Genomic DNA, 40,720 nt, shown 5'->3' on the forward strand with positions numbered 1-40,720 from the left:
CCGACACCAAACAAAACAAACAACTAAATATATCTCACCAAGAGCCTAGACACACCATGTCTAGGCTCTTGGTGCGTTTTCGGGCCTTCGCATCGCACCCCAAGCAACACTGGGGGCGAGTATACGTGTCGTTGAAGGCAACCTAAGCCAGTCGCACAGCAGTGCTGCCATATCCGGCAGCCGGAAGCGACATCTAGAAAACCCAAAAGCACAAACCCGAAAACACAGACCTGCGTGCTGCACATCCACGTCTCCACGTCTGCGCTTATAGACCGCAACGGATCCGAGCACGAGTCATACGCGCTAATTATCTCAAGCACAAAGAATCCACCGCCGCCCAAACAAGCAACACAGCTTTGCCGGCTGAGGACACTCATCCCCGGACCATTTGCAGGCTACAGCATTCTTGAACCTAGGCGCATCGCCCAAGTGATGGGTTTGCCTCGTAGAGAACAACAAAAATAGCCCCCAGCCGCAGCAAAAGCGGGCCGAAGGCCAAATCTACAGGAAACAGGAACAGGCGCTGTCTTTGGTGACGGTGGTACTTAGCCCTTCTCGCAACCGCGGGTGTCGTGCAAACCGCACTGAGGGACGCCCAGGAACGAAAGGGCGAGCGATGAGAGCGTGACTGGAATAGCGATAATGTCGTAGAAGGGGGAGTCGACGACGAGTTCATTGAGATCGGTGGACGATCCTTGTCGAGCGTTGTTCACTAGCCCGTCCTCAGCGGTCGCTGTGGGGCTTGCCGTGAGCATAAGTGCAGCGGCACCGATGATAGCTAGGGGCTTCTTCATCGTGTCAGTTCCTTTCGGATAGGGAAGTATAGGGGTGTCCTAGGCTATCGGACCAAGATGTCAATGGCACGTTCTAATTCCGTCCCCATTCTTTGGCAGCAGTATTGCCTGGCTCAGCCGTCATGGGGTTTGGAGCCAAAACTACGGGCGAAGAAGATTATGGGTATGTAGGGGTAATTGCGAGTGAAACTCACGGGTATAGCCGGTTACGGGGTCGGTAAAAGAAATGTGCGTCGCCGTCAAGTGCATGGGAATTCGCATGTCTTCGGCTTCTGCCGGGTAGATGACGGGGTAGATGGGGTCCCCAATAATGGGTATGCCAGCCTGAAGCATGTGCAATCGGAGTTGATGCGTCTTTCCGGTCTGCGGCTTCAAGGTGTACTTCGCGAGCTCTGGTAGTGAACCGTGGATGGACTCGTAGGGGGCCTTATCTACCGGCTCCACGCCGGCGACCTCGGTGATGGCATTGACTTCCCCCTCGACGATGCGGCCTTGCAGCTCCCCCGGGGTCTTCTCCATACGGGAGCGCCAAATGGTGCCTGGGGAGACGTCGGCAAGCGGCGCGATGGCCTCGTAGGTCTTGTTTACGCGGCGCTCGGCAAACAACGTTTGGTAGGCGCCCCGGACGGAGCGGCCCTTCGTAAAGACGAGGATGCCGGAGGTAAGCCGGTCGAGACGATGCGCGGGAGATAGCTCGTTGTTTCCCGTCATCCGACGCAGGCGCACGGTTGCAGTCTCTGTGATGTGCCGGGCGCGGGGCATGGTGGCCATGAAGGGCGGCTTATCCACCACTAGGAGGTGCTCGTCCTCAAAGAGGATTGGTATGTCGTATGGGACGGGAGTTTCGGGAGCCGGCATGCGGTAGAAGTACACCATTGCGTTGGTGGCGAGAATACTATCAGGGCGAAGAGGGGAACCATCTTGGCGCACAACTTCGTCTGCGTCGAAGCGGGCCTGTAGCGCGGCCTCGTTGTCGCCGGGGTGACGGTGGCGCTGAGTGACGATGAGGTGGTGAACGAAGTTCCACGCGGTAATCGGACCTTCAGGCACGCGGGCGTGGGTGGGGTTTAGCCCATCACGGATAGGAAGTGGTGTTGCGCCACGCCTTTTTTGCGATATTCTTTGACCCATGGATTTTAACTCTATTCTCGCACCCGTCATCGATTTCTTCTCTAATGGTATCGGTGCCGTCATCCGTGACATTGTCGTGGCCGCCTACAACATCCTCTTCCCCGCCAACGCGGACGCTGCTACCACCCCACAGGTCTAGTAATAGGTATTAGACTGGAAGTGTAAGCACTTCGAAAGGAAAGGTCATGGCAAAGGAAGACATTGTCGTCGTAGCCGTTGATGGTTCGGAAGCGTCGAAGAACGCCGTCCGCTGGGCTGCTAATACCGCGGTAAAGCGGGGTATCCCGCTGCGTATCGCATCGAGCTATACGATGCCGCAGTTCCTCTACGCCGAAGGCATGGTTCCGCCGAAGGAGCTTTTTGATGACCTCCAGGCGGAAACCCTAGAGAAGATCGAGGATGCCCGCGCCGAGGCCCACAAGGTTGCCCCGGATCTGAAGATTGGCCACACCGTGGCTGAGGGCTCCCCGATTGACATGCTGCTGGAGATGTCCAAGGACGTCACCATGATTGTCATGGGCTCCCGCGGTATGGGTGGTCTCTCCGGCATGGTGATGGGCTCGGTGTCCGCATCCGTCGTCTCCCACGCATCCTGCCCGGTGGTTGTAGTCCGTGAAGATAACCACGTCACTGAGTCCACCAAGTACGGTCCGGTTGTCATCGGCGTCGATGGTTCCGAGGTTTCCCAGAAGGCAACCGATTACGCCTTCAAGGAAGCCGATGCCCGCGGCGCGGAGCTCATTGCCGTTCACACCTGGATGGATATGCAGGTGCAGGCTTCTCTGGCCGGCCTCTCCGCTGCGCAGGCCGAGTGGGCTGAGGTGGAGAAGGAGCAGGCAGAGCTGCTGACCGAGCGCCTCGCTGAATTCCAAGAAAAGTACCCGGAGGTACAGGTCAAGAAGGTTATTGCCCGCGACCGTCCGGTCCGTGCGCTGGCAGAGGCTTCTGAGGGCGCCCAGCTTCTCGTCGTGGGTTCCCACGGCCGTGGTGGCTTCAAGGGCATGCTGCTTGGATCGACCTCCCGCGCGCTACTGCAGTCCGCACCGTGCCCGATGATGGTGGTTCGTCCGGACTCCGAGTAACCTTCGCATAACCCCGTAATAACGATTCGGGCCCATTTATTGGATATATGGTGGGCCCGGGTCGTTTTGGTGTTTTAAGGCGTACGGTGGGGAGCACGTAAATAAAAGCTATTTACTGTTATGAGAAGGAGAGAGTGACATGGGACTTGGTCTCGGTTTCTTTGGTTCGATTGTTGTCGGCATCATTGCGGGCTGGCTCGCTGAGAAGATTATGAAGCGCGATCAGGGGCTGTTCACTAACCTCATTGTTGGTGTTATCGGCGGCTTGATTGGTGGCGGCTTGCTTGCGCTCTTTAATAAGAGTGTTGGTGATAGCTGGTTCCTGATGATTATTACGGCAACGGTCGGCGCCTGTATCCTGCTGTGGATTGTGGGAGCCATTACGGGCCGCAAGAAATAATAATTCGCATACATACCGGTTTGTCTATATTGTGTAGATGAACCGGTTTTGTCATGTGAGGAGAAGAAATGGCCGAAAAGAAGTCGCGACGCAATCGTCCGAGTCCGCGCAGCCGACTGCTCGAATCCGCCACGCGGCTCTTTACCACCGAAGGAATCCGCGTCATCGGCATCGACCGCATCCTGCGTGAGGCGGACGTCGCTAAGGCATCGCTGTACTCCCTCTTCGGCTCTAAGGACGCCCTCGTTATCGCGTACGTTGAGGCCCTTGATGAGGAATACCGCGCCGATTGGCAAAAGCGCACCGAGGACGCGACAGACCCGGAAAGCAAGATCCTGGCCTTCTTCGACAAGGCCATCGAGGAGCAGCCCTCCATAGAATTCAGGGGCTCGCACTTCCTCAACGCTGCGGGCGAGTATCCGCGGCCAGAAACTGATGCCGAGCGCGGCATCGTGGCCGCCTGCGTTGAGCACCGCACGTGGATGCATTCCACGGTCACAGCACTCCTCAACACTAAGAATGGCTACCCCTCAGAGGAGCAGGCTAGCGAAATTCTCATCTTCCTTGATGGCGGGCTTGCCGGCGCACGCCTTACCCGCGACGTCGCCCCGCTCGTAACAGCCAAGCAGCTGGCTATTCGGCTTCTGTCGGCTCCTCCTGCCGACTATTCGATTTAACAATTTTTCGTGCCTCCGCCACGATCTCCGAGTGGCGCTTGCGGTTAGCGGCGAGCTCTTCCTTGTGCCCCGGCTCCTCTTTGAGCCGCTGCTTGGCCGCTTTCTTTTCCCGCTTCTTCTCCTTGGTGCGCCAGCGCTGGATGCTGGCGCGGCGCTGCTCGTGGACGGCCTCCGGCAGCGGGTAGCGCTTGCGCAGAATAATTTCGTACACGCCCGTCTGTAGCAGGGTGAAGAGGTAGGAACAACCCCAGTAGAAGATGATGGTCACGGGGATGGGGCCGTGCCAGGCCACCATCCACAACATCCACGGGATAAGAACCACCATGAGGGCCATAAACCACAGCAAGCGGCGAGGGATCTTTTCGTCGAAAAGCGTGGTGAGGTAGCCGCGGTAGAGCGTAATGAGCGTGTTGAGGGAGGTAAACACGAGTGCCGCGATGAGCATGGGCAGGACCAAGTCACGGTGCTCGCGGGCGAAATCGGTGAGGGGAACGCCGAAGACGGTGGAGGCGCGGAAAGAGGAGACGTCGTCTAGCGTGAGCATTCCCACCGGCTCATGTGTGGAACCGGAGACGCGGAGCACCACCTGGTAGAGGCCAATAAAGGCGGGAATGATGAGGAAGGCTGGGAAGCAACCCACCAGCGGGTTGTGCTGAAAGCGCTTCTTGAGATCGCGCTGCTGCGTAAGGACGGCGACGGCTTCATCGACGGTGTCGGCCCGAGCGAGCTGCGCGTTGAGCTCAGTCATCTCTGGGCGCATGAGGGCTCCGATGCGGCCTTGCTTCACGGAAAGCCAGTTCAGCGGTGCGATGAACCCGCGGACCGTCAGCACGAGGAAGACGATGGTGAGGATCCATGCCATGGAGCCGGAGAAGAAAGCGCCTAACAGGAGGTGCCAGAGTTTCATGATTCCGGAGACCGGATACATGAAGATTTCGATCATCGCCTACTCCTCTTTCTGCAGGGTGGTGGGGCACTTACACGTTACAGGGAGGCTAGGGTAGTGAGTATGCCCCACCCCACCGCACGCACGCGAACGACCGTCGGCTCCGTCATCGGTGAGCTGATGCTGACGGCCGGCGTGCTGCTGCTGCTCTTTGCTTTTTACGAGTCCTACTGGACCAACATCGCCTCCGGCAAGCTACAGGACGAAGCCAACGAGACGCTACAGGAGGAGTGGCACAATCCGCGCGGCGCTGGCCATGCCCCGCAGCTCGGTGAGGCATTTGCACGCCTCTATATCCCTGCCTTCGGCTCGGACTTCGCCTTCGCGGTCCTCGAAGGCACCAACGAGGATGATTTGCTGCGCGGACCGGGGCGCTACACCGACACGCAGATGCCCGGTGAGCCGGGCAACTTTGCGGTGGCCGGACACCGCGTGGGCAAGGGCGCGCCCTTTAATGACTTGGGTAACCTGCACACCTGCGACGCCATCGTCATCGAAACTGCGACGGAGTGGATCACCTACCGCGTGCTGCCTATCGACGGTTCCCCGGGGGAGTGCTTCAGCCCAGAGCAGCAAGCCAAGCCGGAGTACCAGCCCATTCAAGGCCGCCACATCACGCTGCCGGGTGATGTGAGCGTGCTCCAACCTGTTCCCGGAGCGGAGGGCGTTGAGCCCAGCGAATCCTTGCTTACACTCACGACGTGCCATCCGCAGTTCTCCAATGCGGAACGCATGATCGTGCACGCCATGGAGACCGACCGGGAGGCTAAGAAGCCCGGCTCAGATGACAATGACCGCCCCGCCGTCTTGGAGGAGAACTAATGTATCGCGCACTGTGGAACCTGTTGCCCGGCCCCACCGCGGTAAAAGCCGTGCTGGCGTTGGCTCTTGCCGTGGGGGTTTTCCTCCTGCTCATGGAGGTTGTGTTTCCCTGGGTAGCAGCGCAGATGCCCTATAACGACGTTGCCGTTTAGACCATTAAATGCTTAGGCCTTATACGTTTAGTCCTTATAGGCCTAAACGGTTGATCGCTTCCTGCGCTATGAGCTGGGGCTTGAGCGTTTGCAGCTGGTTCGACCACACCACCACGGCGTGGTTGTCCTTCTGCACGGCGAAGACCGAGTGATCCTCAAAGACGCCGCGCCCGCCCGACCAGCCATCGAATTCGGCAAGCTCCGTGTCCTCGACAGGGGCGGCCCAGTCCACGACCGCGCGCGCTTCCTCCACGCTGGGCATCTGGCGGATGAGGACGGTGACTTGTGGCTCCTCGGGGTAGGACCAGAACACACAGGCGGGGGTGCCAAAGCGCTTGTCGACGCCCCACCGGGTCATCCTCTGCCCGTTCGTATCGGCCACCCATTGGGTATCCAGATAGGGGCAGTCTTCCCAGTCGCTGACCTCCGCTGTGGCGTCGATGGGCAGGCCATCGCCTGCGTCGGTGGGTGGCGCAGGGCTTGCGGCCGGGGTGCTGGGGGTGGGGTCGTCTGCATCCGAGCACCCCGCGGCGGCGAAGCCGATGCCGATCAGGCAGGCGGCAAGCGGGGGAAGTAGGCTGTGGCGCATGACGTCCACACTAGACCAGCGCTCGGTTGAATCGGATGCCCTGCGCAACGGTATCCACGTCCTGACGGCGACGCTGCTGGTGGTGGCGATTTTTACCACGGTGCGCCTACCTCTGTGGCAGGGCGTGCTCAACCTGCTGCTCTTGGTTTCTTTCGCCGTGGTGTACTTCGGGGGCTCAGCCTACTTGGAGACGCTGCCGCGCATCGCGCGTTATGGCTGGATAGTCATCCTCACGGTATTGTGGCTTGCCGACTTGGCTGTGGCGCCTGCGGCCATCTACCTCGTGTTTTCCCTGTACTTTGTGTACCTCTACGTACTGGAGATGATCCCCGGCGTCATCTGCGTTATCGCGGCCACGGTGATGACCGTGCTGGTGCAGGTACCGGGCGGGCTGTCCTTCGGCGGCGTCATGGGCCCAGCGGTATCGGCCCTGGTGACGATCGCTATCACCTATGCCTTCCGGGCGCTGAGCCGTATGAACCAAGAATTGGTGAAGACCCGTTCGCAACTTGTGGAGTCCGAGCGCACGGCCGGTATGACAGCCGAGCGCCAGCGCATCGCCCACGAAATCCACGACACTCTGGCACAGGGCCTGTCCTCCATCCAGATGCTTCTGCACGCCGCTGACCGCGACCTGGCCCAGGAGAATATCCCTAAGGCGCAGGAGCGCATTGAGCTCGCCCGGCGCACCGCGGCGGATAACCTCCACGAGGCGCGTGCCATGATCGCAGCACTCCAGCCGGCGGCGTTATCAGAAACCTCCCTGGAGTCAGCTATGACCAGGATGGCGGATAACTTCGCGGCAACCGGTGGGGTTGATGTTTCCGTGGACGTTGAAGGCGATGTCCAGCAACTTCCCATGAAGGTGGAAGCAGCACTGTTGCGGATTGCGCAGGGGGCGATGGGGAACGTCGTCAAGCATGCCCACGCCAGCAAGGCACGGGTGACGGTAACCTATGCGCCGGATGAGGTGCGCGTGGACGTGGTGGACAATGGAGAGGGCTTTGATGTCGAGGCAGTGGAGAATAAGCCGGCGGGGTTGGGGCATATTGGTCTATCGGCGATGCGCAGGCGTGCTGAGGAACTTGGTGGAGAGGTCGTGATTGAATCCACGCCAGGCAGCGGTACGGCGGTCTCAGTTAGTGTGCCCTTACATAACGATGTAGATTAGGAATTTGTCCACACCGTACCAATGAGGAGGAAGCCCGTGATTAGGGTCTTGCTTGCCGACGACCACGAGATCGTACGCCTAGGTCTACGCTCGGTGCTCGAGGGGGCTGAGGATATCGAGGTGGTGGGTGAGGTAGCTACCGCCGAAGCCGCCGTCTCCGCAGCGCAGGCAGGTGGCATTGACGTCCTCCTCATGGATCTGCGTTTCGGAGCGGGGATTGAAGGTACCCGCGTCATGGGCGGCGCGGAGGCGACTGCCGCCATCCGCTACTCCATGGAGAATCCGCCCAAGGTGCTCGTGGTGACCAATTACGACACTGACGCGGACATTCTCGGGGCGATTGAGGCCGGAGCGGTGGGCTATTTGCTGAAGGATGCGCCGCCGGTGGAGCTGCTCGCGGCGGTGCGCTCGGCGGCCGACGGTGATTCGGCGCTCTCGCCGGTGGTGGCCGATAAGCTGATGACCCGCGTGCGCACGCCGCGCACCTCTCTTACCCCGCGCGAGCTGGAAGTACTGAAGCTGGTCGCGGCGGGATCCTCCAACCGGGAGATCGGTGTGGAGCTGATGCTTTCGGAGGCGACGGTGAAGTCTCACCTCGTCCACATCTACGACAAATTAGGGGTGCGCTCGCGCACGTCGGCCGTGGCGGCCGCCCGCGAGCAGGGCGTTCTTTAGAGGTTGTTGGCGTCGCGGTAGGCGAGGATGACGTCGTTGGGGATCTTGCCGCGCTCGGCCACCTGGTAGCCGTGCTGGGCGGCCCAGGCGCGGACATCGGCCGGCTTGTAGCGGCGGGTGTCCTTCTTCACCGGGTGACGGGCGGCCTTTACGAAAGGCTCCAGTGCGGCGTGGAATTTATCGGCATTCTCCTGGGAAACGTCGAGGAGATAGTCCTTACCGTCAACGCTGAAGCGGATGACAATCAGCTCTTCCTCGCTGAGGGGCTTGTTATCAATGTCGTCAAAAAACTGGGTGATTTCGCGGCGTGCCATGATTCTCCATTCGATCTGTCTGTAATCTGATCGCGCTGTGTTTGGGCTTCCTTCATCGTTCACCACAAGAGCGGAAGCCTAAACTTTAAGTAACTTAACGGCTTAAAGAGAAAGTCATTAAAAGAACCTTCTCTTGTTATTGACTATAGAGCAAAACCACGTCTGCGACACAGTTAAGGGGCGCAAGGAGAAGCAATATTCTGGCCGGTAACAAAGGCTGATTTTAAACCCGAAAGAAAAAGCCTCCGATCCGCTTTCTCGCCCTTGTTAGGAGGCGGGAAAAGTGGGGATCGAAGGCTGGAAGCTGTGGTGCGAAGGGTTATGCGCCCAGCTTGGACTGGATCTCATCGTTGAGGGAATCAATCTCGCCGGAGATGGAGCGGTGTGCGCGCTGGCGCTGCTGCTCAGTCATGTATTCCGCATTGTCGATTGCGGAATCGAGCTCGTTGAGCCGCTCCTTGACGTCGCGCTTAAAGCCGGCGGGCAGCTGGGCGTCCTTCAGGGAGTTGCGGATGCCGGCGGTGCGCGCCTTTAGCGGTGCGCCGTGGCCGGAGAAGGAGGCCAGCTGTTCAGCGCTGACGCCAGCCTTGTGCGCACGCTTCTTCTCAACCTCGCGCTGGGCAACGGTGATGCCGCGGTAAATCAGGGGCAAAAGAAGAGGTGCGGCGGTGCGCAGGGCGCCGGCATAGCGCTTGACGTTGCCCTTATTTAAACGGCCTTCTTTAATGCGTTCGAGTTCCTTCTTGGCCATTTTGTATTCGTGCTTGCGGCGATTCTTCAGGCCCTTTTCCTCAGACTTGATAAGCGCCTTCTCCTGCTTAGCCAACAGCTTTTGCTGACGGTGCTTGGCCTTATCAGCGGCCTTGACCTCTGCCTTTACACGGGTCTTGGCGGCCTTAACCTCAGCACGGGCCTCACGGCGGGCCTTGCGGATCTTCTTCATAATGCCCATTGAAACGTCCTTAAATTATTCTTCCTTAGGGTCTCGCTACAACTCTAGCAAGGTGGTCTACTAAGCTCACCTGCTGTGAAGGATGTGCTCGTCGCCACGGATCTTGTGGGCTGCCGTTATCGCTTGGTGCAGCGCCGCGCGCATCCCGAGATCCCACGTACCGCGGTAAGTCAGGCCCGTGCGGAACGCCATGCCGCGGCCATCGATGCCGCCTTGAGCCGCCTTCCCGCCAAGGGGCCGGGCCGTTTTCGCCGCATTGACCTGGAGGGTAGCGACTTCGAGCGGGCCCTGGCCACGTTGGAGGCTCTAGCTCGTGGGTATACGCACATCACCAACGCCGTCTTTTCCACCGAAGAGTGGATGGTGCGCGTGGAGCTCCTCGTTCGGGACGGCGAAATGTATAGCCCTGTCATCGTCTCCGATCACCGCGTGGCGCGCCGGCATGAGGCCTCGTGTGCGCTCGTCGTGCCGACCCACCGCTTGGGGTTGAGCGAGCCCTTGCCGGCAAAATACAAGATTCGGCATCACGCCATCGACGGCTACCGTTTGGCGCTGGCAGCCCGGGGCTTGGAAGAAGTGGGGCTGAATTCTGGCAGGGGCGCGGCGATTGGGCAGGACCGCAGCCAGGCTTTTGTCACGGATACCTCGCGTTTTGCCATCGATGAGGCACTGGCGCAACCGCTGCCCGCGGGCCCGCGCCGCGTTAAGGAGTGCGCCTCCTGCCGCTTTTGGCCCTTGTGCCGGGAAGAGCTGGAAGCCCGCGATGACATTTCCCTTTTCCTGCCGGGCGACCGCGCCAACCCCTACCGCGAGCGCGGTATCACAACGGTGCAAGGGCTTATCGACGCCTCCCTCGGCGCCCCCTCCGCCCTCGCCGCCGCCTGGCGCGAAGGTATTCCCCTGCTGCGCCGCGGGCAGGTCAGCGTTCCTCGCGCGGATGTGGAAGTCGACGTCGATATGGAGGCCTACCTGGATCAAGGCGCCTACCTGTGGGGTGCACTCCTGGACGGTGAGTATCACTCTTTTGCCACGTGGGAGCCGCTCGGCGGCCGGGCGGAAGCAGAGAATTTCGCCGAGTTTTGGGAGTGGCTCATGGGAGTGCGCGCTGACGCACATGCGGCGGGAAAGACCTTTGCGGCGTATTGCTACTCCGCCCACGGGGAGAACCATTGGATGCGCAGGTCCGCGCAGCGTTTTTCTACCCCCAACCTCCAGGAAGTGGAAGAGTTCATCTCCTCGGAGGAGTGGGTGGATATGTTTGTCCACGTCAAGCGTAGTTTCGCCGGCACCGCGGGGTTGGGTCTGAAGACCGTGGCCCCGGTCGCGGGCTTTGAATGGCCGGAAGAGTTTGACGGCGAAGAATCCGTTAACGCCCGCCGCGCCGCCCTCGCCGGTGACACGGACGCGCGTGCGCAGATTCTGCGCTATAACGCCGGCGATGTGCGCGCGACCCATGCCGTCCGCGAGTGGATGTCTCACGGCGCGCCGGGCGTGCCTCCCCTCGAGCCCTAGCTTCTTCTGCCTTCCCGTTTGCAAGTCCCCAGACCTCAAACCCGCAACCTGCAGGTGGGCGTCGCCAAGCGCTTGCCGACGCCCCACTGCCCACCAGGAGGTTGCGGGATCGAGGTCTGGGGATCTACAGGATGAGGCTGAGTCCGCCGAGGATGATGAGCACCGCAAGCGCCACCCACACCTGGTCCCAGTCCGTTGTGCTCGTTGGGGCTGGGCCTTCGGCCTTCTTGAGAAGCACGGCTTTCTGGGCCTTGACCGCGCGGGCGGTGAGGATGGGGAGGACGGCCATGGAACCGAGGCAGAGCAGCGAGGCGGCAACCATGGTGAGGGAACTGGAGGTGGCCAGCCAGAGGGCAAGTCCGCCGTTGATAAAGACCGAGCGCCCCAGCCCCCAGCGGTTATATTCGCGCAGGCCAGCCCGCACCGCTGAAGGGCCGCCGCCCATCGTGGTGGGCAGCATATAGCCCATGACGCCGATGAGCAGTTGGGCGCCAAACCCCACGACGAGCGCGAGCATGGGAATCTGGGGCTCGCTGGAGAAGAAATGCTGGGTGGTGTAATACACCAGACCGCCGAGCAGCCAGAAGCAGGAAAAGAGCACAGAAAGCGCCGGGAAGGTGATGCGCCCGCGTGGTTCCCGGAACACGCTAAGGGTATTGAGCAGCCAGCTCTGCAGGCTGAGCGCCCAGCCGACGCAGTAGACGATCAGGCCCGCGTGCGGTACATTCCACGCGCTGCCGATCACGGTGGTCACCACGCCCAGCGCCAACAGCGTGAAGCTCAGGCTCATGTGTGGGTTGATTCCCTTGGTGCGCCAGATAGATGGGAACAAGATGGTGAGTGAACCGGCGGCTGCGAGGCCGACGAAACCGCCGATATTGGCGGCAACGTGTGCAATGAGCAGGCGCGGATGGGAAGGGTGCGTGGCGAGGAATGCGCCAAGAGTAGCGCCCACGGCAAGGAAGAAGGCCGAGGCCACATAAGCTGCGACGACGGGGCGGAACCTTTTGGATTCCGCGCGGCGCCACAAAGCAAAGAGGACCAACCCATGCCAAGACACCGCAAGAGCGACAAGCGTGGCACCTATCTGTGTAAGCACCCAGTGGTGGCCCCAATATTCACTGAGGATTTGGCCCACGAGGGTGAGGATAACGCCGGCATTCTGCAGATAAATCCGCGCGAGCTGGCGAGGGCGGGCCGACATCGGAACTTTGAGCTGCACGAACTTTTCGGTGAGGTGCTGGGACCATACCACGATGCTGTTGCTGAGAATGCCTAGCGTGAAGAGGTGGATGAGGACCCACCGGTAGTTGGGGATAAGGGTATGGGTTGCGCCGGCGAGAAGAAAGACCATCATCCATAGGCTGACCGGGCGGGATGCTTTCCTGTGCCATGTGCGCGGCGACCACTTATCCATAAAACACGATTTTATCCGGTTTTTCTCACAACCCAACTCAGTGCCGCGATACCCGTGGCGAGGGCGGTGTAGACGGCGATGAAGCCGGTCCACGATAGGGAATCAAAGAGCACGCCGGCCAGCGCGCCCAGGATGGAGCTGCCCAGGTAATAGAAGAAGACGTAGAGGCTGGAGGCCTCCGCGCGGTCGTGGGTGGCGATGTGCCCCACCCAGCCCGACGCGGTGGAGTGCGCTGCGAAGAAGCCGATGGTGAAGAGCACGATGCCGAGCAGGGTGGGGATCAGTGACCCCATACAGAGCGCGATGCCCACGGCAAAAAGCAGGCAGGACAGCAGCAAGGTGTTGGCGTGGCCCACTTGTGTGACCAGCCGGCCGGCGCGCGCCGAGGACCACGTGCCGGTGAGGTAGAAGAGGAAGACCAAGCCAGCCAAGCCCGGCGAGAGGTGGAAGTGGTCGATGAGCCGAAAAGCCAGGAAGTTATAGAGGGACACGAAGGTGCCCATCGCCACGAAGGCCACGATGAATAAGGGGATGAGGCGGGTGTCCCGGGCATGGCGGAAGATGGCGCGCAGCTCCGAGTGGAAGTGAATCGCCTTCGGGGTGAAGTTCTGTTGGTAGGGCAGCAAGATCGCCGCGATGATAGCCAAAATCAGCGTGACCAGGCTAGAGCCCGCCAGCGCCCAGCGCCAGGACGTGAGCTCGAGCAGCCCGGTGGGAATGAGGCGGCCGGTGAGCCCACCGATGGTGGTGCCGGCGATGTACAACCCCATGGCACGGGCGACGTAGGAGCTTTCCAGCTCCTCCGAGATCCAGGCCATGGCGGTGGCGGGTGCGCCGGCGATGACGGCGCCCTGGAGCGCGCGGGTGGCGATAAGTATCTCCGGATTGGGCGCCAGCGGCACGAGCATGCCGATGAGCGTGGCCGCGATGGTGGAAACGAGCAACAGCTTTCCACGGCCGATGCGCTCGGAGATGATGGACACGGGGATCACGCAGATAGCCAGCGCGCCTGTGGCCGCGGAGATGGTCATGGCGGCTTCCGTGGGGGACATGCCCATGTCCTCCACCAGGGTGGGCAGCATGGCTTGGGTGGGGTAGAGGCAAGAAAAAATTGCCAAGCCCACGAAGAGCATGGCAATGGTGGCGCGCCGCGTTCTGGTCATGCATCAAGCATGGCCTAGCGCGGGTTATGTGTAAAATGTCTAAAAGTTACATAAAACATGCGAGGTGTGCATGAATCTGGAGGATGTGCGCGGCGTCGTCGCCGTGGCCGACCATGGCCTCGTCGGCGCGGCTGCCGACGCCCTCGGGCTCTCCCAATCCGCGCTAACCCGCCGCGTGCAGCGCATTGAGGCGGAGGTGGGGGCCAGCCTCTTCGAGCGCAGCGGCCGGCGCCTGCGGCTCAATGCCCGCGGCCAGGCATTCGTGGAGCATGCCCGGCGGATGCTCATGGCGGAGACCGCCGCGCGCGACGCCGTTTCCCGCCTCATGGATCCGGAGCGCGGTACCGTGCGCCTTGACTTCATGCATTCCCTCGGCACGTGGATGGTCCCGGAACTGCTCAAGGCCTATCGTGCCGAACACCCTCACGTGGACATCCGCCTGCACCAGGGCGCGGCGCGCGAGCTCGTGGAGAGAGTAGCGGCCGGGGAGTCAGATCTCGCGCTCGTTGGCCCCCGCCCCACCACCCCGGGGGCCGTGGGCTGGCACCAGCTTAAATTGCAGCGCCTCGGGCTCGCAGTTCCGGAAGGGCATTGGGCGGCAGGACAAGACAGCGTGCGCATGGAAGATTTTCGGGAGGAGCCCTTCATCGGCATGCTGCCCGGCTACGGAACGCGTATGCTGCTGGATTCCCTGGCGAGCGAAGCCGGATTCACCCCGCGCCTCATCTTCGAATCCATGGAGCTGACCACCGTGGCCGGCCTCGTGGCTGCTGGCCTGGGATCGGCGCTGCTGCCGCTCGATGACCCGTACCTCAAAGCCCGCAACCCCATCCCGCTGCAGCCCGCGGCCTACCGTGAGCTGGGGCTGGTGTGGCGGGAGGGCGATGATGCCCCGCCGGTCGAGCACTTCAAGGATTTCGTCGTGACACGCACCGCCGACTAGCTGCCGAAGGGGAGCTCGGCGGCCAGAGCAGCGAGCGCTTCGGGGGTGGATACCTCATGCGGCAGCCAGGGCAAGGTGTGCACCGGCTGGCCCGGCAGCTTCTCCGCGAGCAGCGCGAGGGCCGCATCCTCCGAGGCGCGGCGCTGTTGAAGAAACTCTTCCGTGCTTTCCGGAGTGCGGCGGTTGACCAGCAGCCCACCGCAGTGCACGCCATGGGAACTCAGGTCCGCGAAGAACTCGGCGGTTTCCAGCACCGGGGTGCGATCGGCGGTGAGGACGAGGAAGAAGGACGTGGTGGTTTCGTCGGAAAGCACGGCGCGCAAACGCTCGAAGCGGCGGCGGCGCTTGAGCAGCGTGGACCGTATCTCCTGGTTGCGGCGGTCCACGGGGTCCTGCGAGCTGGCGGAAACGGCCTTCTCCGCTGAGGTCATGCCGCGCACCACCGCGCCGAACTTGTCGGATTTCTCGCGCCGCGCGAGCAGTCCATCGGTATACGCGGCCATGATTTCCGGCAGCGCCATGAGTCGGGCGGTGTGCCCGGAGGGGGCGGTATCGAAGATGATGTGCTCAAACCCTCCACCATCCTGCTGCTCTTCGATGAGCTGCGCAATGCGCTCCAGCATCGCCGCCTCGTGCGTGCCGGGCGAGTGCCGGGCCAGGTCCAGGTGGCGGTCCACCTCGCGGTGGAGGCGTTCTGGCATGAAACGACGCATTTGCTTGGCGACGCCCTCTAGGTGCTCCTCCGTCGCCCGCGCCGGGTCGATCTCGATGACGCTTAAGTGGGGGCGGACGGTAGTGGGGACGTCGGAAAGCGCGGTGCCAAAGATGTGCCCCAGGTTGTGCGCCGGGTCGGTAGATACCAGCAGCACGCGCTTGCCTTCCTGGGACAGGCGCAGCGCGGTGGCGGTGGCCAGCGTGGTCTTTCCCACCCCGCCCTTGCCGCCGAAGAACATGACGGGGGCTAGCAACATGAGATTCCGTTCAAAGGTGAGCGCTCCATGCCCATGCGCGTGTGCCAGGCGTGGAAATCTTCGTACATCAGCGGCAGCAACTCCAGGGTGTAGTAGCTGGCCGGATTCGGCAGGCCGAGGGCCTCCGAGAGGATAAGCAGCATGAAGAGGTCGTCTTCCTCCTGCTGCGCCTTAGCGAAGGAACGCCGATAGGGCGCGGAGTAGAACTCGTCTAGACCGCGCCCAAAGGCCTTTAGTTTATCGAGCATTGACCGGCAGGGGCGGCTCGATGTCTTCGTCCTTCCATACCACCTGCGGGGCCTTGCGGGCGCGGGAAATGGCGGCGATGGCTTCGGCGATGACCCAGATGGCGGCGACGATAATGACGCCATCGATAAGGAGCAGCAGCCAGTTTCCGGCCTGGAACAGCGTCTTGAGCTGCAGCACCGCCGCCCACAGAGACATGACGGTAACAAAAATCAACGGGAGCAGCACTGGCCACGTCGGGCGGCGCAGCTGGGTGAGGATGACCACGATGATGGACAGCGTCAGGCCTGCCATGAGCTGGTTGGTGGTGCCGAAGAGCGGCCAGATGAGCATGCCGCCGGAGCCGTCGACACCGGTGGAGAAGGTCAGGCCCAAAGCGCAGCCGACGGCGATGATGGTGGCAACCAGGCCGCTGAGCTTGATGCCCATGAGCTCGGCGGCCTCGGAGACCACCATGCGCTGCAGGCGTACACCGGAGTCCATCGTCGTCGCAGCAAAAAGCACGGCCATGGTGGCCAGGATGGTGGCGGAGAGCGAGGTGGGGATGCCCAAACCTTCGTTCATGAGGGCACCGCCGCCCTGGACGAAGGCGCCGACGCCGCCGGCGTTCCACTCGTTGTAGACGGCCTCCCAATCGGCGGCGGTCTTGAAACCGGATGTGGTGGCGACGATGGTGCCCAGTGCGAGGAGGCCCTCGCCCACGGCGCCGAAGTAGCCGACGAAGCGGGCGTCGGTTTCCTTATCCAGCTGCTTGGAAGAGGTCCCGGAGCTCACCACGCCGTGGAAGCCGGAGACGGCGCCGCAGGCGATGGTGACGAAGAGCAGCGGGAAGATGCCTGGTGTGTTGTCAGGGACGTGATCCGACACGGTCGGTGCAACAACCTCGGGGCGGGTGATAAGGAAGGAGCCGTAGAGGATGATGAGGCCGACGAAGAGCTGCAGGCCGTTGATGTAGTCGCGCGGCTGCAACAGGACCCACACCGGCAGCAGGGAGGCGATGAAGGCGTAGACGAAGAGCAGGATGATCCACACGCCGCGGTCCGGGATGCCCAGGACGGTTTCCGGCAGGGCCAGCGGGACGCGGTCACCGATGATCATCAGCGCGTACAAGGCAGCGACGCCCACGATGGAGACGATGGTCAGGTTCCAACGGAAGCGGTAGATGGCCTGGCCGATGAGCAGGGCGACGAGGATGGCGCCCCAGGTGGGGATGACGGCGGTGGGCGTGGAAATCAGCAGGTTGGAAATGACCACCGCGAAGGCCGCGTTGACCATGAGCAGCAGCAGGAAGATCACGACGAGGAAGAGCGCGCGCCCGCGGGCGCCGATATAGCGCCCAGAGAGCGTGCCGATGGACTGTCCGCGGTGGCGCTGGGAAGCCCACAGCGCGCCCAGGTCATGCATTCCGGCAAAGAAGACCGTGCCGAGCGTGACCCAGAGGAAGGCTGGTAGCCAGCCCCAAATCACGGCGACGGCGGGGCCGATGATGGGTGCAGCACCCGCGACCGAGGTGAAGTGATGGCCCCACAGCACGTATTTGTTAGTAGGGACGTAGTCGACACCGTCCTCCATGGTGTGGGAGGGCGTGGAGAAACCCTCGGAGAGCTGATACACCTTCGACGCAAGGAAGCGGGAGTACAGCAGGTAGCCCGCCACCATCATGGCGAGTCCGATAAAGACGAGAAGAAGTGAGTTCACAAAACCACCTGAAGAGAGTCAATTGAGATGTCGCATCAGCGTTGGCTCCTCAGCAAGAAAGGCAAGCCTGTAATACGCATCCCTGTGTGCAGGTGGTGTGAATTATGCCATAGCTGTTTTGTGAAGGTGGGTTTAATTTCTAAATCTCGATAGGGAAAGTTGGGGCGGGTGGGGCAGAAGGGGGTGTGGTTCATCACCGCTCACGGTCTGCGAATTGCCTTGACCGATAGGCCAACTGCCCTACATGACGAAGATCCCCCTCGGATCGGCAATGGCGGCGCATAACTTTGGCAACTCGGGCAGTTTCGCCTCGCGCACCGGGAGCAGGAGTCCTGTGCAAAGGCCTGCAGCTTGTTGAAAACGCGAAACCGCGCCGAGCCTCATTGAAGAGGGCCCAGCGCGGTCGAAGCTATATGGCCTTAAAAGAGGCCGGAATGCTTACTTGGTGGCAGCAGCGTAACGCTCAGCAACGTCATCCCAGTTGAAGACGTTCCAGACAGCCTTGACGTAGTCAGCCTTCACGTTCTTGTACTGGAGGTAGAAGGCGTGCTCCCACATATCCAGCATCAGCAGCGGGGTGAAGTTCACCGAGATGTTGCCCTGCTGATCAGTGAGCTGCTCAATAATCAGGCGACCAGCAACGTGGTCGTAGCCCAGAACTGCCCAACCGGAGCCCTGCAGGCCGGTCGCAACAGCGGAGAAGTGAGCCTTGAACTTCTCGAAGGAACCGAAGTCGCGGTTAATAGCCTCAGCCAGCTCGCCGGTCGGCTCGCCGCCACCGTTCGGCGAGAGGTTCTTCCAGAAGATGGAGTGGTTGGTGTGGCCACCCAGGTTGAAGGCAAGGTTCTTGGACAGAGCGCGGATAGCGTCAGCGTTAGCCTCGCCGTTGCGCTGCTCCTCCAGAGCCTCGAGCGCAGCGTTAGCGCCAGCAACGTAGCCAGCGTGGTGCTTGGAGTGGTGCAGCTCCATGATCTCAGCGGAGATGTGCGGCTCCAGAGCGTCGTATGCGTAGTCGAGTTCAGGAAGTTCGTAAACAGCCATTTGTGTCATCCTTTCTTTGGGGTACGAGGCCCCATCGTAGGGCGCGGATGAGGATTTGGCCACAATAATTTTTTAATGGGAACCGCCGTGAACGAAAACCTGGATTGCAAGCGGCGTAGCGGAGTATAAGGGGAGGACAACGCTAAGTGTAAGGAGAACCCAGCATGTTTCTTTTCAAACCAGAGCCCAAGCTGGTGGCAGCGGAGGACGCCCTTCCCGGGCGCGCCGAGCCCGTCTTGGACAACCCGCAGCCCCACGCGGTCCTGGGCACTCCGATTACTGGACCGTGGAAGGACGGGCAGAAGTCCCTCATCATTGCCATCGGCTGTTTCTGGGGCGCGGAGAAGATGTTCTGGGAAACTGAGGGCGTGGAGTCCACGTCCGTGGGCTATGCGGGCGGCACCACGCCTAACCCGACCTACTACGAGGTCTGCCGTGGGCTGACCAACCACGCGGAGGCGGTGCAGATTACCTACGACCCGCAGCGTGTGCGCCTGCGAGACTTAGTGGTCAAGGCTCTGGAGGCTCACGACCCCACCCAGGGCTTCCGCCAGGGCAACGATGTCGGCACGCAGTACCGCTCGGCGTTCTACCCAGAGACCGAGGAGGAGCGCCAAGAGATCCAGCAGCTCGTGGATTCCTACGCAGGCAAGCTTGCCGACGCCGGCTTTGGCGCCACCACCACCGAAGTCACCCTCCTCAGCGAGACAGACTCGGGAGAGTATTACCTGGCCGAGGACGAACACCAGCAGTACCTGCACAAGGTGCCCAACGGCTACTGCCCGCACCACAGCACCGGCGTCAAGTGCGGCTAGCGCGCGGGCGCGCGGCTAGAGCTGCTTGCGCACGTGCGTGCGGAAGTCGGAAGGTTTGTTGAGCTGGTCGCGCTCCACGAAGGCCCGCATGCGCTCGGCGAGCTCCGGGGTGAGCTGGGTTCGCGTTTGGGAGCCGAGGACGGAATCCCAGTACCAGAAGGTTTCCTCAAAGTAGTTGTGCCCGTGGCCACCCGGCACGTTGAGCGAGTTGATCTGGTCCAGCGCTACCTGCCAGAAGGTGATGAACGGATGCCAGCGCAGGTTCTTAAAGGTATCTGCGTACAAGGTCTGCGGGGTCGGCTCGTGGATCCAGTTGGGGCGGGCATAGATGAGCTTGCTGTCCCACCACACGATGGCATCGGAGGCGTGCTGCCCCACCGCCACGCGCGGGCGCTCCCAGGGGCCATAGGGTTCGCCGAAGGCATCGTGTTCCATGTGGGCGGGAACGCTGGCGAAGCGGAGGTGCCGGCCGCCGTCGATAAGCGGCAGGCGTTCCAGGGAACCGCGTTCGCGGTGCAGGCGCCGCATGAAGCTGGTCATCCGAGGCGGCCCAGTGAACACCGCACCATCGCAGTCGGCTAGCAGTTCTTCGAGCGTCTCGTAGTTTTCCACGATGGCATAGCAGCCCAAGGACTCGCCGCTTAAGTACAGCTTCGGGCGGTTGTCCTCAGGCAAGAGCGCGAGGCGGGCATGAACGGCGGCGATGAGCTCGCGCGCAAAGGTGCGGGAGAGGTTCTTGTCCACCAGATAGGAAAACATGGAGGGCAGGTAGTCAAATTGCAGGGCTACGGTGGCGCAATTGCCGCGCGTGAGGAATTCATAGCCGCTGACCGAATAATTGTTGATCCAGCCTGAGCCGGAGGGCATCTGCAGCACGATGGTGTCGCGGTGGAAAGCGCCCGTGCGATCCATCTCCGCCACCGCGTGGCGGGCGGCGGCGTGCGGACCACGGCCGCGGATGAGCCCGATGTAAATACGGATCGGCTCGTGGGCACGTTCGAAGTGCATAACTTCTTTGATGTCCTGGGCGCGTGGGCCGCGGTCGAGGAAGGCCCTGCCCTGGGAGCCGACGGCCGTCCACGGCTCGTGGGACCAGGGGCTTCCCGAGCGTTCCGGCTCCCACGGCATCGCGGAGCCTGGGTACACCAATTTATTGAGGGCCAGACCTTGGATGGAGGCCCTGCGGAGCAGCCGGCGCCACACCATGCGGTCGCTGACCACAGCCGCAGCGAAGCCGACCGCGCCACCTGCTAGCGGCCACGCTATCCACCTGGGCAGCCAGCGCTGCACCTGGCGGGAAAGCTGGGTGACGGCGATCTGCGCTGCCTCCCCGACGATGAGCAGGGCGCCGTAGCCCGCGGTGCCCACCACCATGCCCAGTGCTGCGGATTGGGGGCCGCGGTCATTGAGCTTGCTTACGAGGCGGGCTTGTTCTGATTGGTTGCGCAGGGAGCGTATGCCCGCGATGAATGTTCCGAGCCCAAGCAGGTAGTAGGAGTAGCGCCGGGTGGTGGGGCCCACGTGGTCCTGGGGGCGTCGCCCAGCGAGGCGGAGCCCGCGCTTCGCTGCGAAGGCCGCGGTGGTAGCGGCGAGGTGTCCCGCACCTTGGCCGATGGCCACGTTGGCGGCAGTGACCCACCACGGGCGTGGCAATAGCGACGGGGAGACGGCTGCCCAGGTTGCTACCTCCGCGCCGAAGATCCCGGGCCACATATTTTGCGGCAGGCGCCGCCGGCCGGTCATGCGCATGCCGGGTGTGAGATCGCTGATGAGCTCCAGGGAAAAGATTGCAGCCTGAAGGCCCTTCTGAGCGGTTGTCAGTGCGATGCGGCGTGCGAGTTGACGCATGGTGGCCATTGAACCAGCTTTAGTGCGGGCGCGCAGGGAAGCCTCAAACCGTGCACAATCGGACATGAAAATGTGAGATCGGACTACTGGTCCTGTGAATTCGGGCGCATAACGAGCAAAATTCGGACATTGGGGGCACAATAGGAGGCATGGGAAATCATGTTGGAAACAAAGTAGTACTCATCGGTGCTGGCGACGTTGGAGTTGCTTACGCCTACGCTCTGGTCAACCAGGGCACTGTTGACCACCTGGCCATCATCGACATCGACGAAAAGAAGCTCGAAGGCAACGTCATGGACCTCAACCATGGCGTCGTCTGGGCCCCGTCCCGCACCCGCGTGACCAAGGGCACCTACGAAGACTGCAAGGACGCCTCCATGGTCGTCATCTGCGCCGGTGCTGCGCAGAAGCCTGGTGAGACCCGCCTGCAGCTCGTGGACAAGAACGTCAACATCATGAACTCCATCGTGGCGGACGTCATGAAGAATGACTTCGACGGCATCTTCCTGGTCGCCTCCAACCCGGTGGACCTGCTGACCTATGCGGTGTGGAAGGCCTCCGGCTTCCCGCACCAGCGCGTCATCGGCTCCGGCACCGTCCTGGACTCGGCCCGCTACCGCTACATGCTCTCTGAGATGGATGACGTGGCGCCGACCTCCGTCCACGCCTACATCATTGGTGAGCACGGTGACTCCGAGCTGCCGGTCGTCTCCTCCGCCAACATCGCAGGTGTCTCCCTGTCCCACCGTTCTGAGGAGGACCCGGGCTACAACGAGCGTATCGAGAAGATCTTCGAGGACACCCGCGACGCCGCCTACCACATCATCGACGCTAAGGGCTCCACCTCCTACGGCATCGGCATGGCCCTGGCCCGCATCACCCGCGCGGTCATCCAGAACCAGGCTGTTGCGCTGCCGGTCTCTGCTTACCTGCAGGGCGAGTACGGCCACGAGGATGTCTTCATTGGCACCCCGGCCATCGTTGACCGCTCCGGCGTCAACCGCGTTATCGAGCTGGCCCTCGATGACCACGAGAAGGAGCGCTTTGAGAACTCCTTCAACACGCTCAACACCATCAAGGAAGAAATCTTCGGCTAGTGAAGATCGTCGCCCACAGGGGATACTCCGGGAAATATCCGGAGCTATCCCCTCTTGCCTTTGAAAAAGCGCTCGCGCTTCCCATTCACGGTATCGAGTGCGATATCCGCCTGAGCAGCGATGGCAAGGTGGTGGTTCACCACGATCCCACCCTGGACCGCACCACGAACGGCTCGGGCCGAGTGTCTCGCCTGACCTGGGAGGAGCTGCGCCGCCTGAAGATTGGCGGCGGCCAGCGCATGCTGCTTCTCGACGAGCTCCTCGAGATGCTCGGTGACAAGAAGCATCACCTCTACATTGAGACCAAGCATCCCTCGGGGCAGGGCGACATCCTCGAAGAACAAATGGTGCTGCGGTTGCGCTATGCAGGGCTTCTCGACGACCCCCGGATCCACATGATTTCCTTTTCCCACCGGGCCATCCGTCGAATGGCAGCGCTCGCCCCGCACGTTGACCGCATCTACCTGCGCCGCGATTGGGAGCGCCATTTCAACCGCCCCGATATCCTGTTATCGCAGCCCACTGGCCTGGGCATGTCGCTGTTGCGCGGCAAGCTGCAACCTGGTGCCATTGGCGCGCATGGTCTGCCCACGTACATGTGGACCATCGATAAACCCGAGGATATGAAGTGGGCATGGGCCAATGGGGTGGATATTCTCGCCACGAACCAGCCGGAAGTGGCCCTGCATGCCATTGAGCTGTAATGAACAGGTAAGTTGTTCAGTATGGCCAAGAAGAAAAAGAAGAACGAACAGCTGCCGGAGGGCATGTCCCGCCGCCAAGCTAAGCTCGCTGCCCGCGCCGCCGAGCGCGCTGCCCTGGAAAAGGACCCTCGCCCCTTCGGTGGGCTCGCCGCTGAGGCTAGCCTCGTCGCCCTGCAGGAATTTGTTCCTTCCGCAACGGCGAAGCTGTCCGTCAAGGGCTTTGACAAGGACGTCTACATCGCCACCGTGCTGCCCGGTGCTACCGCGGCGCTTATTCGTGACGAGGAGTCTGGCGGCGAGGCTTTCGTGGGCCTGCAGGTACAGTCCCACACCCACAACCCGGGCCGCGACCTGGCTTTTGCCCTGAACTGGGTGAAGAACAACGCGCCGGGTTCCACCCTCGAGTCCACCGCTGCCGACGGCTCCCAGCCGGAGCTCAAGGAGCTGCTTGAGGAAGACGCCGAGCTGGAGATCAACGTCTACCAGGACTTCGCGTGGTGGATGCCGGAGGGCGCGCAGGTTCCTCCGCAGATGGCGCAGGCTCTGCAGCGCGCCAACGATTCCGTCATCGAGTCCTACCAGGTGGGCCAGGAGGCCGAAGGTTTTGTCGGCACCGCCTTCTGGGCTAACGCCGGGGGCGGCAAGGCCCACATCCGCTGGGTCCGCCCCTGTGATGACGAGAATGCTTTCCTCAACGCGCTGGCGCGCGTGGCCGCTCGCGGCGAGCTCAACTTGGGCGAGGACACCAAGTTCGCCGGTGTCTTCCGCACGCACGGTCTGATCGCCCCGGTCTTTGACCTCGACCCAGAGGTCGCGCACGACTCCTACGAGGCCGAGCTGTCCCGCGTGAACAAGGCGTTGGAGGAGGAGATCTCCAACGACGCCAACCTCAACGCCGATGAGCGCAAGCAGCTGCAGAACATCAAGTCCCGTCAGGTGACGCTGCGCTAATTCCTCGGCACCTTCGCCCCGAGGCTTAGGTACATATCGATCAAATAGGGCTCCAAAACCCACACAGGTTTTGGAGCCCTATTTGATCGAAACGACCGGCCGGAGCCTTAGCGCATGGAGTCCCAAAGTGCTTGGGCCTCGGCGTCATCCCAGAGGACGACATTGCCCACGACCGTGTCCTGGAAGCCGCCGATCGGCACAGTCTTCGTCTCCACACCCGAGGCCATCGACAGTGCCACGCGGGCAAGGTGCCAGACGTGGTCCTTCTCGTTGACGATGAAGGAATCTGCGGTGTGGTTGACCAAGGAGATGGCCTTGAAGGGGTTGCCGATGGTGGAGAAGGACGTTGCCTTATCCAGCAGCGCGGCGAAGAACTCGCGCTGGCGTTCGACGCGGTCCAAGTCACCCATCGCGGTAGCGCGGGTGCGCACGTAGCCAAGGGCATCTGGTCCGCGAAGCTTCTGACAGCCCGCTTGGAGGTCGATGCCGGCGAGCGGATCGTTGATGGGCTCCTTGACACAAATCTCCACGCCGCCCACGGAATCCACGACGTTGGCTAAGCCGCCCATGCCGATCTCCGCATAGTGATCGATGTGGAGGCCGGTGGCTTGTTCCACGGTTTGGGTCAGCAGCTGCGGCCCACCGTAGGTGAAGGCGGCGTTGACCTTGTCCATGCCGAAGCCGGGCACATCGACGTAGCTATCGCGCGGAATGGAGACCAGCTGGGCCTTTCCGGATGCGGGAATGTGCAGAAGCATGATGGTGTCGGTGCGGCCAACTCCTACGTCACCGCCGGTGCCCAGCTCGGCCTGTTGTTCCTCGGTGAGGCCCTGGCGCGAGTCCGAGCCCACCAACAGCCAGTTCGTCCCGGAGGTCGGCGCCACCTGCTCGGAGGGTAAGGCATCGATACGGGTCAGGCGCGAATCCGTCCACAAGGTGAAGGCCACCATGAAGACGAGGGCGATGACGATGAGCCAGCCCAAGCAGCCGAATACTTGCTTGGCCGGGTTGACCTTCTTGCGGCGGCTGTGCGGGCGCCGAGCAGGACGCCCGCGGGACGCAGTTTGTGGGGAGTAGCTGCGCGGTGGTGCGTCGGGGCTTCGCCGGTATGCGCCGGCGGCAGGTTCCCGGGCGGGCATGTTCTGCTGGGGCGCCGGGCGCGGCGATGCGTGCTGAGCCATATAGGCATCGACGTCGAAGCGGGTTTCCTCCGGACGCGAGCGCTGCGCACTGGGGCGCTGAGCGCGAGAAGAAGAGTGCGTGGGATTAGCTCGCTGCCCGGAGGGGCGGCGACGCACTGGGCGTCCGTAGCGATCCCGCAGGGGCTGCCCGTCAGCGCCAAGGACGAACTCACCGGCATCCTGCCCGGCAGCATGCGCACCGCGCGGGCCATCCGGGCCGTGGGGGTGGGCCGGGCCAGTGGCACCCGCGCGGCGGGAATCGCCGTGGGGATCGCCAGCGCGGCGGGAATCGCGCTCTGGATCGTGTCCTTGGTAGGTCATGGGGAACACTGTACCGCGAAATCACTTCCGCCCCACCTTTCACACAGGGCGTGGTTGTGGTCTTTGTGATGCTATGAACTCTGGCCCATGCTTAAGCACCGAAGAGCAATGCGTAGCCCACGAAAGCGATGGCGTCGATCAGAAAATGCGCGATGACCAGAGGCCACACCTTCCCCGTGCGGTGGAAGTACCAGCCATAGAGCACGCCCATGATGATATTGCCGAAGCCTGCGGAAACACCCTGGTAGAGATGATAAGAGCCGCGCAGGATGGAGGAAGCAGCCAGCGTTGCGGGCAGGGCCCACCCAGACTGCTTGAGCCTGGTCATGAACCAGTACACCACCACCAGCTCCTCCGCCCACGCGTTGGCGAAGGACTTGATGAGCAGCACCGGGATCTCAATCCACGTATCGAACGCTCCCGGCACCACCTCCTTGGTCCACCCGAAGTGCAGCGCCACGTAATACAGCACCAACCCCGGCAGACCAATGACTGCCGCTAGCGCTGCGCCGTGGACACCATCCCGCCACCGCGGGCGGGGCGGGAAGGAGATCAGGTAGAGCGCAAGTGCTCCCCACGCGAAGAGCACCGCGGCGCTGCAGAGCTGGAAAGCAAGGTCGAGCAGCGTCGTCGCCGACTGCGAGGCGTTGATGGTGACCGACTGCTCGTTGAGCGGGGCGGGGTTGAGCAGGGAATCGGTCAGCCGCAGCGCGGCGCGCACGCCCGAGACACCAAAAGTGATGGTCAGGACGATGAGGATTTCCGCGCGCAGGCGTGAGCGCGCGGTCATGGGTGAAGCACCTGGGCGAGGCCGAGAAGGGAGGACTCGTCAAGCGTGATTGAACCCAACTGCACGCCCACGGGCGGGTGATCGCGCACCGGCCACGGCACGGAGATGGCAGGCAGCTGCGCCACGTTGAACAACGAACCCCACGGTGACCACCGCGTTTGCTCATCAAAGTTGGCCTGGTGCTCCAGCGCCAGGAAGTGCCCACGCCGGGGCGGATCGAAGGCCAGCATGGGGCTCAAGATGGCATCGACTTCCCACTCTTGTGCCAGCAGCTCCGGCAGCTGCGCGGCGTGCGCGCGGGCTGAGGCGAATTCGGAATCCGTGACGCGCCGGCCCTTCGCACGGATCCACTCCGCGTAACCCTCCGCGAAGTCAAGGCCGGCCAGCCGGCGGCTAAAGATGTGTTGAAAGGCCTCAAAGGTAGTCGCGGCCTGGGGGTAAGGGGAAAGGGCCACGGTTTCAAATCCCGCGCCTTCAAAGGTGGCGGTGGCCTCTGCGACCGCGCGCAGCATGTGCGGGGCCACCTCGGTGTTAGCGAAGAGGGGATCCGTCAGCACTCCGATGCGGGCGCGCCGGGCGCGCGGACGAAGGCCGTGCAGCGTTGCGGTATCGGCGATGCTGCGCGTGATGAACCCCTGCACCGAGAGGTCCTCACCGCCGGGCTTGAACCCGACGACGCCACAGGCGGCAGCCGGCACGCGGATGGAGCCTCCGCCGTCGGAGGCATGCGCAGCGCGCAGCAGACCCCGCGCCACCTGGACCGCCGCTCCACCGGAGGAACCGCCCGGGGTATGGCCCGGGTAGAGCGGGTTATCCGGGTGGGGCAGGCCTACGGGTTCGGTGTCCACGCGCAGGCCCAGTTCGGGCGCGGCGGACTTGCCGACGATGAGCGCGCCGGCGTCGATCAGCTCCTGCACGAAAGGATCGGTCTCCTCCGCCACGTAGGTGCGCTCGGCATGGCCGAGCGTGGTGGGCATGCCGGCGACGTCATTGAGGTCCTTGACCGAGAGAATCCAGCCGCTCAAGCGCCCGTGCGCCTGCGGCCGGCGCTCGAGGTCGAGGTACGTGAAGCCGTGTTCCGCGGGGTCCAGACCAGATAGATCCTCGCGCAGCTTATCCAGAGTGAACTCGGTGCTGTCCATGGCGGCTCAGTTTAGTAGTTACGTGAGATAAAGTTGCTGTCATGAGCACCACCATCGCATTCCTCGGGCCCGCCGGAACCTTCACGGAAGCGGCGATGCAGCACTTCGCCGCTGACTTTGCTTCCCCTGAGGGGCTGCCGGTAAACTCGCCGGCCGAGGCGCTGGCGGCGGTGCGCTCTGGTGCGGCGGACTATGCCTGCGTGGCCATTGAAAACTCCGTGGACGGTCCGGTAACAGCCACCTTTGACGCGCTTGCCGACGGCTCCCGGGTCCAGATCTACCGCGAAGTAGACCTGCCGGTGTCCTTCTCTATTCTGGTGCGTCCCGGCACTTCCGCGGAGACTCTTCGCACCTTCTCCACGCATCCTGTGGCCTACCAGCAGGTGCGCGGTTGGTTGGAGCAGAACCTGCCGGGCGTGGACTATGTTCCGGCGGCGTCGAATGGCGCGGCGGCGCAGGCCGTGGCGCGCGGGGAGGTGGATGCCGCGGCCGCCCCGGCACGGGCAGCGGAGGTCTTCGGGCTGGATTCTCTTGCGGACAACGTGGCGGATGTCGCGGGGGCCACGACGCGGTTCGTCCTCGTGGGGCCGGCCGGAAAACCGACCGCGCGGACCGGCAACGATAGGACGTCCGTCATCTTCACCCTGCCCAATGAGCCGGGCTCCCTGGTTGGGGCCCTGCAGGAATTCGCGCACCGCGGGGTGGACCTCTCCCGCATCGAATCCCGTCCGCTGCGCACCGTCTTTGGCAACTACCGCTTCCACGCCGACCTCATCGGGCACATCGAGGACCAGCCGGTAGCGGAGGCGCTGCGGGCGCTGTGGTTGCGCGCGGAGGATGTCGTTTTCGTGGGTTCTTGGCCTTCCGTGGTGGCGCTAGGGGAGGCGCCACGGAATCTGGCGCGGTTGCAAGATGCCGATGAATGGGTAGCGCAGGCGCGCACCGGCCAATAGTGTGGTGAAACATGACCGGAAGAATCATCCTGCTGCGCCACGGCCAGACCTTTTCCAATATTGACCGCATCATGGACACCCGCCCGCCGGGTGCCGAGCTCACCGAGCGCGGCCGTGGCCAGGCGGAGGATGTTGGCCGCGAGCTAGCTGAGCTGTGCGCGGGACGCCGCGTGCGCTTTGTGTGTTCTATTGCCCTGCGCGCCCAGCAGACCGCGATGCTGGCCGCCCGTACATACGGCGAGGCCGCTGATGAGCGCAACGTTCCCGTCGAAGTGCGTGTAGGCCTGCACGAGGTCTTTGCCGGTGAGCATGAAATGAGCGGCAGCGAGGATACCCACCGCGAGTACATGGTGGCGCTGCGCGGCTGGCTCGACGGCGATGAGGCTGCCCGGATGCCTGGCGGTGAGAGTTACGTGGATGTGCTCGAGCGCTACCAACCGGTGTTGGAGGATCTCGCTGCGGAGCTGGAGGATGATGAAGACATTGTCGTCGTCAGCCACGGCGCCGCCATTCGCGTAGTGACGAGACATGCCTGCGGCGTGGACCCAGACTTTGCCTATACCGGCTACATGCCGAACTGCCGCTTTACCCTCATGGAGCCGCAGGGGCAGTCTTTTGGCCAGTGGACACTCAAGCGCTGGGCGGATACCGAAGTCTAACCCGCTGCGGCCACGGTAGGTTTCGTTGTGGCCGCGGTAGGCGCCCCGCTGGGCGCCCCGCTGGGCGCCTACCCCCAGCCGAGCTCGTGGAGGCGGTCCTCCTCGAAACCGAAGTAGTGTCCGACCTCGTGGAAGACGGTCACCATGACCTCGTGGGCCAGCTCCTCTTCCGAGTTGCTCATGGCCTGCAAAGGTTGCCGGTAAATGGAGATGGTATCCGGCAGGTAGCCAGTGTGCGAGGCGGTGCGGTGCGTGAGCATCACGCCTTCGTAGAGGCCCAGCAGGTTAGGGTTTTCTGGGTTTTCTTCCTCCACCAAGATGACCAGGTTGCGCATCTGGTCGACGAATCGATCGGGGATCTTATCCAGGGCCTCACCGACTAGCTCTTCGAAGCGTTCCTCGCTGACCTCGTACATGTGCTTACTCCCTGTGGAATAGTCGGGGTTTATTGGGCCGGCGCCGGTGCAGTAGTGGCGGCAGGAACGGCACTGTCGCCAGCCGGCTGGGAGTTCTCGCCGCCCGGCTGGGCGTTCTGATCACGCAGCGGGTTGCGCTTCGGCTGCTCGGTGGGCGGGGCACCGTTGATGTTCAGGGAATCTCGTCCCTCCGCAGCGGAGCCCGTAATGGTGGAAAACAGGCCTTCGTTGACATGGATGAGGGAGCAGTTCACCGAACGGGAGCCGGCCTCCCAGGACTCGCGGTTCATCGCGCCCCAGAAAGGCTGCAGTGTGGATTGGTAGAGGTTTTCCTCGCCGCCCAGGTAGTCCATGGCGTCCTGAGTACACGTTTCGGAGAGGAACTTATCCATGTCCTCGTCGTTGGGGTAGCCATCGGGGAATTTCTCGGCCAGGTTAATGACGGATACGGTCTCCATCTGGTGCGGCTCGCTACACGGAACGGTGCTGAGCACCTGGTTCTCGTCCACCTTGCGGCATTCGCCGGGCTTGGCGACGACCGCCTGGTCCACCTCACTGACCTTACCGGTGGATTCCTGGGGGACGCCGTTGGCGTCGGTGGTCTGCAGGCCGCACAGCAAGGTGCGGTCGCCCTGTTCCCAGGAGGCGGCCGGCGGCAGGATGGAGGCGATGTCGTAGCGGCCGTTGGGATCCCACTTGCCGTTGAGGTAGCTCACCGTGGGGGCTTCGCACAGCTCATCGCGCAGGGCGTTTTGCCGTGTGATATCGGGGCGCTTGGCATTGGGGCCGAATTCACTGGTGGGGTAGGCGCTGAGGTCCTCGCGGGAGGAGACCTCGAAGCGGTGTGGCTTATCGCAGCTGGTCTGCTCGAAGTCGGTGGCAGTGCCGTCTGGGGCGATGTCCCACGTCACGCACGAACCAGCGGAGGCGGTGGTAAAGGATGCGATCTCTCCTTCGGAGGGATCGGCAGCCTGACTGCCGTCGGCGCTGGGGGTAGCGGAGCCTTGTGCGGCCGAATCGGTGCCGGTTGGCTCGCCGCTGAAGAGGCCGTAGGACGCCATGAAGGCGGCCGCGGCCACGGCTGCAACGAGGACGACGCGGATGGCGGAGGCGGAGCGCCACGCAGATGAAGTGCTCATAGAACTCTTCATACTACTCCCTTAGCGTCCCTGGCTTCTAGCCCGCCCGGCACCGTGCGGGAGCACGGCGCCGCTAGATACGTGCGCGGGAGACGTGCGTTGTGAGCCGGTAGCGGTCTGTGCGGTAGACCGAGGAGCACCATTCAACCGGTCGGTCCCCCGAGCGGGCGAGGCGGGTGATGTGCAGCAGTGGGGTGCCCGGTGAGACGTCGAGAAGCTCGGCGATGTCCTCGTCTGCCGCGACGGCCGTGACCGTCTGCTCGGCCTCGGTGATGGGGACCTCGAAGGTGCTATCCAAAATCGCGTAGACGGAATTGTAGATGTCATTCTCCAGCAGCGACGGCGCAAAGGTGGAGTTGTACCAGCCATCGTCGATGGAATAGGGCTCGCCATCGCCCAAGCGCAGGCGCCGCAGGTGGGTATGGGCCACGGTGGTTTCCGTGCCGAAAAACTCGCAGACCTCACTGGGGGCGGTGCTACGCTCACCCAGCAGGATTCTCGAGGAAGCCTGGACCTTTTGGTGGCCCATCTCATCGGAGAAGGAGGCCAAATGGAGCCGGGAGACCAGTGGGTTCGGAGCCACGAAGGTGCCCTTGCCACGCACCCGCCGCAGGCGGCCCTCGGCCACTAAATCACCGATGGCGCGGCGTACGGTGATGCGGGAAACACCGTAGGTTTCTTCGAGAATGCGCTCGCCGGGGAGGATGTCACCGGGTTTGAGGGTGGTTCGGCAGAGCTCGGAGAGGATATCCCGCAGCTGAGCGTGCTTGGGCACGGGGCCGTCGGTAATAATGTGAGGTGCCATGTTATTCATGATAATGCGCTGGTTATGACCAGCGCAAAGGTATGGCCGTGCGCTAGACTATCCGGCGTGATTGATCTCAAGTTTCTTCGCGAAAATCCCGATGTCGTCCGCGCCTCCCAGGTAAACCGTGGGGAGGACCCCGCTTTGGTGGACCAGCTGCTCGCCGCCGATGAACAGCGTCGCGCGGCCATTGTGAAGGCAGACCAGCTGCGCTCGGAGCAGAAGGCCTTTGGCAAGAAGATTGGCCAGGCCTCCCCGGAGGAGCGCCCGGCGCTGCTGGAGGGCTCCAATGAGCTGAAGGAAAAGGTCAAGGCGGCCGGCGAGGAAGCGGCCGCGGCCGAGGCCAAGGTGGAGGAGCTGCAGTACCAGCTCTCCAACGTGGTGGAGGGTGCCCCGGCTGGTGGCGAGGATGATTTCGTCGTGCTCGAGGAGGTCGGTGAGAAACCGCAGTTCGACTTCGAGCCGAAGGATCACCTGGAGTTGGGTGAGACGCTGGGGCTTATCGACGTCAAGCGGGGCGCCAAGGTCGGCGGCGCACGTTTCTACTACCTCACCGGCGACGGCGCCTTCCTGCAGCTGGGCATGCTTATGCTGGCTGCGCAGAAGGCCCGTGAGGCCGGCTTTAGCCTCATGATCCCGCCGGTGCTCGTGCGCCCGGACGTGATGCAGGGCACCGGTTTCTTGGGTCAGCATGCGGATGAGGTCTACTACCTGCCGGCGGATGATCTCTACCTGGTCGGTACTTCGGAGGTGGCTCTGGCTGGCTACCACAAGGAAGAGATCATCGACCTGTCCAAGGGCCCGCTGCAGTATGCGGGCTGGTCCTCCTGCTTCCGCCGCGAGGCGGGTTCGCACGGCAAGGACACCCGCGGCATTCTGCGCGTGCACCAGTTCGACAAGCTGGAGATGTTTGTCTACTGCAAGCCGGAAGACGCCGAGGAGATACACCAGAAGCTGCTGAACATGGAAAAGGACATGCTCGCGGCGATGGAGCTGCCCTACCGCACCATCGACATCGCGGGCGGAGACCTCGGTTCTTCTGCAGCCCGCAAGTTCGATAACGAGGCGTGGGTGCCTACCCAGGGCACGTACCGCGAGCTCACTTCGACCTCGAACTGCACCACCTTCCAGGCGCGCCGCCTCTCCACGCGCTACCGCGACGAGAACGGCAAGACCCAGTACGCCGCCACGCTCAACGGCACCCTGGCTACCACCCGCTGGCTCGTGGCCATCCTGGAGAACCACCAGCAGGCAGATGGGTCCGTCGTGGTTCCGGAGGCATTGCGCCCATTCGTGGGTAAGGACGTTCTTTACCCCGTAAACTCCTAGAAGAATGACAGGAGGCGCCGCAGGCGCCCCCTTCGATCCCCGGTTGTGCCCTCTTAAGGCCCTAAATCCTCCCTGGAGCATCATGAGCGTTGTGACTAATTTCCTCTACCGGCAGATTACGCACATTGGCCGCGGGGTGACTTTGGCCCAGGGGCTGAAGATGCGCCTGTCCGGCGAGGAGAATATCCCGGATAAGGGCGGGGCCGTCATCGTGTGCAATCACACCGGCTACATGGATTTCCTCTTCGGGGCCTTCTTGGCTTATCGCAAGCGGCGTTTGGTGCGCTACTTGGCTAAAGCCTCCATCTTCCAGACGCCGGTGGCCGGTCAGCTTTTTCAGGTGATGGGGCATGTTCCGGTGGATCGCATCGATGGCGGGGCGTCGATTGTCAAAGGCATCGAGCTGGCCAAGAATGGCGAGCTCGTGGGTGTGTTTGCGGAGGGCACGATTTCCCGCAGCTTCGAGATTCGCAGCATGCGCAACGGTGCGGCGCGTATCGCCCACGGCGCGGGTGTTCCGATCATCCCGCAGGTCATCTTCGGCTCCCAGCGCATTTGGACGAAGGGCCAGAAGAAGCACCTAGGCCGCACCAAGACCCCAGTGCTGATCACGGCTCTTGAGCCCTACTACACCACGGGCGATTTCGATGCGGATATCGCGGAGGTGCGCCGCCGGATGCAGGAGGCTCTGGAGGGGCTGTGGGCTCAGTACGAGGAGGAATTCGGCCCGATGCCGGCTGGCGAATACTGGGTACCGGCCCGTAAGGGTGGGGGCGCGCCGACGCTGGAGGAGGCCGAGGCCCAGGACTCCGAGGTGGAGACTGAGCGCTACCGTGTGCGCCGGCTGCGCGATGATCTGACCAATCTCAAGGAGCACGTGTCCGAGGCCACCGTGGAGCTCATGCGCGACCGGATGGCGTTGATGAAGCCGGGTAGTAATGAGGAAACCGGTACCGCAGAAGCCGGAGCCGAGGCCGCCGAGAAGGACCGCCCGCGTACCGCGCCGGAAACCCTTGAGTGGATCAAGGAAAACCTCAACTCGGTGGTCGAAGAGGCTATGCGCGGCGTAGAGGAGGGCCGCGAAAAGGTCACGGGGGTGATGGCGCAACTGAAGTCTGATGTCATGGAGGCTCAAGCTTCCATGACTGCGAGCAGCAAGGAAATCTTCGCTGGTTCCGTCGTGGAACAGGGGTTGCTCTCCGCGGCGACGCAATCTCGGCTCATCGTCTCGCGCCTGCCGCACCGCGTGAAGGCGCAGTATTCCGAAGCGCCGCGCGTGATCGTGGCGGATCAGAGCGCGCTGAGCATGGAAAACGGGGAAATCTCGACGCGGCTCCAAGAAGCGCTAACGCAGCTCCACCCGCAGGTTGAGGAGTTCGTCGTGCTCTCGCCACAGGGCGAGGTACTGGACGCTGCCGCCTTCGGGGACCTCCCCCAATCGTGTTGGCGCATCGCCTGCTCGGACGGTGCCGAAGGGGTGCAGTTCAACGATGCCCCCGGGGGAGTGGTGGCGACGGCCTCTTCCCCCGCGGAGGGGCTGGCGGCCGTGGTGAAGAAGATTGGGGCCGAGCCGAAGGATCTCTTGTTCTTTGCCAATGAGCCGGGGGATGAAACCTTTGCGGAGGGCGGGGATGGCGTCGCCGTGCGCATGGTGGCGCTTGAGACTGCACCCATTGAGGTGATTAAGGCTGCGCAGGCGGTGACGTATTCCACCGAGCGCTACGGAATGGCCGAGGTGCTGGAGGCGATGGCGCGCTTGCAGCAAGAGAAGAAATAAGTCTTGACACCCTGGACTTAAGAAGCGTTCGCAACGCCCGTTAACACCCCCGGAAGGGGGTGTTATTTTATTTTGTCATCCTATGAAACGGCTTAGAAACTCCAGCTTACGGCGGCGGAACTTACGTGTGAGTAGCGTCTCCAGAGAGAATTTGGCGTGATCTATAGCATTGGCCGTGGGAGAAAACTTCTTCTTCATTCGCCTTTCGAGCAGGTGGCCGAGGTGTCGGTGCACAGGACGCGCGTGGTGGATGAGCGCAACATGCTGCGCACACCGTCAACTGGACAGGACTTTCTGACGCCGTGCAGCGAGAGAGGAGACTCGGTCAACAATGACCACGACGAGTATTAACAGCTTCAACCCTGAGTATTTTGAAAAGACGTGGAACGACTACTCCACCGAGGACTATGACGTCGTCATCATCGGCGGAGGTTCCGTAGGCGCCGGTGCTGCACTGGATGCGGCCACTCGTGGCCTGAAGACGGCTGTGCTGGAATCCCAAGACTTTGCGGCGGGCACGTCTTCGCGTTCCTCCAAGATGTTCCACGGTGGCCTGCGCTACCTGGCAATGTTCGACTTCCGCCTCGTTGCGGAGTCCCTCAAGGAGCGCGAGCTCAACATGTCGACCCTAGCGCCGCACCTGGTCAAGCCGCTGAAGTTCATCTTCCCGCTGACCCACCGCGGCTGGGAGCGCGTCATGATGTTCGGTGGCTTTACCCTCTACGACCTGATGGGCGGAGCCAAGAGCGTCCCGATGCAGAAGCACCTCACCCGCAAGGGCGTGCTGAAGGTGACCCCAGGCCTCAAGGAGGACGCCGTCGTCGGTGGCGTGCGCTACTATGACACGCTTGTCGACGACGCCCGCCACACCATGACCGTCCTGCGCACCGCCGCCGAGTATGGCGCCAACGTGCGCACCGGCACCGAGGTGATTGGCTTTGAGAAGGACGGCCGCGGCCGCATCACTGCCGCGAAGGTCCGCGACCTGGAAACCGGCCGCGAGGCCACCGTCAAGGGCAAGGTCTTCATCAACGCGACCGGTGTGTGGAACGACAAGATTCAGGAGATGGCGGGCGCTGAAGGCAAGTTCACCGTCCACGCTTCCAAGGGCGTTCACATCGTGGTCCCGAAGGATGCCCTCGACGCCGACGCCGCGCTGTGCTTCGTCACCGAAAAGTCCGTGCTCTTCGTCATCCCGTGGGGTGAGTACTGGATCATCGGCACCACCGACACCGATTGGGAGAAGGGCCTGTCCCTGCCGGATCCGGCGCCGACCAAGGCGGATATCGACTACATCCTGGATGAGGTCAACCAGCGCGTGCGCGACAAGATCACCCGCGATGACATCGTCGGCGTGTACTCCGGTCTGCGCCCGTTGCTGTCCGGCAAGTCCGATTCCACCACTAACCTGTCGCGCAACCACGCCGTTGCCCGCGTCGCACCGGGCATGGTGTCCGTCGCCGGTGGCAAGTACACCACGTACCGCGTCATCGGCAAGGACGCGGTGGATCTAGCCGCGAAGGAGCTGGGGACCAAGGTGGCTGAGTCCGTGACCGAGCGCACCCCGATTCTGGGTGCGGACGGCTACCACGCACTGGCTAACCAGGTTCCGGCACTGGCCCGCCGCTACAACCTCAGCGAGGACCGCATCGAGCACCTGCTCGGCCGCTACGGCTCGCTGATCGGTGAGGTGCTGGCTCCGGCTGCTGACGACGCCACGCTGCTCGAACCGGTTCCGGGTGCTGAGAGCTACATCTGGGCAGAGGTGCGCTACGCCGTGACCCACGAGGGCGCCCTGCACATCGACGACATCGTCTCCCGCCGCCTGCGCGTGGCCATCGAGTTCGCCGACCGCGGCGTTGCTGCTGCACAGCCGATCGCTGAGTTCGTTGCCCCGCTGCTGGGCTGGGATCAGGCCGATATTGAGCGCGAAGTCTCCCACTTCACCAAGCACACCGAGGCAGAGCTCGCCGCTGAGGCAGCGCTGACCGACCGTGAGGCAAACGACATCCTCGAGCGCGCAGGAAGCGCACGAGCCACCAAGGAAGAAGCCTAAAAGTCACGGGGCCTAGCGAGCGGTGGATATCCCTCGCTGGGCCCTTGGCCTAGGCAGATAAGAAAGGACATCTAATGACCGGAATGGATGCATTCCTGTGGGAGTTCATCGGCACTGCGCTGCTGCTCCTGCTCGGCAACGGCGTGTGCGCCGTTGTGAACCTCCGAACTTCTGGCGCGCGCGGTTCGGACTGGATCGTCATCGCTATGGGCTGGGGCCTCGCGGTCTTCATCGGCGCTAGTGTCGCCGACCCCTCCGGCGGCCACCTCAACCCGGCGGTCACCATCATGCTGGCCGTGAATGGTTCCCTTGAATGGAGCCTCGTTCCTTACTACCTGCTGGGGCAAATTCTCGGCGCCATGCTTGGTGCATTCCTTGCCTGGGCTACCTTTAAGCAGCTTTTCGACGCCAACAACCTCGACGAAGCCGGCAACGTCACCGGCGCCAACAAGAACACCGGGGGCATCTTCTTCACCAAGCCTGCGCACCCGAATAGCGGCTGGAACGCGGTCACCGAGTTCATCGCTACCTGCGTGCTGCTCATGTTCATCGCCTTCGGCCCAACCGGCGGCGAGTTGGGCCCGCTGAAGTACTTCGCCGTGGCCTTCGTCGTTGTGTCCGTGGGCCTGTCCCTCGGCACCGCCACCGGCTACGCGATTAACCCGGTCCGTGACCTTGGCCCCCGCATCATGTACGCCTTCGTCCTCCCCATCAAGGACAAGGGAGACGCGAATTGGGGCTATGCCTGGGTTCCGGTGGTTGCACCGACCCTCGCGGCCGTCGCCGTTGGCTTGTTGTCCATGGCTCTCTAATACACACCCCGCTACTCAGAAACGGAGAACACAATGACTACCAAGAGCTACGTTGCAGCGATTGACCAGGGTACGACTTCCACGCGTTGCATCATTTTCAACCACGACGGTGAGCAGGTGTCCGTCGGCCAGCTCGAGCACGAGCAGATTTTCCCGGAGAAGGGCTGGGTCGAGCATGACCCGGAGGAAATCTGGAGCAACACCCGCCGCGCTGTGGGTGAAGCTTTGGCCAACGGCGACATCAATGTCGAAGACATCGCAGCCCTCGGCATTACCAATCAGCGTGAGACTACCGTCGTGTGGGACAAGAACACGGGTAAGCCGGTGTACAACGCCATCGTGTGGCAGGACACCCGCACCACCGATATTTGTAAGGAACTCGCTGGTGATGAAGGTGCGGACAAGTGGCGTCGCCGCACCGGCCTCATCATCAACTCCTACCCAGCCGGCCCGAAGGTGAAGTGGATCCTCGATAACGTCGAGGGCGCCCGCGAGCGCGCGGAGAAGGGCGAGCTGCTCTTCGGCACCATCGATACCTGGCTCCTGTGGAACCTCACCGGTGGCGCCGACGGCGACAACGGCCAGGAAGCCCTGCACGCCACCGACGTCACCAATGCCTCGCGCACCTTGCTCATGGACATCGAGAAGCTCGAGTGGGATGAGGAACTGTGCAAGGAGATGGGGATTCCCACCTCCATGCTGCCGGAGATCCGCCCGTCCCTGGGCGACTTCCGCACCGTCCGCGAGCGCGGCTCGCTGGCCGGTGTACCGATTCGTGCCATCTTGGGTGACCAGCAGGCAGCCATGTTCGGCCAGGGCTGCTTCCGCCCGGGTTCTGCTAAGAACACTTACGGAACCGGTCTATTCCTCCTGCTCAACACCGGTACCACCCCGAAGTTCTCGGAGAATGGTCTGCTCACCACCGTGTGCTTCCAGCGCGAGGGCGAGCGCCCGGTCTACGCGCTCGAGGGTTCCGTTTCCATGGGTGGTTCCCTGGTGCAGTGGCTGCGCGATAACCTCCAGCTCATCCCGAACTCCGCGTCCATTGAGAACCTGGCTCGCGAGGTCAAGGACAACGGCGGCGTCTACATCGTGCCGGCTTTCTCCGGACTCTTCGCTCCGTACTGGCGCCCGGATGCCCGCGGTGTCATCGTGGGCCTGACCCGCTATGCCAACCGCAAGCACCTGGCTCGCGCGGTCCTCGAGTCCACCGCCTACCAGACTCGCGACGTCGCCGATGCCATGGTGGCGGACTCCGGCGTGGAGATCACAGAGCTGCGCGTCGACGGCGGCATGACCATGAATGAGCTGCTCATGCAGTTCCAGGCGGACATGCTTGGCGTGGAGGTGCACCGCCCGAAGAACGTGGAGACCACCGCTACCGGTGCGGCCTTCGCTGCCGGCTTGGACTCCGGATTCTGGGATGATCTCAGCGTGCTGAGCTCCCAGCAAGGTGACTTCAAGGTATGGAAGCCGCAGCGCGAGAAGGACGAAGTCGAGGCTCTCTACCGCGACTGGAAGCGCGCCATCAAGCGTTCCCTGAACTGGGAAGACGTGGACGATGACGACGTTATCGTTTAAGGGCTAAGTAGCAGTCTTTGCAGGCAAGCGCGGCTGTCACGAGCATTCTCGTGGTGGCCGCGTCTTCGTCGTTGTGCGCGTGGCGGACTGCGGCACGGTGGTGGGGAGCCAACGCTGCAGTGGACGTTGTTGTGGCTACCAGCGGTTGCGGGTGCGCCCTCGTGTGCATCGCTCTGACGTAGACTCAGGGCTATGGCCAGTGACGTATTTTCGGACCGCGCTCCGCGCCTCATCATCAGTGATATTGATGGCACCTTGTTGGACCGGAACCACCGAGTTCCCAGGCGAAACCGCGAGGCAGTGGCCCGAGCAGTTGCCGCGGGCAGCGAGTTTGCGCTGGCGACCGGCCGGCCCTTCCGCTGGATCATGCCCGTACTGGAGCAGCTGACCGTGCGCCCGGTGTGCGTGACATCAAATGGTGCGGTGATTTATGACTCGGCAGAAGACCGCGTGCTCTCCGCCCACGAGCTCTCGCCTGAGGCCCTCGCGGAAATCGTGGAGGTGGCCACGAAGGTACTCGAGCCCCATGGCGGTGTTGGCTTCGGCGCGGAGCGCACGGGAGGCTCGGTCTTGGATCCGGTTGAGGAACTCTTTGTGGTCGAGTCGCACTATTCGGAGAACGCGCTCTTTGAAGGCTTCGGCCTCGTGAGCGTCGGCGAATTGGTGTCCCGACCGGCGGTGAAGCTGCTGATCCGTAACACCGCGTTTTCCGCACCGGAACTCTACGAGCTTATTGCTCCGCACATCGATTCCGAGCTTGCCCACGTGACCTACTCAATGTCCGAGGGGATCCTCGAGGTGGCGGCCCCCAACGTGACGAAGCGGCGCGGAATTAAGTGGCTGGCCGAGCATCACGGTATCGCCCGCGAAGACATCATCGCCTTTGGCGATATGCCCAACGATATCGAGATGCTCGAGTGGGCAGGTTGCGGGGTTGCCATGGAGAACGCTCACCCAGAGGTCATGGAGGCGGCAGATGCGGTGACGGTAGCGCATCACCAGGCAGGTGTGGCAAAGGTGCTTGAGCGCTGGTTCTAACGCTGCTGTACCCCGCCGTGCTGTAGCCGTGAAACCCAGTGTTACCTGCCCTTTTTGTAGCAGATTCTGAGAGTTTTCTGCCTCCGGTTGCGGGGTGTGTGGTGGTGTTTTAGTCTCGTGGGCATGGGGGACTTGGAGACTTATTTCTCCTATCGCAGTTCGGGGTTGGATCTTGTGGGGCTTGCGGTAGGCAGTGTGGATGATTTACGCGCGCGTGGTGCTTCTGTGGCTGATGCTGCGGAGTTGACTGGGCTGCATGCGGTGTATTTCGGGCCGACGCGTTTTACGGGCAAGCAGCGCCAGGCGCGTGCGGCTGCGGTTGCTCAAAGGCATGATGTTGCGACGTTGAGTTTGATTGAGTCGTATACCGCCAGGGTGAAAAAGAGTTGGATGCGTGGAATCTGCGCGTTCGGCTTGCGGCGACTCCGGCACACCGTATCCCGAAAGTGGCGAAGGAACGGTTGAAGCAGTTGCGGCCGCGGCGAGTGCCTGAACCTGGGGTGCGGCTGACGTATCGGAAGGTGGGTCCGCATTCGCTGACGATTACTGATTCGCCGCTGCGGATAAGTGAGATGCGCGGGGGGCCTGACCCCCGGAAAGTAGACACGTC

42 protein-coding genes are annotated in these 40,720 nt (G+C 62.6%); 23 read left to right on the plus strand and 19 right to left on the minus strand.

Translation table 11 applies throughout. From position 1 onward, the window contains the following. Nucleotides 1-545: 545 nt before the first annotated feature. Both HMPREF2565_RS00330 and HMPREF2565_RS00335 read right to left on the minus strand, forming a co-directional pair. Complete coding sequence (locus tag HMPREF2565_RS00330) at nt 546-794, minus strand: hypothetical protein (RefSeq protein WP_071406702.1); 249 nt, start codon at nt 792-794, stop codon at nt 546-548. Between the two features lie 141 nt (nt 795-935). Then, nucleotides 936-1,988: a pseudouridine synthase gene (locus HMPREF2565_RS00335; RefSeq protein ID WP_084738695.1), complete on the minus strand. Its 1,053-nt coding sequence runs from the start codon at nt 1,986-1,988 to the stop codon at nt 936-938. Between HMPREF2565_RS00335 and HMPREF2565_RS13850 the strand changes: the two genes are divergently transcribed. The 4 genes from HMPREF2565_RS13850 to HMPREF2565_RS00350 all read left to right on the plus strand — a co-directional run bounded on the left by HMPREF2565_RS13850 (nt 1,924) and on the right by HMPREF2565_RS00350 (nt 4,084). Next, nucleotides 1,924-2,064, plus strand: coding sequence for a hypothetical protein (locus tag HMPREF2565_RS13850; RefSeq protein WP_168160887.1), 141 nt, complete (start codon nt 1,924-1,926; stop codon nt 2,062-2,064). The two genes, HMPREF2565_RS00335 and HMPREF2565_RS13850, sit on opposite strands and share 65 nt — an antisense overlap. Before the next feature lie 46 nt (nt 2,065-2,110). Beyond that, nucleotides 2,111-3,007, plus strand: coding sequence for a universal stress protein (locus HMPREF2565_RS00340; RefSeq protein ID WP_046647652.1), 897 nt, complete (start codon nt 2,111-2,113; stop codon nt 3,005-3,007). Between the two features lie 139 nt (nt 3,008-3,146). Further along, nucleotides 3,147-3,407: a GlsB/YeaQ/YmgE family stress response membrane protein gene (locus tag HMPREF2565_RS00345; RefSeq protein ID WP_010188457.1), complete on the plus strand. Its 261-nt coding sequence runs from the start codon at nt 3,147-3,149 to the stop codon at nt 3,405-3,407. Between the two features lie 68 nt (nt 3,408-3,475). Further along, a complete protein-coding gene (locus tag HMPREF2565_RS00350) occupies nt 3,476-4,084 on the plus strand; it encodes a TetR/AcrR family transcriptional regulator (RefSeq protein WP_071406704.1) in 609 nt (202 codons plus the stop codon). On the opposite strand, the gene yidC is transcribed toward HMPREF2565_RS00350, so the two are convergent. Continuing rightward, nucleotides 4,041-5,027: a membrane protein insertase YidC gene (gene yidC, locus HMPREF2565_RS00355; protein WP_071406705.1), complete on the minus strand. Its 987-nt coding sequence runs from the start codon at nt 5,025-5,027 to the stop codon at nt 4,041-4,043. The genes HMPREF2565_RS00350 and yidC overlap by 44 nt on opposite strands. 66 nt (nt 5,028-5,093) lie before the next feature. Here yidC and HMPREF2565_RS00360 point away from each other — a divergent pair, with 66 nt between their 5' ends. Together HMPREF2565_RS00360 and HMPREF2565_RS13855 are read left to right on the plus strand one after the other, a co-directional pair. Continuing rightward, complete coding sequence (locus HMPREF2565_RS00360) at nt 5,094-5,852, plus strand: class E sortase (protein WP_071406706.1); 759 nt, start codon at nt 5,094-5,096, stop codon at nt 5,850-5,852. Beyond that, nucleotides 5,852-6,004, plus strand: coding sequence for a hypothetical protein (locus tag HMPREF2565_RS13855; protein WP_168162646.1), 153 nt, complete (start codon nt 5,852-5,854; stop codon nt 6,002-6,004). The genes HMPREF2565_RS00360 and HMPREF2565_RS13855 overlap by 1 nt, the downstream gene beginning before the upstream one ends. A 34-nt stretch (nt 6,005-6,038) precedes the next feature. Here HMPREF2565_RS13855 and HMPREF2565_RS00365 read toward each other — a convergent pair whose 3' ends face one another. Beyond that, on the minus strand, nt 6,039-6,593 hold the full coding sequence (locus tag HMPREF2565_RS00365) for a DUF2020 domain-containing protein (RefSeq protein WP_070510855.1): 555 nt from the start codon (nt 6,591-6,593) through the stop codon (nt 6,039-6,041). Between HMPREF2565_RS00365 and HMPREF2565_RS00370 the strand changes: the two genes are divergently transcribed. Both HMPREF2565_RS00370 and HMPREF2565_RS00375 read left to right on the plus strand, forming a co-directional pair. Beyond that, nucleotides 6,592-7,764 (plus strand): sensor histidine kinase, encoded by a 1,173-nt coding sequence (locus HMPREF2565_RS00370; protein ID WP_070702269.1) that lies wholly within the window; start codon nt 6,592-6,594, stop codon nt 7,762-7,764. The genes HMPREF2565_RS00365 and HMPREF2565_RS00370 overlap by 2 nt on opposite strands. Before the next feature lie 36 nt (nt 7,765-7,800). Next, the gene (locus HMPREF2565_RS00375; protein ID WP_046647640.1) at nt 7,801-8,439 is read left to right on the plus strand and encodes a LuxR C-terminal-related transcriptional regulator; all 639 of its coding nucleotides are present in this window, start codon (nt 7,801-7,803) and stop codon (nt 8,437-8,439) included. Here the strand turns inward: HMPREF2565_RS00375 and HMPREF2565_RS00380 are convergent. Together HMPREF2565_RS00380 and HMPREF2565_RS00385 are read right to left on the minus strand one after the other, a co-directional pair. Next, nucleotides 8,436-8,753 (minus strand): histone-like nucleoid-structuring protein Lsr2, encoded by a 318-nt coding sequence (locus tag HMPREF2565_RS00380; protein WP_049154631.1) that lies wholly within the window; start codon nt 8,751-8,753, stop codon nt 8,436-8,438. The genes HMPREF2565_RS00375 and HMPREF2565_RS00380 overlap by 4 nt on opposite strands. A 319-nt stretch (nt 8,754-9,072) precedes the next feature. Continuing rightward, a complete protein-coding gene (locus tag HMPREF2565_RS00385; RefSeq protein WP_070682181.1) occupies nt 9,073-9,705 on the minus strand; it encodes a DUF6474 family protein in 633 nt (210 codons plus the stop codon). Nucleotides 9,706-9,780: 75 nt separating this feature from the next. Between HMPREF2565_RS00385 and HMPREF2565_RS00390 the strand changes: the two genes are divergently transcribed. After that, nucleotides 9,781-11,217, plus strand: coding sequence for a TM0106 family RecB-like putative nuclease (locus HMPREF2565_RS00390; RefSeq protein ID WP_198531142.1), 1,437 nt, complete (start codon nt 9,781-9,783; stop codon nt 11,215-11,217). 124 nt (nt 11,218-11,341) lie between these two features. Here the strand turns inward: HMPREF2565_RS00390 and HMPREF2565_RS00395 are convergent, their stop codons facing one another. Both HMPREF2565_RS00395 and HMPREF2565_RS00400 read right to left on the minus strand, forming a co-directional pair. Beyond that, nucleotides 11,342-12,634, minus strand: a complete 1,293-nt coding sequence (locus tag HMPREF2565_RS00395; protein ID WP_071406707.1) for a copper oxidase — start codon at nt 12,632-12,634, stop codon at nt 11,342-11,344. An 11-nt stretch (nt 12,635-12,645) separates the two neighbouring features. Then, nucleotides 12,646-13,797, minus strand: a complete 1,152-nt coding sequence (locus HMPREF2565_RS00400; RefSeq protein WP_071406708.1) for an MFS transporter — start codon at nt 13,795-13,797, stop codon at nt 12,646-12,648. A 70-nt stretch (nt 13,798-13,867) separates the two neighbouring features. Here HMPREF2565_RS00400 and HMPREF2565_RS00405 point away from each other — a divergent pair, with 70 nt between their 5' ends. Next, complete coding sequence (locus HMPREF2565_RS00405; protein WP_070545103.1) at nt 13,868-14,740, plus strand: LysR family transcriptional regulator; 873 nt, start codon at nt 13,868-13,870, stop codon at nt 14,738-14,740. Here HMPREF2565_RS00405 and HMPREF2565_RS00410 read toward each other — a convergent pair. The 4 genes from HMPREF2565_RS00410 to HMPREF2565_RS00425 form a co-directional block, all read right to left on the minus strand. Beyond that, nucleotides 14,737-15,711: an ArsA family ATPase gene (locus HMPREF2565_RS00410; protein ID WP_070510870.1), complete on the minus strand. Its 975-nt coding sequence runs from the start codon at nt 15,709-15,711 to the stop codon at nt 14,737-14,739. The genes HMPREF2565_RS00405 and HMPREF2565_RS00410 overlap by 4 nt on opposite strands. Then, on the minus strand, nt 15,702-15,959 hold the full coding sequence (locus HMPREF2565_RS00415) for a cory-CC-star protein (protein WP_046647629.1): 258 nt from the start codon (nt 15,957-15,959) through the stop codon (nt 15,702-15,704). Before HMPREF2565_RS00415 ends, HMPREF2565_RS00410 begins: the two co-directional genes overlap by 10 nt. Continuing rightward, on the minus strand, nt 15,949-17,655 hold the full coding sequence (locus tag HMPREF2565_RS00420; RefSeq protein WP_070545105.1) for a carbon starvation CstA family protein: 1,707 nt from the start codon (nt 17,653-17,655) through the stop codon (nt 15,949-15,951). Before HMPREF2565_RS00420 ends, HMPREF2565_RS00415 begins: the two co-directional genes overlap by 11 nt. Nucleotides 17,656-18,093: 438 nt before the next feature. Then, the gene (locus tag HMPREF2565_RS00425) at nt 18,094-18,696 is read right to left on the minus strand and encodes a superoxide dismutase (protein ID WP_046647628.1); all 603 of its coding nucleotides are present in this window, start codon (nt 18,694-18,696) and stop codon (nt 18,094-18,096) included. A gap of 164 nt (nt 18,697-18,860) precedes the next feature. Between HMPREF2565_RS00425 and msrA the strand changes: the two genes are divergently transcribed. Then, nucleotides 18,861-19,511 carry a peptide-methionine (S)-S-oxide reductase MsrA gene (gene msrA, locus HMPREF2565_RS00430; RefSeq protein ID WP_070545107.1) on the plus strand — a complete coding sequence of 217 codons (651 nt, stop codon included), beginning with the start codon at nt 18,861-18,863 and terminating at the stop codon, nt 19,509-19,511. Between the two features lie 15 nt (nt 19,512-19,526). Here msrA and HMPREF2565_RS00435 read toward each other — a convergent pair whose 3' ends face one another. Next, a complete protein-coding gene (locus HMPREF2565_RS00435) occupies nt 19,527-21,368 on the minus strand; it encodes an alpha/beta-hydrolase family protein (RefSeq protein ID WP_070545108.1) in 1,842 nt (613 codons plus the stop codon). Nucleotides 21,369-21,508: 140 nt separating this feature from the next. Here HMPREF2565_RS00435 and HMPREF2565_RS00440 point away from each other — a divergent pair, with 140 nt between their 5' ends. Genes HMPREF2565_RS00440 through HMPREF2565_RS00450 form a run of 3 tightly spaced genes read left to right on the plus strand, consistent with a single transcriptional unit; the run spans nt 21,509 to nt 24,111 of the window. Further along, nucleotides 21,509-22,456, plus strand: a complete 948-nt coding sequence (locus HMPREF2565_RS00440; RefSeq protein ID WP_070545111.1) for an L-lactate dehydrogenase — start codon at nt 21,509-21,511, stop codon at nt 22,454-22,456. Then, nucleotides 22,456-23,160 carry a glycerophosphodiester phosphodiesterase family protein gene (locus tag HMPREF2565_RS00445; RefSeq protein ID WP_046647624.1) on the plus strand — a complete coding sequence of 235 codons (705 nt, stop codon included), beginning with the start codon at nt 22,456-22,458 and terminating at the stop codon, nt 23,158-23,160. Before HMPREF2565_RS00440 ends, HMPREF2565_RS00445 begins: the two co-directional genes overlap by 1 nt. Before the next feature lie 21 nt (nt 23,161-23,181). Next, nucleotides 23,182-24,111, plus strand: a complete 930-nt coding sequence (locus HMPREF2565_RS00450) for a DUF5926 family protein (RefSeq protein ID WP_070545113.1) — start codon at nt 23,182-23,184, stop codon at nt 24,109-24,111. Nucleotides 24,112-24,218: 107 nt separating this feature from the next. Here the strand turns inward: HMPREF2565_RS00450 and HMPREF2565_RS00455 are convergent, their stop codons facing one another. From HMPREF2565_RS00455 to HMPREF2565_RS00465, 3 genes are all read right to left on the minus strand, one after another. Next, on the minus strand, nt 24,219-25,613 hold the full coding sequence (locus HMPREF2565_RS00455) for an LCP family protein (RefSeq protein ID WP_083295488.1): 1,395 nt from the start codon (nt 25,611-25,613) through the stop codon (nt 24,219-24,221). 91 nt (nt 25,614-25,704) lie between these two features. After that, nucleotides 25,705-26,403: a CPBP family intramembrane glutamic endopeptidase gene (locus tag HMPREF2565_RS00460; protein ID WP_070545114.1), complete on the minus strand. Its 699-nt coding sequence runs from the start codon at nt 26,401-26,403 to the stop codon at nt 25,705-25,707. After that, a complete protein-coding gene (locus tag HMPREF2565_RS00465) occupies nt 26,400-27,545 on the minus strand; it encodes an amidase (protein WP_071406709.1) in 1,146 nt (381 codons plus the stop codon). Before HMPREF2565_RS00465 ends, HMPREF2565_RS00460 begins: the two co-directional genes overlap by 4 nt. A 41-nt stretch (nt 27,546-27,586) precedes the next feature. Between HMPREF2565_RS00465 and pheA the strand changes: the two genes are divergently transcribed. Both pheA and HMPREF2565_RS00475 read left to right on the plus strand, forming a co-directional pair. Next, nucleotides 27,587-28,498 carry a prephenate dehydratase gene (gene pheA, locus HMPREF2565_RS00470; protein ID WP_070545119.1) on the plus strand — a complete coding sequence of 304 codons (912 nt, stop codon included), beginning with the start codon at nt 27,587-27,589 and terminating at the stop codon, nt 28,496-28,498. Nucleotides 28,499-28,509: 11 nt separating this feature from the next. Further along, nucleotides 28,510-29,157 carry a histidine phosphatase family protein gene (locus HMPREF2565_RS00475; RefSeq protein WP_070545121.1) on the plus strand — a complete coding sequence of 216 codons (648 nt, stop codon included), beginning with the start codon at nt 28,510-28,512 and terminating at the stop codon, nt 29,155-29,157. Between the two features lie 68 nt (nt 29,158-29,225). On the opposite strand, the gene HMPREF2565_RS00480 is transcribed toward HMPREF2565_RS00475, so the two are convergent. The 3 genes from HMPREF2565_RS00480 to HMPREF2565_RS00490 all read right to left on the minus strand — a co-directional run bounded on the left by HMPREF2565_RS00480 (nt 29,226) and on the right by HMPREF2565_RS00490 (nt 31,517). Next, nucleotides 29,226-29,573, minus strand: a complete 348-nt coding sequence (locus tag HMPREF2565_RS00480; protein ID WP_070545123.1) for a metallopeptidase family protein — start codon at nt 29,571-29,573, stop codon at nt 29,226-29,228. A gap of 29 nt (nt 29,574-29,602) precedes the next feature. After that, on the minus strand, nt 29,603-30,712 hold the full coding sequence (locus tag HMPREF2565_RS00485; RefSeq protein ID WP_070545125.1) for a septum formation family protein: 1,110 nt from the start codon (nt 30,710-30,712) through the stop codon (nt 29,603-29,605). A 73-nt stretch (nt 30,713-30,785) separates the two neighbouring features. Next, nucleotides 30,786-31,517: a GntR family transcriptional regulator gene (locus HMPREF2565_RS00490; RefSeq protein ID WP_198525913.1), complete on the minus strand. Its 732-nt coding sequence runs from the start codon at nt 31,515-31,517 to the stop codon at nt 30,786-30,788. Between the two features lie 66 nt (nt 31,518-31,583). On the opposite strand from HMPREF2565_RS00490, the gene serS reads away from it, so the two are divergent. The 7 genes from serS to HMPREF2565_RS13240 all read left to right on the plus strand — a co-directional run bounded on the left by serS (nt 31,584) and on the right by HMPREF2565_RS13240 (nt 40,575). Beyond that, entirely contained in the window at nt 31,584-32,846 is a 1,263-nt protein-coding gene (gene serS / locus HMPREF2565_RS00495) for a serine--tRNA ligase (RefSeq protein WP_071406710.1), read from the plus strand. Between the two features lie 82 nt (nt 32,847-32,928). Next, a complete protein-coding gene (locus HMPREF2565_RS00500; RefSeq protein WP_070510892.1) occupies nt 32,929-34,623 on the plus strand; it encodes a lysophospholipid acyltransferase family protein in 1,695 nt (564 codons plus the stop codon). A gap of 331 nt (nt 34,624-34,954) precedes the next feature. After that, on the plus strand, nt 34,955-36,679 hold the full coding sequence (locus tag HMPREF2565_RS00505; RefSeq protein ID WP_071406711.1) for a glycerol-3-phosphate dehydrogenase/oxidase: 1,725 nt from the start codon (nt 34,955-34,957) through the stop codon (nt 36,677-36,679). A gap of 74 nt (nt 36,680-36,753) precedes the next feature. Further along, nucleotides 36,754-37,491: an MIP/aquaporin family protein gene (locus HMPREF2565_RS00510; protein ID WP_071406712.1), complete on the plus strand. Its 738-nt coding sequence runs from the start codon at nt 36,754-36,756 to the stop codon at nt 37,489-37,491. A gap of 33 nt (nt 37,492-37,524) precedes the next feature. Next, nucleotides 37,525-39,072, plus strand: a complete 1,548-nt coding sequence (gene glpK / locus HMPREF2565_RS00515; protein WP_071406713.1) for a glycerol kinase GlpK — start codon at nt 37,525-37,527, stop codon at nt 39,070-39,072. Nucleotides 39,073-39,264: 192 nt separating this feature from the next. Beyond that, entirely contained in the window at nt 39,265-40,110 is an 846-nt protein-coding gene (locus HMPREF2565_RS00520; protein ID WP_070510901.1) for a Cof-type HAD-IIB family hydrolase, read from the plus strand. Between the two features lie 123 nt (nt 40,111-40,233). Next, nucleotides 40,234-40,575 (plus strand): hypothetical protein, encoded by a 342-nt coding sequence (locus tag HMPREF2565_RS13240; protein ID WP_246819089.1) that lies wholly within the window; start codon nt 40,234-40,236, stop codon nt 40,573-40,575. Nucleotides 40,576-40,720 lie beyond the last annotated feature (145 nt).

Source organism: Corynebacterium sp. HMSC072A04 (assembly GCF_001809235.1).
Lineage (GTDB): Bacteria > Actinomycetota > Actinomycetes > Mycobacteriales > Mycobacteriaceae > Corynebacterium > Corynebacterium hiratae.

What these genes read in the sequence shown, in the direction of transcription:
- HMPREF2565_RS00330 (WP_071406702.1), bottom strand. Translation starts at nt 794, where the DNA reads ATGAAGAAGCCCCTAGCTATCATCGGTGCCGCTGCACTTATGCTCACG.
- HMPREF2565_RS13850 (WP_168160887.1), top strand. Translation starts at nt 1,924, where the DNA reads ATGGATTTTAACTCTATTCTCGCACCCGTCATCGATTTCTTCTCTAAT.
- HMPREF2565_RS00335 (WP_084738695.1), bottom strand. Translation starts at nt 1,988, where the DNA reads ATGACGGCACCGATACCATTAGAGAAGAAATCGATGACGGGTGCGAGA.
- HMPREF2565_RS00340 (WP_046647652.1), top strand. Translation starts at nt 2,111, where the DNA reads ATGGCAAAGGAAGACATTGTCGTCGTAGCCGTTGATGGTTCGGAAGCG.
- HMPREF2565_RS00345 (WP_010188457.1), top strand. Translation starts at nt 3,147, where the DNA reads ATGGGACTTGGTCTCGGTTTCTTTGGTTCGATTGTTGTCGGCATCATT.
- HMPREF2565_RS00350 (WP_071406704.1), top strand. Translation starts at nt 3,476, where the DNA reads ATGGCCGAAAAGAAGTCGCGACGCAATCGTCCGAGTCCGCGCAGCCGA.
- yidC (WP_071406705.1), bottom strand. Translation starts at nt 5,027, where the DNA reads ATGATCGAAATCTTCATGTATCCGGTCTCCGGAATCATGAAACTCTGG.
- HMPREF2565_RS00360 (WP_071406706.1), top strand. Translation starts at nt 5,094, where the DNA reads ATGCCCCACCCCACCGCACGCACGCGAACGACCGTCGGCTCCGTCATC.
- HMPREF2565_RS13855 (WP_168162646.1), top strand. Translation starts at nt 5,852, where the DNA reads ATGTATCGCGCACTGTGGAACCTGTTGCCCGGCCCCACCGCGGTAAAA.
- HMPREF2565_RS00370 (WP_070702269.1), top strand. Translation starts at nt 6,592, where the DNA reads ATGACGTCCACACTAGACCAGCGCTCGGTTGAATCGGATGCCCTGCGC.
- HMPREF2565_RS00365 (WP_070510855.1), bottom strand. Translation starts at nt 6,593, where the DNA reads ATGCGCCACAGCCTACTTCCCCCGCTTGCCGCCTGCCTGATCGGCATC.
- HMPREF2565_RS00380 (WP_049154631.1), bottom strand. Translation starts at nt 8,753, where the DNA reads ATGGCACGCCGCGAAATCACCCAGTTTTTTGACGACATTGATAACAAG.
- HMPREF2565_RS00385 (WP_070682181.1), bottom strand. Translation starts at nt 9,705, where the DNA reads ATGGGCATTATGAAGAAGATCCGCAAGGCCCGCCGTGAGGCCCGTGCT.
- HMPREF2565_RS00395 (WP_071406707.1), bottom strand. Translation starts at nt 12,634, where the DNA reads ATGGATAAGTGGTCGCCGCGCACATGGCACAGGAAAGCATCCCGCCCG.
- HMPREF2565_RS00400 (WP_071406708.1), bottom strand. Translation starts at nt 13,797, where the DNA reads ATGACCAGAACGCGGCGCGCCACCATTGCCATGCTCTTCGTGGGCTTG.
- HMPREF2565_RS00405 (WP_070545103.1), top strand. Translation starts at nt 13,868, where the DNA reads ATGAATCTGGAGGATGTGCGCGGCGTCGTCGCCGTGGCCGACCATGGC.
- HMPREF2565_RS00410 (WP_070510870.1), bottom strand. Translation starts at nt 15,711, where the DNA reads ATGTTGCTAGCCCCCGTCATGTTCTTCGGCGGCAAGGGCGGGGTGGGA.
- HMPREF2565_RS00415 (WP_046647629.1), bottom strand. Translation starts at nt 15,959, where the DNA reads ATGCTCGATAAACTAAAGGCCTTTGGGCGCGGTCTAGACGAGTTCTAC.
- HMPREF2565_RS00425 (WP_046647628.1), bottom strand. Translation starts at nt 18,696, where the DNA reads ATGGCTGTTTACGAACTTCCTGAACTCGACTACGCATACGACGCTCTG.
- msrA (WP_070545107.1), top strand. Translation starts at nt 18,861, where the DNA reads ATGTTTCTTTTCAAACCAGAGCCCAAGCTGGTGGCAGCGGAGGACGCC.
- HMPREF2565_RS00435 (WP_070545108.1), bottom strand. Translation starts at nt 21,368, where the DNA reads ATGGCCACCATGCGTCAACTCGCACGCCGCATCGCACTGACAACCGCT.
- HMPREF2565_RS00440 (WP_070545111.1), top strand. Translation starts at nt 21,509, where the DNA reads ATGGGAAATCATGTTGGAAACAAAGTAGTACTCATCGGTGCTGGCGAC.
- HMPREF2565_RS00450 (WP_070545113.1), top strand. Translation starts at nt 23,182, where the DNA reads ATGGCCAAGAAGAAAAAGAAGAACGAACAGCTGCCGGAGGGCATGTCC.
- HMPREF2565_RS00455 (WP_083295488.1), bottom strand. Translation starts at nt 25,613, where the DNA reads ATGACCTACCAAGGACACGATCCAGAGCGCGATTCCCGCCGCGCTGGC.
- HMPREF2565_RS00460 (WP_070545114.1), bottom strand. Translation starts at nt 26,403, where the DNA reads ATGACCGCGCGCTCACGCCTGCGCGCGGAAATCCTCATCGTCCTGACC.
- HMPREF2565_RS00465 (WP_071406709.1), bottom strand. Translation starts at nt 27,545, where the DNA reads ATGGACAGCACCGAGTTCACTCTGGATAAGCTGCGCGAGGATCTATCT.
- pheA (WP_070545119.1), top strand. Translation starts at nt 27,587, where the DNA reads ATGAGCACCACCATCGCATTCCTCGGGCCCGCCGGAACCTTCACGGAA.
- HMPREF2565_RS00475 (WP_070545121.1), top strand. Translation starts at nt 28,510, where the DNA reads ATGACCGGAAGAATCATCCTGCTGCGCCACGGCCAGACCTTTTCCAAT.
- HMPREF2565_RS00480 (WP_070545123.1), bottom strand. Translation starts at nt 29,573, where the DNA reads ATGTACGAGGTCAGCGAGGAACGCTTCGAAGAGCTAGTCGGTGAGGCC.
- HMPREF2565_RS00485 (WP_070545125.1), bottom strand. Translation starts at nt 30,712, where the DNA reads ATGAGCACTTCATCTGCGTGGCGCTCCGCCTCCGCCATCCGCGTCGTC.
- HMPREF2565_RS00490 (WP_198525913.1), bottom strand. Translation starts at nt 31,517, where the DNA reads ATGGCACCTCACATTATTACCGACGGCCCCGTGCCCAAGCACGCTCAG.
- HMPREF2565_RS00500 (WP_070510892.1), top strand. Translation starts at nt 32,929, where the DNA reads ATGAGCGTTGTGACTAATTTCCTCTACCGGCAGATTACGCACATTGGC.
- HMPREF2565_RS00505 (WP_071406711.1), top strand. Translation starts at nt 34,955, where the DNA reads ATGACCACGACGAGTATTAACAGCTTCAACCCTGAGTATTTTGAAAAG.
- HMPREF2565_RS00510 (WP_071406712.1), top strand. Translation starts at nt 36,754, where the DNA reads ATGACCGGAATGGATGCATTCCTGTGGGAGTTCATCGGCACTGCGCTG.
- glpK (WP_071406713.1), top strand. Translation starts at nt 37,525, where the DNA reads ATGACTACCAAGAGCTACGTTGCAGCGATTGACCAGGGTACGACTTCC.
- HMPREF2565_RS00520 (WP_070510901.1), top strand. Translation starts at nt 39,265, where the DNA reads ATGGCCAGTGACGTATTTTCGGACCGCGCTCCGCGCCTCATCATCAGT.
- HMPREF2565_RS13240 (WP_246819089.1), top strand. Translation starts at nt 40,234, where the DNA reads ATGGGGGACTTGGAGACTTATTTCTCCTATCGCAGTTCGGGGTTGGAT.